Annotated in this window: 50 protein-coding genes and 1 riboswitch; of the genes, 28 read left to right on the top strand and 22 right to left on the bottom strand. The window is 65.8% G+C overall.

The features are described from left to right. Positions 1–101: 101 nt before the first annotated feature. From mtnA to DY467_RS19295, 8 genes are all read left to right on the top strand, one after another. Positions 102–1,226 carry an S-methyl-5-thioribose-1-phosphate isomerase gene (gene mtnA / locus DY467_RS19330; protein WP_164638327.1) on the top strand — a complete coding sequence of 375 codons (1,125 nt, stop codon included), beginning with the start codon at positions 102–104 and terminating at the stop codon, positions 1,224–1,226. Between the two features lie 182 nt (positions 1,227–1,408). Further along, positions 1,409–1,717: a hypothetical protein gene (locus DY467_RS19325; protein ID WP_011160351.1), complete on the top strand. Its 309-nt coding sequence runs from the start codon at positions 1,409–1,411 to the stop codon at positions 1,715–1,717. A gap of 82 nt (positions 1,718–1,799) precedes the next feature. Then, entirely contained in the window at positions 1,800–2,138 is a 339-nt protein-coding gene (locus DY467_RS19320) for a PepSY domain-containing protein (RefSeq protein ID WP_107346344.1), read from the top strand. Then, positions 2,138–2,803 carry a response regulator transcription factor gene (locus tag DY467_RS19315; protein ID WP_107346761.1) on the top strand — a complete coding sequence of 222 codons (666 nt, stop codon included), beginning with the start codon at positions 2,138–2,140 and terminating at the stop codon, positions 2,801–2,803. The genes DY467_RS19320 and DY467_RS19315 overlap by 1 nt, the downstream gene beginning before the upstream one ends. After that, positions 2,800–4,176: a sensor histidine kinase gene (locus DY467_RS19310; RefSeq protein ID WP_164638325.1), complete on the top strand. Its 1,377-nt coding sequence runs from the start codon at positions 2,800–2,802 to the stop codon at positions 4,174–4,176. The genes DY467_RS19315 and DY467_RS19310 overlap by 4 nt, the downstream gene beginning before the upstream one ends. 88 nt (positions 4,177–4,264) lie before the next feature. Beyond that, positions 4,265–6,145, top strand: a complete 1,881-nt coding sequence (htpG, locus tag DY467_RS19305; RefSeq protein WP_164638323.1) for a molecular chaperone HtpG — start codon at positions 4,265–4,267, stop codon at positions 6,143–6,145. Positions 6,146–6,232: 87 nt separating this feature from the next. Beyond that, positions 6,233–7,918 (top strand): outer membrane beta-barrel protein, encoded by a 1,686-nt coding sequence (locus DY467_RS19300; protein ID WP_164638321.1) that lies wholly within the window; start codon positions 6,233–6,235, stop codon positions 7,916–7,918. Positions 7,919–8,003: 85 nt separating this feature from the next. Then, a complete protein-coding gene (locus DY467_RS19295) occupies positions 8,004–9,197 on the top strand; it encodes an ABC transporter substrate-binding protein (RefSeq protein ID WP_164638319.1) in 1,194 nt (397 codons plus the stop codon). A 191-nt stretch (positions 9,198–9,388) separates the two neighbouring features. Here DY467_RS19295 and DY467_RS19290 read toward each other — a convergent pair whose 3' ends face one another. The 4 genes from DY467_RS19290 to DY467_RS19275 all read right to left on the bottom strand — a co-directional run bounded on the left by DY467_RS19290 (position 9,389) and on the right by DY467_RS19275 (position 14,042). Next, positions 9,389–9,781, bottom strand: a complete 393-nt coding sequence (locus tag DY467_RS19290; RefSeq protein ID WP_107346339.1) for an MAPEG family protein — start codon at positions 9,779–9,781, stop codon at positions 9,389–9,391. A 67-nt stretch (positions 9,782–9,848) separates the two neighbouring features. Continuing rightward, entirely contained in the window at positions 9,849–10,937 is a 1,089-nt protein-coding gene (locus tag DY467_RS19285; RefSeq protein WP_164638317.1) for a lipocalin-like domain-containing protein, read from the bottom strand. Then, positions 10,927–13,392, bottom strand: coding sequence for an FtsX-like permease family protein (locus tag DY467_RS19280; protein WP_164638315.1), 2,466 nt, complete (start codon positions 13,390–13,392; stop codon positions 10,927–10,929). The genes DY467_RS19285 and DY467_RS19280 overlap by 11 nt, the downstream gene beginning before the upstream one ends. Further along, complete coding sequence (locus DY467_RS19275; RefSeq protein WP_164638314.1) at positions 13,389–14,042, bottom strand: ABC transporter ATP-binding protein; 654 nt, start codon at positions 14,040–14,042, stop codon at positions 13,389–13,391. Before DY467_RS19275 ends, DY467_RS19280 begins: the two co-directional genes overlap by 4 nt. A gap of 272 nt (positions 14,043–14,314) precedes the next feature. On the opposite strand from DY467_RS19275, the gene DY467_RS19270 reads away from it, so the two are divergent. Further along, positions 14,315–15,601: an MFS transporter gene (locus tag DY467_RS19270; RefSeq protein ID WP_164638312.1), complete on the top strand. Its 1,287-nt coding sequence runs from the start codon at positions 14,315–14,317 to the stop codon at positions 15,599–15,601. Positions 15,602–15,716: 115 nt separating this feature from the next. Here the strand turns inward: DY467_RS19270 and DY467_RS19265 are convergent, their stop codons facing one another. Then, entirely contained in the window at positions 15,717–16,937 is a 1,221-nt protein-coding gene (locus tag DY467_RS19265) for an ABC transporter substrate-binding protein (protein WP_107346335.1), read from the bottom strand. A gap of 235 nt (positions 16,938–17,172) precedes the next feature. Between DY467_RS19265 and DY467_RS19260 the strand changes: the two genes are divergently transcribed. Further along, complete coding sequence (locus DY467_RS19260; protein WP_164638310.1) at positions 17,173–18,429, top strand: ATP-grasp domain-containing protein; 1,257 nt, start codon at positions 17,173–17,175, stop codon at positions 18,427–18,429. A gap of 28 nt (positions 18,430–18,457) precedes the next feature. Here DY467_RS19260 and DY467_RS19255 read toward each other — a convergent pair whose 3' ends face one another. From DY467_RS19255 to DY467_RS19245, 3 genes are all read right to left on the bottom strand, one after another. Then, positions 18,458–18,652 carry a hypothetical protein gene (locus tag DY467_RS19255; RefSeq protein ID WP_164638308.1) on the bottom strand — a complete coding sequence of 65 codons (195 nt, stop codon included), beginning with the start codon at positions 18,650–18,652 and terminating at the stop codon, positions 18,458–18,460. A gap of 172 nt (positions 18,653–18,824) precedes the next feature. Then, complete coding sequence (locus tag DY467_RS19250) at positions 18,825–19,112, bottom strand: hypothetical protein (protein ID WP_107346332.1); 288 nt, start codon at positions 19,110–19,112, stop codon at positions 18,825–18,827. 171 nt (positions 19,113–19,283) lie between these two features. Next, complete coding sequence (locus DY467_RS19245; RefSeq protein ID WP_349627663.1) at positions 19,284–21,233, bottom strand: TonB-dependent receptor plug domain-containing protein; 1,950 nt, start codon at positions 21,231–21,233, stop codon at positions 19,284–19,286. Positions 21,234–21,414: 181 nt separating this feature from the next. Then, positions 21,415–21,617, bottom strand: a riboswitch (cobalamin riboswitch). Positions 21,618–21,748: 131 nt separating this feature from the next. On the opposite strand from DY467_RS19245, the gene DY467_RS19240 reads away from it, so the two are divergent. The 3 genes from DY467_RS19240 (at position 21,749) to DY467_RS19230 (ending at position 25,092) form a co-directional block, all read left to right on the top strand. Continuing rightward, entirely contained in the window at positions 21,749–22,465 is a 717-nt protein-coding gene (locus tag DY467_RS19240; RefSeq protein ID WP_164638355.1) for a DUF938 domain-containing protein, read from the top strand. 75 nt (positions 22,466–22,540) lie between these two features. Continuing rightward, a complete protein-coding gene (locus DY467_RS19235; RefSeq protein ID WP_164638304.1) occupies positions 22,541–23,788 on the top strand; it encodes an MFS transporter in 1,248 nt (415 codons plus the stop codon). A gap of 86 nt (positions 23,789–23,874) precedes the next feature. Next, positions 23,875–25,092 carry an MFS transporter gene (locus DY467_RS19230; protein WP_164638302.1) on the top strand — a complete coding sequence of 406 codons (1,218 nt, stop codon included), beginning with the start codon at positions 23,875–23,877 and terminating at the stop codon, positions 25,090–25,092. A 54-nt stretch (positions 25,093–25,146) separates the two neighbouring features. Here DY467_RS19230 and DY467_RS19225 read toward each other — a convergent pair whose 3' ends face one another. Further along, positions 25,147–25,692, bottom strand: a complete 546-nt coding sequence (locus DY467_RS19225) for a carboxymuconolactone decarboxylase family protein (RefSeq protein ID WP_164638300.1) — start codon at positions 25,690–25,692, stop codon at positions 25,147–25,149. Positions 25,693–25,857: 165 nt separating this feature from the next. Here DY467_RS19225 and DY467_RS19220 point away from each other — a divergent pair, with 165 nt between their 5' ends. Further along, positions 25,858–27,042 (top strand): acyl-CoA dehydrogenase family protein, encoded by a 1,185-nt coding sequence (locus tag DY467_RS19220; RefSeq protein ID WP_164638298.1) that lies wholly within the window; start codon positions 25,858–25,860, stop codon positions 27,040–27,042. A gap of 155 nt (positions 27,043–27,197) precedes the next feature. After that, positions 27,198–28,337, top strand: a complete 1,140-nt coding sequence (locus DY467_RS19215) for an acyl-CoA dehydrogenase family protein (protein ID WP_164638296.1) — start codon at positions 27,198–27,200, stop codon at positions 28,335–28,337. 344 nt (positions 28,338–28,681) lie between these two features. Here the strand turns inward: DY467_RS19215 and DY467_RS19210 are convergent, their stop codons facing one another. The 9 genes from DY467_RS19210 to DY467_RS19170 form a co-directional block, all read right to left on the bottom strand. Further along, positions 28,682–29,716 (bottom strand): amino acid ABC transporter substrate-binding protein, encoded by a 1,035-nt coding sequence (locus tag DY467_RS19210; protein WP_164571057.1) that lies wholly within the window; start codon positions 29,714–29,716, stop codon positions 28,682–28,684. Between the two features lie 40 nt (positions 29,717–29,756). Continuing rightward, on the bottom strand, positions 29,757–30,350 hold the full coding sequence (locus tag DY467_RS19205) for a L,D-transpeptidase (protein WP_107346325.1): 594 nt from the start codon (positions 30,348–30,350) through the stop codon (positions 29,757–29,759). Between the two features lie 41 nt (positions 30,351–30,391). Next, the gene (locus tag DY467_RS19200) at positions 30,392–30,523 is read right to left on the bottom strand and encodes a DUF2474 domain-containing protein (RefSeq protein ID WP_107346324.1); all 132 of its coding nucleotides are present in this window, start codon (positions 30,521–30,523) and stop codon (positions 30,392–30,394) included. Then, positions 30,520–31,524, bottom strand: coding sequence for a cytochrome d ubiquinol oxidase subunit II (cydB, locus tag DY467_RS19195; RefSeq protein WP_107357305.1), 1,005 nt, complete (start codon positions 31,522–31,524; stop codon positions 30,520–30,522). The genes DY467_RS19200 and cydB overlap by 4 nt, the downstream gene beginning before the upstream one ends. A gap of 19 nt (positions 31,525–31,543) precedes the next feature. Further along, positions 31,544–32,950: a cytochrome ubiquinol oxidase subunit I gene (locus tag DY467_RS19190; protein WP_164571059.1), complete on the bottom strand. Its 1,407-nt coding sequence runs from the start codon at positions 32,948–32,950 to the stop codon at positions 31,544–31,546. Between the two features lie 508 nt (positions 32,951–33,458). Continuing rightward, positions 33,459–34,070: a sigma-70 family RNA polymerase sigma factor gene (locus tag DY467_RS19185; RefSeq protein WP_107357303.1), complete on the bottom strand. Its 612-nt coding sequence runs from the start codon at positions 34,068–34,070 to the stop codon at positions 33,459–33,461. Positions 34,071–34,273: 203 nt separating this feature from the next. Further along, complete coding sequence (locus DY467_RS19180; protein WP_107346320.1) at positions 34,274–35,014, bottom strand: response regulator; 741 nt, start codon at positions 35,012–35,014, stop codon at positions 34,274–34,276. Next, complete coding sequence (locus tag DY467_RS19175) at positions 35,011–36,750, bottom strand: ATP-binding response regulator (RefSeq protein ID WP_164638294.1); 1,740 nt, start codon at positions 36,748–36,750, stop codon at positions 35,011–35,013. Before DY467_RS19175 ends, DY467_RS19180 begins: the two co-directional genes overlap by 4 nt. Next, entirely contained in the window at positions 36,720–38,801 is a 2,082-nt protein-coding gene (locus DY467_RS19170; RefSeq protein ID WP_164638292.1) for a sensor histidine kinase, read from the bottom strand. Before DY467_RS19170 ends, DY467_RS19175 begins: the two co-directional genes overlap by 31 nt. Before the next feature lie 206 nt (positions 38,802–39,007). Here DY467_RS19170 and ugpB point away from each other — a divergent pair, with 206 nt between their 5' ends. Beyond that, positions 39,008–40,336, top strand: coding sequence for a sn-glycerol-3-phosphate ABC transporter substrate-binding protein UgpB (gene ugpB / locus DY467_RS19165; protein WP_164638290.1), 1,329 nt, complete (start codon positions 39,008–39,010; stop codon positions 40,334–40,336). 6 nt (positions 40,337–40,342) lie between these two features. Here the strand turns inward: ugpB and DY467_RS19160 are convergent, their stop codons facing one another. From DY467_RS19160 to DY467_RS19150, 3 genes are all read right to left on the bottom strand, one after another. After that, positions 40,343–41,314 (bottom strand): helix-turn-helix transcriptional regulator, encoded by a 972-nt coding sequence (locus tag DY467_RS19160; RefSeq protein ID WP_346297553.1) that lies wholly within the window; start codon positions 41,312–41,314, stop codon positions 40,343–40,345. Between the two features lie 162 nt (positions 41,315–41,476). Then, entirely contained in the window at positions 41,477–42,283 is an 807-nt protein-coding gene (locus DY467_RS19155) for an SDR family oxidoreductase (protein ID WP_011160318.1), read from the bottom strand. A 60-nt stretch (positions 42,284–42,343) separates the two neighbouring features. Continuing rightward, a complete protein-coding gene (locus DY467_RS19150) occupies positions 42,344–43,402 on the bottom strand; it encodes a polysaccharide deacetylase family protein (protein WP_164638353.1) in 1,059 nt (352 codons plus the stop codon). A 155-nt stretch (positions 43,403–43,557) separates the two neighbouring features. Here DY467_RS19150 and DY467_RS19145 point away from each other — a divergent pair, with 155 nt between their 5' ends. From DY467_RS19145 to phoB, 10 genes are all read left to right on the top strand, one after another. Then, a complete protein-coding gene (locus tag DY467_RS19145; protein ID WP_107346315.1) occupies positions 43,558–44,952 on the top strand; it encodes an OmpA family protein in 1,395 nt (464 codons plus the stop codon). A gap of 3 nt (positions 44,953–44,955) precedes the next feature. After that, positions 44,956–45,252 carry a hypothetical protein gene (locus tag DY467_RS19140; RefSeq protein WP_107346314.1) on the top strand — a complete coding sequence of 99 codons (297 nt, stop codon included), beginning with the start codon at positions 44,956–44,958 and terminating at the stop codon, positions 45,250–45,252. A 247-nt stretch (positions 45,253–45,499) separates the two neighbouring features. Next, positions 45,500–46,534: a putative bifunctional lysylphosphatidylglycerol flippase/synthetase gene (locus tag DY467_RS19135; protein WP_164638286.1), complete on the top strand. Its 1,035-nt coding sequence runs from the start codon at positions 45,500–45,502 to the stop codon at positions 46,532–46,534. Between the two features lie 3 nt (positions 46,535–46,537). Then, positions 46,538–47,887 (top strand): ATP-binding protein, encoded by a 1,350-nt coding sequence (locus DY467_RS19130; RefSeq protein WP_205502553.1) that lies wholly within the window; start codon positions 46,538–46,540, stop codon positions 47,885–47,887. A 148-nt stretch (positions 47,888–48,035) separates the two neighbouring features. Continuing rightward, the gene (gene pstS, locus DY467_RS19125) at positions 48,036–49,046 is read left to right on the top strand and encodes a phosphate ABC transporter substrate-binding protein PstS (protein WP_164638284.1); all 1,011 of its coding nucleotides are present in this window, start codon (positions 48,036–48,038) and stop codon (positions 49,044–49,046) included. Positions 49,047–49,255: 209 nt separating this feature from the next. Beyond that, the gene (gene pstC / locus DY467_RS19120) at positions 49,256–50,257 is read left to right on the top strand and encodes a phosphate ABC transporter permease subunit PstC (protein ID WP_107346311.1); all 1,002 of its coding nucleotides are present in this window, start codon (positions 49,256–49,258) and stop codon (positions 50,255–50,257) included. A gap of 1 nt (position 50,258) precedes the next feature. Further along, positions 50,259–51,122: a phosphate ABC transporter permease PstA gene (gene pstA / locus DY467_RS19115; RefSeq protein ID WP_107346310.1), complete on the top strand. Its 864-nt coding sequence runs from the start codon at positions 50,259–50,261 to the stop codon at positions 51,120–51,122. Next, positions 51,119–51,940, top strand: a complete 822-nt coding sequence (gene pstB, locus DY467_RS19110) for a phosphate ABC transporter ATP-binding protein PstB (protein WP_107346309.1) — start codon at positions 51,119–51,121, stop codon at positions 51,938–51,940. Before pstA ends, pstB begins: the two co-directional genes overlap by 4 nt. A gap of 23 nt (positions 51,941–51,963) precedes the next feature. Continuing rightward, the gene (phoU, locus tag DY467_RS19105) at positions 51,964–52,680 is read left to right on the top strand and encodes a phosphate signaling complex protein PhoU (protein ID WP_107346308.1); all 717 of its coding nucleotides are present in this window, start codon (positions 51,964–51,966) and stop codon (positions 52,678–52,680) included. Between the two features lie 74 nt (positions 52,681–52,754). Next, the gene (gene phoB, locus DY467_RS19100) at positions 52,755–53,468 is read left to right on the top strand and encodes a phosphate regulon transcriptional regulator PhoB (RefSeq protein WP_011160307.1); all 714 of its coding nucleotides are present in this window, start codon (positions 52,755–52,757) and stop codon (positions 53,466–53,468) included. A 348-nt stretch (positions 53,469–53,816) separates the two neighbouring features. On the opposite strand, the gene DY467_RS19095 is transcribed toward phoB, so the two are convergent. Continuing rightward, complete coding sequence (locus DY467_RS19095) at positions 53,817–54,326, bottom strand: GcrA family cell cycle regulator (RefSeq protein ID WP_012497883.1); 510 nt, start codon at positions 54,324–54,326, stop codon at positions 53,817–53,819. Between the two features lie 476 nt (positions 54,327–54,802). On the opposite strand from DY467_RS19095, the gene DY467_RS19090 reads away from it, so the two are divergent. Together DY467_RS19090 and argF are read left to right on the top strand one after the other, a co-directional pair. Continuing rightward, positions 54,803–56,014 carry an aspartate aminotransferase family protein gene (locus DY467_RS19090; protein ID WP_164638282.1) on the top strand — a complete coding sequence of 404 codons (1,212 nt, stop codon included), beginning with the start codon at positions 54,803–54,805 and terminating at the stop codon, positions 56,012–56,014. Then, positions 56,014–56,949, top strand: a complete 936-nt coding sequence (argF, locus tag DY467_RS19085) for an ornithine carbamoyltransferase (RefSeq protein ID WP_107357287.1) — start codon at positions 56,014–56,016, stop codon at positions 56,947–56,949. The genes DY467_RS19090 and argF overlap by 1 nt, the downstream gene beginning before the upstream one ends. Positions 56,950–57,039: the final 90 nt, after the last annotated feature.

Raw genomic sequence — 57,039 nt, 5'->3', positions numbered from 1 at the left:
TGCGAGGAGCGGAAGCGACGAAGCAATCCAGTGCTTGGCGTGTGAACTTCTGGATTGCTTCGCTTCGCTTGCAATGACCGATTCGATCTCAGCGAGGCACCATGAAAGTCGACGGCAAGCATACCCGCACGATCTGGCTCGAGGCTGACGGCTGGACCGTCGGCACTATCGATCAGCGCCGGCTGCCGCACGACTACGTGGTGGTGAAGCTGACCAGCTCCGATGAGGCGGCCGATGCGATCCGCACCATGCTGGTGCGCGGCGCGCCGCTGATCGGCGCGACCGCAGCCTACGGCATGGCGCTGGCGATGCGTGAGGATGCCTCCGACGCCGGGCTCGAGGCCGCCTACGCCAAGCTGGTCGCAACCCGGCCGACTGCTATCAATCTGAAGTGGGCGCTCGACGAGATGCGCCGTGCGCTCGCCCCAATTCAGCCGGCGGATCGCGTCGCGGCGGCGTATCGGCGCGCTGGTGAGATCGCCGACGAAGACGTCGCGATCAATCAGGCGATCGGCGCCAGCGGCCTGAAGCTGATCGAGGCGATCGCGGCGACCAAGAAGCCCGGCGAGCGCGTCAATGTGCTGACCCATTGCAACGCCGGCTGGCTCGCCACGGTTGATTGGGGCACGGCCACCGCGCCGATCTATCAGGCGTTCGATGCCGGCATTCCGATCCATGTGTATGCCGACGAGACCCGCCCGCGTAACCAGGGCGCGTCGCTCACCGCCTGGGAGCTCGGCCATCACGGCGTCGACCACACCGTGATTCCGGACAATACCGGGGGCCATCTGATGCAGCACGGGATGGTCGATATCGTCATCGTCGGCACCGACCGCGTCACCGCGGGTGGCGATGTCTGCAACAAGATCGGCACCTATCTGAAGGCGCTGGCGGCGGCCGACAACAAGGTGCCGTTCTATGTCGCGCTGCCGTCGCCGACGATCGACTTCACCATCCACGACGGTGTCCGCGAAATCCCGATCGAGCAGCGCGAGGCCGCGGAAGTGACCGATATGACCGGCCGTACCAGTGACGGGCGGATCGAGACGGTGCGGATCGTGCCGCAGGGCTCCAAGGTCGCCAATTACGGCTTCGACGTCACCCCGGCGCGGCTCGTCACCGGCCTGATCACCGAGCGCGGCGTGCTGAAAGCCGACCGTGCCGCGCTGGCGGCGGCCTTCCCGGAGCGGGTGGCCCAGGCCAAGGAACTCCTGCGGGCGTCCTGAGTTCGTTGGCTACGGCTTTTTGGCCCGGAGCGCACCACCTCACCGGTATTGCTGCCTCGAAACAGCGTGCCGCGCGGCCGATCGCCGCGTAACCCTGTGGAAACGCTCTCGCGCTCGCCACCTTTGTGGCTATGCTGGATTCGCGCCGGAGCCGACCCGCGCGCGCCCCAAGGACTCGTATCATGACCGATCAATCCAGGCCGCCGGAGCGGCCGCGCTATGAGCCGGAGATCATTCCGCCCGGACAGACCCATGATCCGATGGGGACGCGGATCTTCATCGACCAGAACACCACCGAGCACGTCTTCGTCGGCAAAGTCGGCCCGCTCGGCTTGTTTCTGATGGCGCTGGCGATTGGGGCGGTGATTGCGGTGGTGCTCGTGCTGCTGCTCGGGGCGTTCCTGTTGTGGATTCCGGTCGTCGGCCTGCTGATTGCCGCCGGGCTGGTGGCCGGGGTGCTGCGGCCGTTGTTCTCGCGGAATGGCGGCTGACGGCGGGTTTGATCATTGTCAGCGAGCGGTCAGCGGCCGGGCGCCAGACTGGCGGTTTCGAAAGGAGCCGGCCGAAGCACCGATGGGGCGCCCGTTCATTTTCATCTTCGCAGCCCTGATCGCCGCGGCGCCGCTGCCGTCGGCGCGCCTGCTCGCGCATGAGCACAATCACGGCGCCCACGACCACCGCCAGGATCATGACGAAGCCCGCCTCGCCGTCGAGCGCGGCGAAATCCGCCCCCTCGCCGAACTGCTCGGCCAGATTCGCGACAAGCTTCCCGGCGAGATCACCGGCGTCGAGATCGAACGCCACCACGATCAGTGGCTGTACGAATTCATCGTGGTCGACAAGGCCGGCCGGCTGTACGAAGTCTATGTCGATGGGCGCAGTGGCGAGATCCGGCGCACCAAGGAGAAGTGATGCGGGTGCTGGTGGTCGAGGACGACAGCCGGATCGCGTCGGAGCTGGCGCGCGGCCTCGGCGAAGCCGGTTACCTTACCGAGATCGTCGGTGACGGCGAAGAGGCGTGGTTTCGCGGTGATACCGAAGATTACGCCGCCATCATCCTCGACCTCGGTCTGCCCGGGCTCGACGGCCTCACCATCCTGAAGCGCTGGCGCGACAACGGCCGCCTCACACCGGTGCTGATCCTCACCGCTCGCGGAAGCTGGGCCGAACGGGTCGACGGTATCGATGCCGGCGCCGACGACTACCTGCCGAAGCCGTTCCAGATGGAGGAGCTGCTGGCGCGGCTGCGCTCGATCGTGCGGCGCTCGGCCGGCCATGCCTCGTCGGTGGTCACCATCGGCGAGGTCACGCTCGACGAGCGGCAGATGCAGGTCAGCGTCGGCGGCAAGCCGGTGTCGCTGTCGCCGCTGGAGTATCGCCTCGCGTCCTATCTGGTGCTGCATCGCGGCCGGGTGGTGTCGCAATACGAACTGGCAGAGAACATCTACGGCCAGGACGACGCCCATGATTCCAACGCCATCGAGGTGCTGGTCGGCCGGGTTCGCCGCAAGATCGGCACTGAGCTGATCGAGACCCGGCGCGGCTTCGGCTACATCGTGCCGGACGAGCGTCCATGAAGCACAGCTCGCTGCGGCTGCGGTTGATCGCCGGCGGTGCCGCGGCGATCCTGATCGCGCTCAGCATCGCCGGCTTCGCGCTCACCATCCTGTTCGAGCGCCACGTCACCCGCACCATCGCGGACGATCTCGAAGTGTCGCTGAAGCAGCTGCTCGCCGGTATCGAGGCCGGACCGGATGGCCGGCTTGCGGTGGTGCGTCCGCCGACCGATCCGCGGTTCTCCGAGCCGCTGTCCGGGCTGTATTGGCAGGTCGGCGACGACGGTGATCAGCTCGTCCGCTCGCGCTCGCTGTGGGACGACCGGCTGACGGTGCCGATCGATCAGCCCGGCCCCGGGGAGGTGCATCACCACGACATCGCCGGCCCGTTCGGCTCGCGTCTGTCGATCGTCGAGCGCCGCGTGCAGCTCACCATGGGCGGTAAGAGCGTCCCGATCCGGGCCGCGGTGGCGGTCGATCTGGCGCGGGTCGATGCGGCCGGCAAGGCGTTCGCGCGCGATCTCGTGGTCGCGCTCGGCCTGCTCGGCGTGGTGCTGGCGCTCGCCACTTCGGTGCAGGTGATGCTCGGCTTGCGGCCGCTCGCGGCGCTGCGCCGCGACGTCGCCGCGATCCGCTCCGGCCGCAGCAGCCGTCTGCCCGAGGCGGTGCCGGACGAAGTCCGCCCGCTGGTCGAGGAGGTCAACGCGCTATTGGAAGCCCAGGCGCGCGAGATCGAGCGCTCGCGCGACCGCGCCGCCGATCTCGCCCATGGCCTGAAGACGCCGCTCGCGGCGCTCGCCGGCGATGCGGCGCGGCTGCGCGAGCGCGGCGAGGACAAGCTCGCACGCGATATCGAAGCGGTGGGCGCGGCGATGAGCCGGCATGTCGACCGCGAACTGGCGCGGGCCCGGCTGCGCGGTGCGGCACGGCGCGGCGAGAGCGTCGCGGTCGAGCTGTTGCCGCTGGTGCGCTCCCTGGTGACGATCCAGTCGCGCACCCCGGCCGGTCGCGCGATCGACTACGCCATCGAGGTCGCCGACTATGTGGCGGTGCCGATCGAGCGCACCGATCTCGCCGAGGTGCTCGGCAATCTGCTCGACAACGCCACCCGCCACGCCAAGTCCAGGGTCCGAATCGGCACCGCTTGCGGCGCCGACGAATTTTGCATCGTGATCGAAGACGACGGCGAGGGCTTGGACGAAGCGGCGCGCACCGAGGTGCTGTCGCGCGGCATCCGGCTCGATCAGCGCGGCGAGGGCGCCGGGCTGGGTCTTGCCATTGTCCAGGACGTGCTCGACGCCTATGGCTGGGGCCTGCGGCTGTCGCGCTCCGAACTCGGCGGTCTCAAAGCCTGCTGCTGCTCCGCGGTGGCCTCGGCCGGTCCGGGCATCTAGGCCGGCGCGGCGATCTTGCCATCGCGCCCGACAGCGCTATATCCCGGTTTTCCCTCACATTCCTTCTCCAGGACCAGCGACATTCGCCATGACCATGACTGATACCGCCAGCGAGACGAAGCCGTTCCAGGCTGAAGTGGCCGAGCTTTTGAACCTGATGGTGCACTCGGTCTATTCCGAGACCGACATCTTCCTGCGCGAGCTGATTTCGAACGCGTCCGACGCGCTCGACAAGCTGCGCTACGAGTCGATCGCAAAGCCCGAGCTGATGGAAAAGGGCGGCGAGCCGAAGATCCGGATCATCCCGAAGAAGGCGCCCGACACCCTGACGATCGTCGACAACGGCATCGGCATGGACCGTCAGGAGTTGATCGACAATCTCGGCACCATCGCCAAGTCCGGCACCAAATCCTTCATCTCCAAGCTTACCGAGACCAAGGACAGCGCCGGCCTGATCGGCCAGTTCGGCGTCGGCTTCTACGCCGCCTTCATGGTGGCCGATAAGATCACCGTCACCAGCCGCCGCGCCGGCTCCAATGATGTGTGGACCTGGACGTCCGCCGGCGGCGCCGGCTTCGAGATCGCCCCTGCATCCGAAGAGGCGGCGGCGCGAGTCGAGCGCGGCACTGAGATCGTGCTGCACCTGAAGCCTGACGCGTCGAAATATCTCGAAGACTGGCAGATCGAGCGGATCGTCACCGAGTACTCGGACAACATCCAGTTCCCGATCGAGCTGGTGCCGGAAGAGGGCGAGCCGCGTCAGATCAATTCGGCCAGCGCGCTGTGGCAACGCTCGAAGTCGGAGCTGAGCGAGGACGACTACAAGCAGGCCTACAAGCAGATCGCGGGCGCCTTCGACGAGCCGGCGATGACGCTGCATTATCGCGCCGAGGGCCGGCAGTCCTATGCGGTGCTGCTGTTCGCGCCGTCGACCAAGCCGTTCGATCTGTTCGAGCCGGAGCGCAAGGGCAAGATCAAGCTCTATGTCCGCCGCGTCTTTATCACCTCGGAAGCCGAGCTGCTGCCGCCCTATCTGCGCTTCCTGCGCGGGGTGATCGACTCCGAGGATCTGCCGCTCAACCTGTCGCGCGAGATGCTGCAGAAGAATCCGCAACTCGCGCAGATCCGGACCGCGGTGACCGGCAAGGTGATCAGCGAGCTGGAAAACCTCGCCGAGAAGAAGCCGGAGGACTTCACCAAGATCTGGGATTCGTTCGGCCCGGTGCTGAAGGAAGGCCTCTACGAGGACTTCGAGCGCCGCGGGAAGCTGCTGTCGCTGGCCCGCTTCACCACCACGGTCGGCGAGAAGCGCTCGCTGAAGCAGTATGTCGAGGCGATGAAGGAGAACCAGACCGAGATCTACTATCTGGTCGGCGACTCGCTGGAACGGCTGAAGTCCAACCCGAAGCTGGAATCAGCCACCGCGCGCGGCATCGAAGTGCTGCTGCTGACCGATCCGGTCGATGCGTTCTGGACCTCCGCGCAGCTCGATTTCGGCGGCAAGCCGCTGAAGTCGCTGAGCCAGGGCGACGTCAATTTCGATCTGATCCCGAAGCTGGACCAGGACAAGGACACGAAGGACGAGGCCAAGGCCGACGAGGCGACCGTGATCGCGGTGATCAAGGACGCGCTCGGCGATCGCGTCTCCGACGTCAAGGCCTCGCAGCGGCTGACGTCGAGCGCATCGTGTCTGGTCGCGGGCGGCATGGGTCCGGATCGCGAGCTCGAGAAGCTGCTGGCGCGCGCCAACAAGGGCGCCGGCTCCAAGCCGATCCTCGAGATCAATCTGCAGCATCCGCTGGTTGCGACGCTCGGCGATACCAAGACCGACAAGGCGGAAGCCGCCGATCTTGCGTTCTTGCTGCTCGAACAGGCGCAGATTCTCGACGGCGAACTGCCCGAAGATCCCGCCGCCTTCGCCAGCCGGCTCAACCGGCTGGTGCTGCGTGGCGTGGTTGCGCATGGTTAGCAGCTAGCTAACAAACAGGGTTACCACTTTTTTAATCCCTAGCGCGCACTCTGCTCGGCATCGTTGTGCCGAGCAGAGTGTGTTGCCATGAGTCGAATCCTTGTTACCGCAGCCATGCTGGCGACGGTAATTGCGCCGGCCACAGCGGCCGACATGCCGCGCTTTCCTCCGCTCATGCCGGTGGCGCCGGTGTCGTGGAATTGGGCCGGCCTGTACTGGGGCGTGCATGTCGGCGGCAGCTTCGGTTCGTCGAGCTTCAGCGACCCTGCCGGCCCCGGTCTTTACGGCGGCAGCGTTCGCAGCCCGGCGGCACTTGCCGGCATCCAGGTCGGCTACAACTATCAACCGAACGCAAATTGGCTGATCGGCGTCGAGGCCGATCTCAGTTCGATGAACGCCAAGGGCACCAACACCTGCATGGCGTCGTCGGGGTTGTTCGTTTCGTCCAATTGCCGCGTCCGCCAGGATGCACTGGCGACGCTGACCGGCCGTGCGGGCTTCGTCACCGGGGCGGCCGGCCGCACGCTGCTCTACGCCAAAGGCGGCGCGGCTTTCCTGAGTGAACGGCTCGACATCGCCGTCGGCTATCCGCTCGGCAACTCGACCGACGTCAACGACGGTCGTTGGGGCTGGACCGTCGGCGCCGGCATCGAACGGGCGCTCGCGCCGGCCTGGTCGGTGAAGCTCGAATACAACTATGCCGATTTCGGCAGTCGTGACATGGCGACGCCGGGCAGCGAACGGATGGTACCGGGCGTCGGTCTTTTCGCCACGCCGCCCGGCACCAGTAAGGTCGAGCAGGACCTGCATGCGGTAAAGGTCGGCCTCAATCTGAAATTCGGCGGCGATGTCGACGCACGCTTCGACGACTATCATCTGCGCGGCTCCCAAGCCGGGATCGATGTCGTCGAACGCGGCGCGGTCGAGGTCGGCGGTCGCGTCTGGTACAGTTCGGGGCGCTTCCAGAAGGATCTCGGGGCGACCTTCGATCAGGGCACTCAGAATGTCCTGGTCTCGCGATTGACCTATCAAAGCACCGCCGCATCGGGCGAGGCTTTCGGTCGCGTCGATGGTCCCTACGATACCTTCCTCAAAGGCTTCGCCGGCGGCGGCACCCTGCTGAGTGGACATATGAACGACGAGGACTGGATCGCCACCGACGGCATCCCCTATTCGAATACGTTGTCCGATCCGGTCAAGGGCAGCATCGCCTATGCGACGCTCGATGTCGGTTACAATCTGCTACGCGGGTCCGACTACAAGTTCGGCGGGTTCGTGGGTTACAATTACTATCGCGAGAACAAATCAGCCTATGGCTGCATTCAGACCGCGGGCGCCACGTCGCTGGTCTGTGCTCGACCGATTTCGGCTGCCGTTCTCGCTATCACCCAGAATGACACCTGGCACTCGCTGCGGGTCGGCCTCAACGGTGAGATCGGGCTTGGCCGTGGGTTTAAGCTCTCGGCCGATGCGGCCTATCTGCCCTATGTGAAGACGTTCGGAACCGACACTCATTTGCTGCGCACGGATGTCACCGACAAGGTCTCGCCGTCGCAGGGCACCGGGCAGGGCGTTCAGCTCGAAGCCATCCTGTCGTATCAGTTGAACAGCGCTTTCAGCATTGGCGCCGGCGCGCGGTATTGGGCGATGTGGGCGACCACCAACGCCTACACCAACATCTTCGGCACGGAGTGTCCCTGTCAGACCCAGCCGGCACGCACCGAGCGCTATGGAACCTTCTTGCAAGCGGCTTACAAATTCGACGCCTTGTAACGATTGCCATTGCTGCACAATCCGCTGGGCAGCGGCAATTTTCCTAACTAAGCTGCGCGCCAACCAAAACACTGGGAGGCACGCCATGAAACTCAAACTTCTTTCGGCCGCGCTCGCGGCCACCGCCCTTGTCGCCGTCACGCCGGCCTCGGCGCAGGGCGTCAAGATCGGCATTCTCAACGATCAGTCCGGCGTCTATGCCGACTACGGCGGCAAGTGGTCGCTCGAAGCCGCCAAGATGGCGGTCGAGGATTTCGGCGGCGAAGTGCTCGGCCAGAAGATCGAGCTGATCTCCGCCGACCATCAGAACAAGCCCGACAACGCCGTGGCGATCGCGCGCAAATGGTACGACGTCGACGGCGTCGACATGATCACCGAACTCACCACCTCGTCGGTGGCGCTGGCGATCCAGGATCTGTCGAAGGAAAAGAAGAAGATCGACATCGTGGTCGGCGCCGCGACCTCGCGGATCACCGGCGATGCCTGCCAGCCTTACGGGTTCCATTGGGCGTTCGACACCCATGCGCTCGCGGTCGGAACCGGCGGTGCGCTGGTGAAGGCCGGCGGCGACACCTGGTTCTTCCTCACCGCCGACTACGCGTTCGGCTACGCGCTGGAGAAGGACACCAGCGAGATCGTGCTGGCGAGCGGCGGCAAGGTGCTCGGCTCGGTGCGGCATCCGCTGAATTCGTCGGACTTCTCCTCGTTCCTGCTGCAGGCGCAGGCTTCCAAGGCCAAGGTCGTCGGTCTCGCCAATGCCGGCCTCGACACCGCCAACTCGATCAAGCAGGCCTCCGAATTCGGCATCGTCGCCGGCGGCCAGAAACTGGCGGGGCTGTTGATGACGCTGGCCGAAGTGAACGGCCTCGGCCTCAAGGCGGCGCAGGGGCTGGTGCTGACCGAAGCCTATTATTGGGACCGCGACGACAAATCGCGCGAGTTCGCCGAACGCTTCTTCAAGCGCACCAACCGGATGCCGAGCATGATCCAGGCCGGCACCTATTCGGCGACGCTGTCCTATCTGAAGGCGGTGAAGGCCGCCGGCACCAAGGACACCGATGCGGTGGCCAAGAAGCTGAAGGAACTCCCGGTCGACGATGCGTTCGCGTCCGGCAAGGTGCTGGCCAACGGCCGCTTCGTCCACGACATGTATCTGTTCGAGGTGAAGAAGCCGGAAGAGTCGAAGAAGCCGTGGGATTACTACAAGCTGCTCGCCACCGTGCCGGGCGACAAGGCATTCCCCACAGCGGCCGAGAGCGGCTGCCCGCTGACCAAGTAAGCGCTCGATCGAGCCTTTGTAGTGAGAGCCGGCGCCGAGCGCTGCGCAACCTCTCCCGCTTGCGGGAGAGGTCGGATCGCGCAGCGATCCGGGTGAGGGCACTCCTCTCGGCGGATCGCTGAGTTACTGCCTGGGGCGCCCTCACCCCAACCCTCTCCCGCAAGCGGGAGAGGGAGCTCGCTATGCTCGGATCAAGCCCCCAACATCTGGTGCACGACGCCGTACACCGAACCGCCCCACAGGAAGGCGGTCGCCACCATCTGCACCGCAAAGCCGAGGCCGCGTTTCTCGGGCGCTTCGGCATAGCCCAGCATGTAGAGTATCCGCCCGATGATCCACACCGCGCCCGCCGCGGCCGCGAAGGCGTCGCTCAGATAGTACGCGAACAGCCACAGCGACGGCAGGAAGATCGGCATCCATTCCAGCGTATTGGCCTGCACGCGAAACACCCGCTCGAAATCCGGGTGGCCGGAGATCGCCGGCGCCTTGACGCCATACAGCATCCGCGCGCGCGCGACCTGCACCGAGGTGTAGAAATAGAACATCAACGCCAGAAGGGTGGCGATCGTGGTGTAATGAAACATCCAAGGGCTCCCAGACTAGGTTCGTTCTTGCCCGGCTTGATGGCCGCCGGTTGTGCGCAGCTTGAACTCAATATCCTGTCATCTCAAGATACCCGAAGCCGCTCCGGTTACCGTTGAACGCAATCGGCCCTTCCCAATACGGGAAGCTGGTCCCCATCCAGCTTTTCGGATTGAGCGGCGTGGTCTCGATCGCAAGGTCATGCCCGGCGACGGCCACGCGCCAGCGCGTCGGCAGCTGGCGCGTCCCAATCGTGGTGACGCCGAGCGGTTCGAGCCGGATCTGATCCGGTGACAGCGGCATGGAGCGGCCGTCGGTGCCGATCCAATTGCCGGCGAAGTAGTTGCTGCCGTCGCGCTGCCGCAGCCGAAACAGCATCACCTTCTCGCCGGAGGATAGATGCAGCGAGAACCAGTCCCAGCCGGTCTGGTCGGAAGCGAGCGGCTGGCTCGACCATTCGCGGTCCATCCAGGCCGATCCCTCGACCGCAATGGAGCGGCCGTCGAGCGTCAGCGTGCCGGACGCCGTGAAATACGGCTGGCTGTAGTAGTACGACGCCTGGCCGCGATCGGACTTGCGCGAGTAGCCGTTGTCGCCCTGCAGCACCAGCGGCCGATCGGCACTCAGCCGCAATGCGTAGCTGAAATCGGTGCCGCGCGCGGTCACCGTGACCGGCGACAGCGTCGCTGGGGCCAGCGATGGATCGCCCTGCATCCCCCAATCATCGATCACGGCCTTGAACGGCGAAGCCTCGACCCCTGCGACGCCGACCCCGCCGCGCGAAAACTTCTCGGCGAAACGATGGATGTCGGCGCTGGTGACGGCAGCATGTGCCATCCAGATCTGCTGGTTGGCCCAACCGCTGCGTTGCGGGCCCGGCGTCATGGCCTGGCGGAACAGGGTCCACTGTGCCCCATAGGCGTTGCCGGCGGCGTCCTTCAGATTGGCCGTGAGGTACCACCACTCGATCCGGAAATCCGGATGCGGACCATGATCGCCGGGAAACGCCAGCGTGCGGCCAGGCACTACGGGAGCAAATCCGCCGGCGTCGCTGCCGAGGCCGGCAAAGCTCTGCGCCCACGCCCGCGGTGAGGCGAGAGACGCAGCAACAAGGCCGCCGGTGAAGACACGGCGGCTGATCCGGCCTCTAGCGCTCATCGGCAAACACCTTCACCAGTCGCGCCGGCTGCATCCGCATCAGCTTCAGGATCGGCAGCGCCGCCGCCAACAGCGTCGCCAATAGAGCGACGCCGACCAGCTTGGCCAGTTCGAACGGAAACACCTCGAACGGCAGCCGCCAGCCGAATGCTTTGACGTTGACCACCGCGATCAGGCACCACGCCACCATCAGCCCGAGCGGCAGCGCCACCAGCGCGGTGATCGCCGCCATCGCCAGCGTCTTCGTCAGTTCGATCAGCGCCAGCCGGCGGCGGGTGATGCCGATCGCCCACAGCGGCGCGACCTGCGGCAGCCGCGAGGCGCCCAGCGTTAGCAGGCTGGTCAGCAGCGCCACGCCCGCAATGCCGAGCGTGAAAGCGTTGAGCGCGGTGGTGACTGCGAAAGTGCGGCTGAAGATCTGCTTGGAGATCGCCTTCAGGGTCGACTGATCCGCGAGGCTGCGCTCCCCGAGCGCGAAGCTGCTGCGCAGGTCGGCGATCAGCGCCGGCACCTGAGCAGGATCGACCCGCAGCCCGAACCTGGTCTTGGCCACGTCGGGGAAATGCGTCACCAGCGCGCCGAACGCCACGCCGAGCTGGCCGCGCGGATTGCCGTAGTCGGCATAGATCCCCACGACCTCCACAGGCCACAGGCCGCGGTCGCTCGGCACTACGATGTGGTCGCCGAGCTTGACGCCCAGCCGGCGCCACAGCTGTTCGCTGACCAGCGCCGCATCGCCGCGTGCGACGCGGTCCCAGACATCTGTGGTGTGCTCGAGCAGCGGCCAGTGATCACGATAGGTCGCATCGTCGGCGAAGCCGATCAGCTCCACTGGCTGGCCCTGCAGCTTCACCTCGGCACGCGCACCGGGCAGCAGAGACCTGACTTCGGGACGCCCCTTCAGCCAAGCCTTGATCTCGGTCGCCTGCTGATCGGTGGCCGCATTGAGATAGACCTCCGCGGCGAGCCGGCCGTCGAGCCAGCGCTGGAAGGTGCGGCTGAAGCTTTCCACCATGGTGCCGACGCCGACATTGACGCCGAGCGCCAGCAGCAGCGCCATCAGCGCCAGCGACAGGCCGGAGAGCTGCAGCCGGCTGTCGGCCCAGAACCACGTCGTCAGCGGCCCGCGCGCCAGCTTCTCGCCGAGCGCCAGCACCAGCCCGAGGATCGCCGGCAGGCCGAGCGCGGCGCCGAGCAGGATCGCGGCAAGCACCGCAAAGCCCGACAGCAGCGAGTCGCCGAACCACAGGAATCCGAAGCCGGCGGCGAACACCGCGAGCGCGGCTGCGCCCTGCACGATCAGCCAGCGATACTGCGCCTGCTGCCATGCGTAAGGCTGCGCAGCGGCGAGCACGGGCAGCCGCGCCGCCTTGACCAGCGCTGCGGAGGCAGCCGCGAGGGTGCCGAGAATGCTGATGGCGATGCCGGCGAGCCACCACTCTGGCCGCAGCGACAGCTCGCCGGGAATCTGCGCACCGTACAGGCCGCGCAAGGTGGCGGCGACGTCGGGCAGCAGCGTCGCGGCGATCAGATAGCCGCAGACCAGGCCGATCAGGCCGGCCAGCAGGGCAATGAGACACAGCTCGATCACCATCACGGCGTTGAGCTGCCGCGCCGAGGCACCGCAGGCCCGCAAGGTGCGCAGCATCGGGCGGCGCTGCTCGAACGCCAGCCCGATCGCCGAATTGACGATGAACAGCCCCACCAAGAATGAGAGCAGCCCGAAGGCGGTGAGGTTGAGGTGGAAGCTGTCAGTGAGGCGCTCGAGTTCGGTCGCCGCATCCGGCTGATCGAGCTGCAGTCTATCGCCGACGATGTCGCGCAGCGGCGGACGCGAACCGCTCGGCTTGCTGCCGAGCAGCAGCCGCGACAGCCGGTCCGGCATGTCGAGCAGCTTCTGCGCAAGGCCGATATCGACCACCAACACGCCGGGGGCGATTTCGGCCTGCGGCTTCAGCGGCGGCAGATGCTGGCCGTTCGGCAGCTCAGGCGTGGCGCCTTCGGCCAGGCCGAATTCGCGCAGCGTCTCCGGCGCGATCAGCGTCTGGCCGGGCGGCAGGATGAAGCCCTGCAGGTCGCCGGTGCCGAGCGCCGGGGCGGTGCGGGCTTCGACCGGCAGCGACAGCGGTTCGACGCCGAGCAGCCGCAGCGACCGGCCGCTGAGCCGGATGGCGCCTTCGACCGCCGGCGACACTTGCCAGCCAGCGCGGCGCAGATCGACATAGAGTTGCTGTGCGAAGCTGCCGCCGTCACGCGCCACCAGCGTCGCGGTGCGGTTGCCGCCGAGCGCCGCGGCAGCGCGGTCGTAGCTGAGGCGCGCCTGCGCGTTCAGCGCCTGCACGCCGCTCCACAAGGCAGTCGCTGAGATCAGCCCGATCGCCAGGGTCGCGAGCTGCATCGGATGCCGTCGCCAGTGGCTGAGCAGCACAGCGAGGATCCACAGCGCGCGCCTCAATGGATCAGCCCCGCATGCAGATGCACCCTGCGATCGAGCATGCCGGCGAGACGTTCGCTGTGCGTCACCATCAGGAAGCCACAGCCGGTGCGGCGGACCAGATCGGTGGCGAGCGCCAGCACATCGTCGGCGGTTGCTTCGTCGAGATTGCCGGTCGGCTCGTCGGCGAGCAGCAGCAGCGGCTTGATCGCCAGCGCGCGGCCGATCGCGACGCGCTGCTGCTGGCCGCCGGAGAGTTGCTCGGGGTAGCGCTTCAGCAAGGCGCCGAGCCCCAGCCGCTCGATCAGCTCGCTGCGCCACGCCTCATCATGGTGGCCGGCGAGGCGGGCCTGGAATACCAGATTGTCGGCGACCGTCAGGCTTGGGATCAGATTGAACTGCTGAAACACCAGGCCGAGCCGCTCGCGGCGGAAGGCGGCGCGCTCGGCGTCCGGCATCGTCGAGATCGTCGCTTCGCCGAAGGTGATGGCGCCGCTGTCGGGCTGATCGAGGCCGGCGATCAGATGCAGCAAGGTCGACTTGCCGCTGCCGGATTCGCCAGTCAGCGCCACGCTCTCACCCGGCTGCACAGCGAGGTCGACGCCGCGCAGCACCGCAACGCGGTCCTGGCCGGACACATAGGATTTGGTGAGACCGGAGACGATCAGCATGGGCGCAGTCCGCGCAGCGTGGCGATCACAGCGCGTCGCACGCGCCGGCGCGATCCGGTCATTCTTGCCTTCCAGTCTGTCGTCATTGGCCTGAAGGATATGGGGCGCGGCGCCGGTCACTCAAGACGACGCGCTGTTGCGCCGCAAACAAGGTTGCGATGCACGCAAGAGTGTCGGCGGCGAATCCCGGATTGCATTCGCGCGGGAACAGCGGCAGCATTGCAAGAGGTTCGCACTAAGCGCGCCATCAAACACGATCCAGGGAGCACGCCGTGACCGCGCAGCCGACGCCGCAGGGTGCCTGGAGGATCACCTTCCTGCTGTTTCTCTTCATGGTGGTGAACTTCGCCGACAAGATCGTCGTCGGCCTCGCCGGCGTGCCGATCATGCAGGAGCTGAAGCTATCGCCCGAACAATTCGGCCTGCTCGGCTCGTCGTTCTTCTTCCTGTTTTCGATCGCCGCAATCGTCGTCGGCTTCATCGTCAATCGCGTCGAGACCCGATGGGTGCTGCTGGCGCTGGCGCTGGTGTGGGCGGTGGCGCAGTTTCCGATGGTCGGCGAAGTCTCGTTCGCCACCTTCGTGATCTGCCGCATCATTCTCGGCGCCGGCGAAGGGCCGGCGTTCTCGGTCGCGGCGCATGCGATCTACAAATGGTTTCCCGACCATCAGCGTACGCTGCCGACCGCGATCCTGTCGCAGGGCTCGGCGTTCGGTGTGATCCTGGCGGTGCCGGCGCTCAACTGGATCATCGTCAATCACTCCTGGCACTACGCGTTCGCGGCGCTCGGCATCGTCGGGCTGATGTGGGCGGTGGCGTGGCTCGCGCTCGGCAAAGAGGGGCCGCTGGTGCCGAGCCCGGCGGTCGCGGCAGCCGAAGTGCGAATTCCCTACGCGCGGCTGCTGACCTCGCGCACCTTCATCGGCTGCGTGCTGGCGACCTTCGGCGCCTATTGGGCGCTGTCGCTTGGGCTGACCTGGTTCACCACCTTCATCATCCAGGGTCTGGGGTTCAGCCAGCATCAGGCCGGGCTGATCTCGATCACCCCGTGGGTGTTCGGTGCCTGCGTGGTGCTGTTCACCGGGTGGCTGTCGCAGCGGCTGATGCAGCGCGGCGTCTCCAGCCGGATGGCGCGCGGCGTGCTCGGTGCGGCGCCGCTCCTGGTCGGCGGCGCCATCATCCTGATGCTGCCCTATATCGACAGTCCCGTTGCGCAGATCGTCGCTCTGGTGGTCGGCTCTGGCCTGTGCGGTTCGATCTACGTGGTGTGTCCGCCGATGATCGCCGAGTTCGCCCCGGTGTCGCAGCGCGGCGCCGCGATCGCGATCTACGGCGCGCTGTACACGCTGGCGGGGATCATAGCGCCCTGGGTGATGGGCAGCGTGCTGCAGCACGCCAGTTCGCTGCTGCACGGCTATGTGGTCGGCTACGCCATCAACGGCGCGGTGCTGATCGCATCAGGTGTCGCCGGCCTGGTACTGCTGTGGCCGAACACCGAACGGGCAAGGCTGCTGCGCAGCGCCGAGCCGGTGTCTCTCGGACTGCGCAAGCCGGCCTGAGTTCGCTGGTGGCGTGTCGAGTTTCGGCGCCTTCGCCAACTTCAGACGATCCAAAAATGGAAATGGCCGGGACGAGCCCGGCCATGACGTCGTTCGATGTGTAGGGCTGCTGAGCCTACTGGCTCGCCGCATCTGTGTTGAACACTTCGCCTTCCGGCACCCAGCTCTTGCCGTCGAACCGCGCGATCTGCATCTGGGTGTAGGGCGCGTAGCGGTCCGGACGGGTCGAGATCTTGATGCCCGGCAGCAGCAACGGCGCCGCGGTCGGCTTGATGTTGGTGGCCTGCTTCAGCAGGTTGTCGCGGGTGAGGTTGTCGCCGCAGGCTTCCAGCGTCTTCACCGTCATGTAGGCCGAGATGTAGCCGATCACGACGCTGCTGTCGGCGATGTCGCCCTTCGGAAACGACTTGGCGAGGAATTCCTTGAATTCCTTGACGTCGGCGTCGTTCTCGAACCGCGGATCGGTCGGGGTCTTCATCGCGAGTGCGGTCAGCAGTCCGGTGGAAGCTTCGCTGCCGGCCGGCTCGAGCACACCCTTGATCGAGCTGGCGACGCTGACGACGAAGTTCAGCGGCTTCCAGTTCAGTTCATGCACCTTGCGGATCGCCTGCGCGCCGAACTTCGGCGTTGCCATCGTGAACAGCGTATCGGCGCCGGACGCCTTCAGCGCGACGATCTGCGAGTCGACGGTCGGGTCGGTGACCTCGTAGGTGACCTCCTTGACGATCATCGTCTTGGCCTTGTCGCCGAGCCCGTCCTTGAGGCCCTTGACGTAGTCCTTGCCGGCGTCGTCGTTCTGCGAGAACACGCCGAGCTTGGCGTCGGGTTTGTTCTTCAGCAGGTACTTGGCGAAGATCATGCCCTCCATCTGGTAGGGCGGGTAGAGCTGCGTGGTCCATGGGAAGTTCTTCGGATCGTCCCACTTCGCCGCGCCGGTCGAGATGAAGATCTGCGGCACCTTCTTGGCGTTGAGATATTTCTGAGTAGCCGAATTGGTCGGCGTGCCGACGGTGCCGACGATCGCCAGCACTTCTTCCTGCTCGACCAGCTTGCGGGTTTGCTCGACTGTCTTGGGCGGCGAATAGGCGTCGTCGAGGCTGATCAGGTTGATCTTGCGGCCGTTGACGCCGCCTTTGGCATTGATCATCGCGTAGTAGGCGCTCTGGACTTGTCCTTGCACGCCGTAGGCCGAGGCCGGGCCGCTATACGGCATGGTCTGGCCGATCTTGATCTCGGTGTCGGTGACGCCGGGGCCGTATTGCTTCTGGGCGAAAGCAGGCTGAGCTGCAGCGAGCGCGACGGCGCTGGCCAGGAGGAGCGAGGTGCGAATGGACAAATGTGTTTCCTCTCGTTGAAAGCCGCACTCTGCGGTGCGGGCTGAAGGTCGATCGTCCGAGCTTGTTGTTTGCGGTGCGATCTTGCTTACGGTCTCACGAGAACCGCCGCGGTTCAATTGAATTACGTGGTGACGTAGCGGCGCAGGCCGCTCGCATCTGCACAAATTTCGTGAAACGGACTAAGTGCTGCTAGACTGCCCGCCCGATGGGATAAGGGAGTATCAGTGCAACGCGATGATTACTCCCGCACATCGCCGGCTGCGTGTGCTGCTGTCCGAGGGCGGCAGCACCTCGGCGCGCCAGGCGATCACCGTGCTCGGCCTCGCTGGACATCACGTCGAAATCTGCGATCCATCGCCGCTATGCCTCGGCAGGTTCTCGCGCTTCGTGCGTGCGGTGCATCGTTGCCCGCCGCTGCGCCGCGATCCCGCCGGCTATCTCGATTTTGTAACGGAGCTGCTGGCGGCGCGCCGGTTCGATGTGCTGTTGCCGATTCACGAGCAGGGCTTAGTGTTCGCCCGCGCTCTCGATCGCATCGCAGCGCTGACCGGCGTGGCACTGCCGCCGTATGCCAGCTACCGCACCGCGGTGACCAAGGCCGGCTTCAGTCGGGTGTTGGAATCGCTCGGTCTGCCGCAGCCGCCGACCCGGATCGTGACCTCGGAGGCCGAACTGCGCGAGGCCGCTCGCCCTCCCTGCGTGATCAAGACCTCGGTCGGCACCGCCAGCCGCGGCGTCTGGCGGGTGATCGATCAAGCGACGCTCGATCCGGCGGTGCGTGAGCTGGTCGCATCCGATGGATTTGCCGGCGAGGTGTTGGTGCAAGACTTCGTTGCTGGCCGGATCGAGCACGCCCAGGCGGTGTTCGATCGCGGCGCACTGCTGGCGCTGCACGCCTATCGACAGGTCGCATCAGGGGCGGGCGGCGGCCCGGCGCGTAAGCTCAGCACGCGGAGCGATGAGATTCGTCAAGACGTCGCCACGATCGGCGCAACCTTCGGCTGGCACGGCGCGCTGTCGTTCGATCTGATCCGGCCGGTGGCCGATGCGCGGCCGCTCTATATCGACTGCAATCCGCGGTTGGTTGAGCCGATGAGCGCGCAGCTTGCGGGGCTCGACCTCGTCGATCTGTTGCTGCGCCTGTCGCTGGGCGAGCATCCGCCTGCGGCTGCGCCGCCGCGGGATGGTGTTCGCAGCCATCTCGGCATGCAGGTGCTGCTCGGCTGCGCGCTGGGTGGTGGCACCCGGCGTGACGTGATGCGGGAGTGCGCGCGACTGATGCTGCGGCAGCCGCCTTACGCGGGCAGTGCCGAGGAGCTGACACCCGTGCGGCAGGATTGGTTCAGTGCTGTGCCGCTGGCCGCAACGGCTCTGATCCTGCTCGCCCAGCCAAGTCGCGCCGCAGCGCTGGCGGCAAAAGGTTGGGGCGATCATCTGCTCGATGCGGCGGCGCTGGCGCGGATCGATCAAGGATTTGGGCAACAGGCTTGATGCGCCGACTCGTGCGCGGGCCTGCCTGTTACAGATCCTTGGTGTAATCGTCGCGATCGCGGGACGGCGCGCAGATGTCGCCGGTCTCATACAGATCGTCGTCGGGGGCAGGCGCGGGAGTCGGCGGCGTGGGCTTGGCTTCGCCTTTCCCCTCGCTATTGCCGGATTTCTTGTCGCGTTTGGGAGCAGCGGCCTTGGACCGCTTGCGTAGGAAGCCGATCATTGGCTCTCGGTTCCGTAATGGCCGGCGCGGGTGGTCCGAAGGCGCACACGCGGCCAGCGTTGTTGTCAGCTCAGTTCAACTGCGACGACGATCCAAGACTAGACTGGTTCGTCACAGCCCGCACGCGATTTTCGCATCGTGCGATGCCGCAGTGCGATGCTTTGCGTCGCGATCAGGTTCGCCGACCTGAGCTCTGCTGGTCGGCCAGCCATTCCGACAAGGGGCGCGGCTTGTCGTCTTCCACCTTCTTGGTGCCTCGCTTGGTGGGGGAGGCCGCCGTTCTGGTTCGCTTGGTCTTGCTCGATGTCGCCGATTGCGGCATCGCAGCTTCGCGGGCGAGCCGCAGGGCGCGCAGGCGCGCCATGTTGTCCAGGACCGCTTTCGCTGCGGCGTCGCGTTCGGTCTTGCCGCCGTCGCCTTCAGCGGCGCTGCCAGCGCGGTGATCGTCGTCGTTCGTCATTCTTCCAGTTCAATTGCATTCAATTCGGGAGGCGGCGTGATAGCACGAAAAAAGCCTCCGAACAGCCTTTCGGCATTCGGAGGCTCTTCGACATTGGTTTCGCGCATGAGCCCGTGTGCCGGGAACATGGCGTCCGCCGCCGACGTGTGCGGCGGCGGAACACGATGATCGCTAGTTGGTGACGCGGACGCCCGCGAAAGCGCCGAATCCGGGCTGCAGGAAGCCGACCGGCACCTCGTATTTCTTGTCGAACAGGTTGTCGATGCGGCCGAACACGGTGACGTGCGGATCGACCTCATAGCTCGCCGCCAGGTTCACGGTGGTGAACGACGGCGCGTCGAGCAGCGTGGTGCCGAACCGGTCGTAGTCGACCCACGAGCTGGTGTAGAGCACGGTCGCCGACACCGTGGCGCGCTCGACCGGATTCCAGATCGCCGCCATCGTCACCTTGTTGTCGGGACGCCGCCGCAGCTTCTGGTCGGTGGTCTGGTCGATGGCGTGCGTATAGGTGTGGTCGACCCGGAAGCGCAGCGTCTCGGTCGCCTGCCACGACACGAACGACTCGACGCCCGAGGTGCGCGCCATGCCGATGTTCTTGTAGCTGTAGCCGCCGATCGTCACGTCGTAGCCGGTCGAGTTGATCAGGTCGTTGATCTCGTTGTTGAAGTAGGTCGAACCGAAAACGACGCGGTTGGCGAACAGCGGCTGTTCGAAGCCGACGTCGTAGCCCTTGCTGGTCTCCGGCTTCAGCGCCGGGTTGCCGATCGTCGCGTAGGCCGGGTTGTTGACATAGAGCTGGGTCAGCGTCGGCGCCTTGAAGCCGGTGCCGTAGGTCGCCTTCAGCCGGGTCTCGAGGGTCGGCACGATGAACACCGGGGCGACCCGCCAAGTCGAATGTCCGCCGAAGCTGTCGTTGTCGTCGTAGCGCACGTTGGAGACCAGGAAGAAGTTCTTGGTGAACTCCGACTGCAGTTCGACGAAGCCCGCGGTGTTGCCGGTGCGGGCGCGCAGCGTCTTCTGCTGGTAGTTGCCGGCGAAATCATAGTCACCGACCGAATTGGTCCGGATCGTCTCGTCCTGGCGTTCGGTGCCGACCACCAGTTTCTGCCCGTAGCCGACGTCGAGCACGCCCTTCCAGTCGAACTTGGTGCGTTCACCGGTGTATGAACTTGGCGGCGAGATGCCGGTGGCGAAGGTGAAGATGTTGGTGGTGAAGTCCGGATTCGGATTGAACGTCCGATTCCATTCGTTGCTGTAGCTGACGCCGAACGTGCTGGTGAAATTGCCGAGCGGCGACCACACCGCTTCGCCGCGGGTCATGAAATCGCGGCTTGCGGTCGTGCTCTGCAGCGTCTCAGGGAACGAGTTCGGATAGCGCGAAAAGTCGTCGCCGGTGAAGCCCTTGTGGGCGTCCGTGTAGCGCGCGACGTAGTTGAAGGCGAGTTCGTCGCTGGCACGGACACCGAGCCGGGTCGAATAGGTCAGGTTGTCGTAGTTGTCGTTGTTGCGCTGCTGGCCCGGCGCCAGCAGATCGAGCGGCGTCACCGGCAGGCTGGTCGTGCGGTAATGCGCGACGTTGAAGGCGTAGTCGAAATTGTCCTGCGAGCCTGCGGCGCGCGCGGTCTGGTTGAAGGTGCCGAACGAGCCGCCTTCGATCGAGCCGGTCAGCTTGGCCGGGCCGCTTCCGCGCTTGGTGACGACGGAGATCACGCCGCCGATCGCGTCCGAGCCGTACAGGCCGCTCTGCGGGCCGCGCAGCACTTCGATCCGTTCGATGTCGGAGGTCAGCAGATTGGCGAAATCATAAGCGCCGTTCGGCTTGCTCGGATCGCCGGCATCGATGCCGTCGATCAGCACCTTGACGTGGTTGGAGTTGGTGCCGCGCATGAAGATCGAGGTCGAGCCTCCGGGGCCGCCGGTGCGCACCACATTGAGGCCGGGGACCATGCTGAGCGCGTCGGCGGCGGTGCGCTGCTGATAGCGGGCGAGATCGTCCGCGGTGATCACGGTCACCGAGCTCGCCACCTGCTCGCGCGGCGTTTCGGTGGCGGTGGCGCTGACCACGATCTCGGGCAGCACGTCCTGCGCGGCGGCAGGCGTGGTGAGCGAGAGCGCGGGCACCAGAATGGTGGAGGCAAGAAGCGCGCGTGAAAGTGCGGAGCAAGGCCGCGGCGCGGCGGGTCGGGATTGCATAAGGTTCAACCTCGGCTGACGTCTGTGGCACGTCACAGCGAACGAGGTCTCACCGAGCTTTGCGAAAGCGGTGAAGACAATGCCTGCAATTCCCGGCCGGCAACTTCGCGTGTGACCACGAATGACGGCAGGTCTCCTGGCTCGCAGTTGATCTTCCGTCGCCTTCCCAGGACCGAGGTTCCCAGTGGCATCCGACGAAAGACGATCCGCTTACAGTTGCGGGAACAGCTACGGCCTAGAACGCGAAAGTGTCTGCGTCCGCACCGTATTCCCTTTTCATCCCTCTCGGGAACCGTCAGCGCCATTAGAAGTCGCGGAATTGGCGAGTCAATTCGCCCATGGCGGCGAACAGGTGCAATCGTGGTCGGATTGTGACGAGCTGTGACTTGCGTGTAACAGCCGGGTCTGTACACCTCGCACGATAGTGGATGTGGCAGGTGGTGATGGCGGAGTTCGTGGTGGAGTTCGGCAAGGACGGGCGGCGGGTCGAACCCGACGGCCGGCTCGACGCCGCCGCGTTTCATCGCAACGATGCGCCGATCCGCGCCGTGCTGGCCCGGCTGCTCGCCGGGCGGCAGGGCGACGTGCTCGAAGCCGGCAGTGGCACCGGCCAGCACATCGCAGCGCTGGCGCGCGAGCATCTGGATATCGTGTGGTGGCCGAGCGACGTCAACGACCAGCACCTCAAGAGCATTGCCGCCTGGCGCGCCCACGCGGCGCTGCCCAATCTAAGGCCGCCGCAACGGATCGACCTGGCCGATCCCGCCTGGTCGGTGGCGCCGGCCGACGGGGCGGAGCCCGGGCCATTGCTGGCGATGTTCTGTGCCAACGTCGTCCACATCGCGCCGTGGCGCGTCGCCGAAGGGCTGCTGGCCGGCGCCGGACGTCTGCTACGCCAGGACGGCATGCTGGTGCTGTATGGACCGTTCAAGCAGGACGGCAAGCACACCGCGCTCAGCAATGCGGTGTTCGACACCAGCCTGCGCGACGCCAATCCGGAATGGGGTGTCCGCGATGTTGCGGATCTGGAAAAGCTCGCGGCCGGCGCCGGTCTGGCGCTGAGCGAGATCGTCGAGATGCCGGCCAACAACCTGATCCTGGTGTTTGTACGGGCAAAACCGGCGGAGGCCCATGCGGCCGCCGGTGGCCCGGCGGGTTGATCACGCCCGGCCCGGCCCTATGATGCGCGCGCAATCGCCGGCCGTCGTCGGCCGGTGCGAGGAGAATCCCTGCCGATGGTCGATGCGACGGCCAACGACATCGTCGAAGACGATGCCCGTGCCCGTTCCAACGTGGTGCGGCTGGTCGCGGCGCAGGCGCTGACCGGCGCCAACGCCGCGGTGATCTTCGCGACCGGCTCGATCATCGGCGCGCAGCTCGCGCCGGAGATGTCGCTCGCGACCGTTCCGCTGTCGATGTACGTGCTGGGCCTTGCCGCCGGCACGCTGCCGACCGGTTGGATCGCGCGGGTTTACGGTCGCCGCGTCTCGTTCATGATCGGCACCGGCTGCGGCGCACTCACCGGCGTGCTCGGCGCTGTCGCAATTCTCTACGGTTCATTCTTGCTGTTCTGCATCGCGACGTTCATCGGCGGGCTGTATGCCGCCGTGTCGCAGTCCTATCGGTTCGCCGCCGCTGACGGCGCCAGCGCGGCCTATCGCCCGAAGGCGGTGTCGTGGGTGATGGCCGGCGGCGTGTTCGCCGGCGTGCTCGGTCCGCAGCTCGTGCAGTGGACCATGGATGTCTGGCAGCCTTTTCTGTTCGCATTCTCCTATGTGGTTCAGGCGGCGATCGCGCTGATCGCGATGGCGGTGCTGTGGGGCGTCGATGCACCCAAGCCGAAGCCGGCCGAGCAGGCCGGTGGCCGGCCGCTGCTGGAGATCGTGCGGCAGCCGCGCTTCATCGCCGCGGCGCTGTGCGGCGCCATTGCCTATCCGATGATGAATCTGGTGATGACCTCGGCACCGCTGGCGATGCAGATGTGCGGCCTGAGTGTCGGCGATTCCAATTTCGGCCTGCAGTGGCACATCGTGGCGATGTACGCGCCGAGCTTCGTTACCGGCTCGCTGATCGCCAAATTCGGCGCGCCGCGCGTGGTCGCGGCGGGCCTGATCCTGGAAGCGCTCGGCGCGTCGATCGGCCTGCTCGGCGTCACTGCCCCGCATTTCTGGGCGACGCTGTTCGTGATCGGCGTCGGATGGAATCTGGCGTTCGTCGGCGCCTCGGCGCTGGTGCTCGAGACGCATCAGCCGAGCGAGAAGAACAAGGTCCAAGCATTCAACGACTTCATCATCTTCGGCCTGATGGCGCTGGGCTCGTTCTCGTCCGGCCAGCTGCTGGCGAACTACGGCTGGACCACCGTGAATCTCGCGGTGTTCCCGCCGGTGCTACTCGGCCTGATCGTGCTGGCGATCACCGGTTGGTCGAAAGTCCGGAAACGGGTGGCTGAGGCCGCCAGTGAACTATCCGATCGCGGCGTCTGAGCCGCGCAACAACACGTCCGGCCCTAAGCCGGGACAGGGAGTGAAGCAATGCCGTCGCGTGCGACCGGCCGCGCTCGCCGCCGCCAATGGTGACCGCTCCCGCTCCCGACGAGACCTCGTTCCGCTATCACGGTTGGCGGATCGTCGCGGTGTGCTTCATCGTCGCCACCTTCGGCTGGGGGCTCGGCTTCTACGGCCAGAGCGTGTACCTCGCCGAATTGTCCCGACTTCATGGCTGGCCATCGTCGCAGATCGCGACTGCCACCACGTTCTTCTATCTCGCCGGTGCGCTGCTGGTGGCGTTCGTCGGCGATGTGATCCGCGCCATCGGCGCGCGCGCCTGCCTGCTCGGCGGCATTGCGGCGATGGCACTCGGCACGGTGCTGCTCGGCCGCATCGACGCGCCGTGGCAGCTCTATGCGGTGGATGCGATCCTCGCGGTCGGGTGGGCCGGCACCAGTCTCGGCGCGATCACCAACACGCTCGGCCTGTGGTTCGACCAGCGCCGCGGCATGGCGATCAGCCTGGCGCTGAACGGCGCCAGCTTCGGCGGCATCGCCGGCGTGCCGCTGCTGGTAGCGCTGATCGGCGGGCTCGGGTTCACCGGGGCGACCACGGCGGCGGCGATCGCCGCGGTGGTGCTGCTGATGCCGCTGGTCGCGATCGTGGTCGCGCCGCCACCGCATCTCTCCAGTGCTGCGCCGGCGGCCACTGCACCGCGGGCGCTCTCGTCCGGCGCGATCCGCAGCGGCGCGCTACGCGACCTCGGTTTTCTGACCGCCACCATCGGATTCTCGCTGGTGCTGTTCGCGCAGGTCGGGTTCATCGTCCACCTGATCGCCTATCTCGATCCGCTGATCGGACGGGAGCGTGCCGCGGTGGCGATGTCGCTGCTGACCGCGATGGCGGTGGTTGGCCGGGTGTCGCTGTCGGTGGTGATCGACCGCCTCAATCAGCGTCTGGTCTCGGCGCTGTCGTTCGCCAGTCAGGCGGTGGCGCTGGGTGTGCTCATCTCGACTCGCGACGCGACGCTCTTGTTGGTCGCCTGCGCGCTGTTCGGCTTCTCGGTCGGCAATCTGATCACCTTGCCGGCGCTGATCATCCAGCGCGAATTTCCGGCGTCGTCGTTCGGCATCCTGGTGGCGCTCAACACCGCGATCAACCAGGTCACCTATGCGTTCGGCCCCGGTATCATCGGCCTGCTGCGCGACGCGTCGGGCAACTACACGCTGCCCTTCGCCGGCTGCATCGCGCTGCAGCTCGCCGCTGCAGCGCTGATCATGGTGCGACTGAGGCGAAGATAACCGTTTCTATGGTCATCCGGGGCGCGCGTCTTCGGCGTGTCCCAGAGGACTGCTTTACACCAGCTCCGGCGTCTCGCCGTCGGGAAGCGGGAACTGGTAGGCGTTGAGCGTCATCGACACCATGGTGTAGTAGCCGCACAGCCCGATCACTTCGACCAGGCCGCGCTCGCCGAGCAGCCGCGTCGCTTCATCATACAGCGGCTGCGGCAGCCCCTTCGCTTCGTGCAGCGAGCGGGCGACGTCGTAGATCACCTGCGCCTTCGGATCGTCGAAAGTGGGCGTGCGCCGGTCGCGGATCGCATCGATGATCTTGGGATCGAGGCCGCCATCGAGCGCCATCTTCTTGTGCGCGTACCATTCGAATTGCGCGGTCCAATGCCGCGCGGTGACCAGGATCGCCAGCTCCGACAGCGCCGGCGTCAGCGAGGTGTCGTAGCGGAGGAAGGCGCCGAGCCGGGTGGCATGCCGGGCCATCTCCGGGCTCGCCAGCCACGCCATCATCGGCGGCGGCGGGCTGCCGCGCTTGCTGGCGATCGACTCGTCATAGATCGCGCGTTGCTCGGCGCTCATTTCGCCAGGCGAAAGCAAATTCAGGCGCATCCTCGTTTGTCCTCTTTGGCTGTCGGGCGTTCGTTCCCTAGCACATCGCCGCAAGACCGCCGCGGGAGACGGATATTGAATTCCACCGCGCGACGCGCCAAGGTCGCCGCCAACAAATGCATCGCCGGCGTGCAACGCGCCGGCGCAAATGTGGATGGAAACCGCATGACCGATCTCGATACATTCCGCGCCGAGACCCGCGCCTGGCTGGAGGCCAATTGCCCCGCCGAGATGCGCACGCCGATGCAAGGCGATGAGGACAATTTCTGGGGCGGCCGCAACGCCAAATTCGCCTCCGAGGCGCAGAAGGTCTGGTTCGAGCGGATGCGCGACAAGGGCTGGACGGTGCCGGACTGGCCGACGCAATACGGCGGCGGCGGGCTCGATGGTGCGCGCCACAAGATCCTGCGCGAAGAGATGGCGGCGATCGGCGCGCGCTCGCCGCTGTCCTCGTTCGGCATCTGGATGCTCGGACCGGCGCTGTTGAAATATGGCAACGAGCAGCAGAAGGCCGAGCATCTGCCGAAGATCGCGCGCGGCGAAATCCGCTGGTGCCAGGGCTATTCCGAGCCGAACGCCGGCTCCGATCTTGCGTCGCTGCAGACCCGCGCGGAGAGCGATGGCGACGATTTCATCATCAACGGCTCGAAGATCTGGACCTCTTACGCCAACTACGCGGACTGGATCTTCTGTTTGGTGCGGACCGATCCGACCGCCAAGAAGCATGACGGCATCAGCTTCATCCTGTTTGACATGACCTCGAAGGGCGTGACGACCAAGCCGATCCTGCTGATCTCCGGCAAGTCGCCGTTCTGCGAGACCTTCTTCGACAACGTCCGGGTGCCGAAGTCGCACGTCGTCGGCACCATCAACCGCGGCTGGGATGTGGCGAAGTATCTGCTGCAACACGAGCGCGCGATGATTTCCGGGATGGGCGGCCGCGACGGCGGCCGGCCGCTCGGCCAGGTCGCGGCGGATTCGCTCGGTACCGACGATCAAGGTCGGCTCGACGATCCGATCCTGCGCGGCCAGATCGCGACGTTCGACGTCGACGAGGCGGCACTCGCCTGCGCGGCTGAGCGGGCGGTCGATCTCGCCAAGGCCGGGCAACTGCATCCGGCGTTTTCGTCGGCGATGAAGTACTACGGCACCGAGCTGAACAAGCGCCGCCACGAGATTCTGATGTCGGCCGGCGGCATCGATGCGCTGGAGTGGGAGAGCGAGCGCAGCCAGGAAGGCGCCCGCGCCCGCGCCTGGCTGCGCACCAAGGCCAACTCGATCGAAGGCGGCACCAGCGAAGTGATGCTCGGCATCGTCGCCAAGCGCATCCTGGATCTGCCGGGGGCGTAGTCGGTGTCCTCATCCTGAGGAGCGGCCGTCAGGCCGCGTCTCGAAGGATGAGGGGCCACGGCGCTCATGGTTCGAGACGGCGCGCTGCGCGCGCCTCCTGACCATGAGCTCCTCGTATCGTTGCAACATCATTGATCTGATCGGAAACCTCACCCATGGCTCTCGTCCTCACCGAAGAACAAACCATGCTGCGCGACTCGGCGCGCGGGCTGATCGGCGACAAGGCGCCGGTGGCGCATTTGCGCAAGCTGCGCGACGAGCGCGACGCCACCGGCTTCTCCCGCGACTTGTGGAAGAGCTTCGCCGAGATGGGCTTTGCCGGCCTGCTGGTGCCGGAGGAGTTCGGCGGCTCGGGGCTTGGCTGCGTCGAGGCCGGCGTGGTGATGGAGGAGATCGGCCGCAACCTGACGCCGTCGCCGCTATTGTCGACCGCGATCCTGGCGGCGTCCGCGCTGGCTCGCGGCGGCTCGGAGGTGCAGAAGAAGGCTTACTTGCCGAAGATCGCCGACGGCTCGCTGATCGCCGCGCTCGCGGTCGACGAAGGCGCCAAGCATCGGCCCGCGAAGATCGCGCTGGCGGCGACGCGCGCCGGCAATGGTTTCAGGCTGAAGGGCAACAAGGCGCTGGTGGTCGACGGCCACGTCGCCGACCTTCTGATCGTCGCGGCGCGCAGCGCGGGGCAACTTGGCGACGCGGATGGGCTGACGCTGTTCCTGGTCGATCCCAAAGCCAAGGGCGTCGCGATCGAGCGCACCGTGATGGTCGACGCACACAACGCGGCGCGGATCAGCTTCGACGACGTCGAGGTGAATGCCGATCAGGTGCTCGGCGAGGTCGATCGCGGCGGCGCGCTGCTCGAGGCGGTGCTGAACGTCGGCCGCGCGGCGGTCGCCGCCGAAATGCTCGGCGTTGCCGACGAGGCGTTCGGGCGGACGGTGAGCTATCTGAAAGAGCGCAAGCAGTTCGGCAAGCTGATCGCCGAATTCCAGGCGCTGCAGCACCGCGCCGCGCATCTCTACACCGAGATCGAGATCCTGCGCGCCGCGGTGCTCAAGGCGCTGCAGGCGGTCGATGCGGATGCCGCGCAGGCGCGCGTGGCAGTCGCGGTTGCCAAGGCCAAGGCCGGCACGGTGGCGACGCTCGCGGTGCAGGAAGGCGTGCAGATGCACGGCGGCATGGGCATGACCGACCAGTTCGACATCGGCCTGTTCATGAAACGCGCCCGCGTGCTGCAGGAACTGCTCGGCGACAGCGCCTACCACACCGAAGCGCTGGCGGAGTGGAAGAAGTACTGAGCTCCCTTCGTCAGGACGCTTCCGTGGTCATTCCGGGGCGCGAGCGCTAGCTCGCGAACCCGGAATCCCGAGATTGCTTTGAGATCTGGTCCTGAACCGCGAGATTCCGGGTTCGCGCTACGCGCGCCCCGGAATGACGGACGAGAGGGTGCTATCAGCGGTTGGCGTTCAACGCCAAAGACCTTCAACCCCGCCCACAGTCGTCATCCCCGCGTATGCGGGGATCCAGTATTCCAGAGACTTCGTTGCTGATCGCCGGCGCTCTGCAATACTGGGTCGCCCGCCTTCGCGGGCGATGACGGTCGAGGGTGTAGCAGCGCCGACGAGACGGACTGACGCCGTTCCTACCTGATCGGCGGCGCGTACTGAATGCCGCCGTTGCTCCAGAGCTGGTTCATGCCGCGCGGGATGCCAAGTTTGCCGACGTTGCGGTCGTAGACTTCGCCGTAATTGCCGACGTGGCGGATGACGCGGGCGGCCCAGTCCTTCGACAGGCCGAGATCCTCGCCGAACGCGCCTTCGGTGCCGACCAGGCGCATCACGTCCGGCTTTTTCGACTTCAGCGCTTCGCCGATGTTCTGCGAGGTGACGCCGAGCTCTTCGGCGTTGATCATGGCGTACAGCGTCCACTTCACGATCATCATCCAGTCGTCGTCGCGCTGGCGCACCACCGGTGCGAGCGGCTCCTTGGAGATGACGTCGGGCAGGATGACGTGGTCGCCGGACTTTTCGAAGGTCTTGCGCAGCGCGTAGAGCTGCGACACGTCGGCCGTGAAGGTGTCGCACTGGCCGTCCTTGTAGGCCTTCACGACGTCGTCGAACTTCTCGGACTTGACCTCCTGAAACTTCATGTTGTTGGCACGGAAGTAATCGGCGAGGTTGAGCTGGGTGGTGGTGCCGTTCTGGACGCAGACCTTGCTGCCGTCGAGTTCGACCGCGCTGTCGATCTTGCGCGAGGCCGGCACCATGAAGCCCTGGCCGTCGTAATAGGCGACCGCCGGGAAATACAGGTCGTAGTTGGTTTCGCGCGACATGCTCCAGGTCGAGTTGCGCGACAGGATGTCGACCTTGCGGCTCTGCAGTTCCTTGAAACGCTCGTTGGCGTCGAGCGCCACGAACTGGACCTTGTTCGGGTCGTCGAAGATCGCCGCCGCCACCGCGCGGCAGAAGTCGACGTCGAAGCCGGTCCAGTTGCCCTTGTCGTCCGGCGTCGAGAATCCGGGCAGGCCCTTGTTGACGCCGCACAGCACGGCGTCGCGGCGGATGGTGCGCTTCAGCGTCTTGGTGTCGTAGCGCTCATAGGTGATCGCTGCCGCCGCGATGCCCGCCGCGACCACGAGCCCGATCGCGAGCCCGGTCTGAAACGTCCGTTTGAACATGCTGAGTCTTTCGCAATGAGAAGGGAAGGCCGCCGCGCCGTTACAGCTCGGGCTTTTGCCGGACCACCACCTTGGTGCCGACCGGCACGCGGTCGTACAGGTCCATCACGTCGGCGTTGACCAGCCGGAAGCAGCCGGACGAAATCGCGGTGCCGATGGTGTCGGGGCGGTTGGTGCCGTGGATGCGATACACCGTCGAGCCGAGATACATCGCCCGCGCGCCGAGCGGATTGCCCGGGCCGCCGGCCATGAAGCGCGGCAGATAAGGCTGGCGCTGGATCATCTCCGGCGGCGGCACCCAGTCCGGCCATTCGGCCTTGCGCGAGATCTTCAACAGGCCCTGCCAAGTGAAGCCTTCGCGGCCGACGCCGATGCCGTAGCGCAGCGCGCGGTTGTTGCCCTGAACCAGATACAGATAGCGTTCGGAGGTCTGGACGATGATGGTGCCGGGCGCTTCGGTGGTGCGGAAATACACCATCTGCTTCTGCCACTCCGGCGGCAGCACGTAGCCGTCGTCGGCGATCAGACCGGGCTCGTCACCGGGATCCTGCTGCTGCGCGTAGCTCGGCATCGAAGCGAGCGTGACCAGGGCTGCCGCGGCCACCACCCGGCTCAACAAGCGCGGAAATCTCATGATACCCCCATCGCAAACCACTGGCGGGGCTATGTATCACGTCAGCCCTTACCGATCCACAACCGCAGCAGCAGCGAGACCAGCGTCACCGCGCCGACACCGGCGAGCCACAGCGCCACGAACCACAGCAGTCGTCGTGGCAGCGGCGTTTTCGGTTCAATCGGCGCGCTCAATGATAGCCGTTCTCCGGATCGACCTTGCCGCGAAACACCCAATAGGCCCACGCCGTGTAGGTCAAGATGATCGGCACCAGGATGGCGACGCCGACCAGCATGAACAGCTGGCTGTTCTCGGGAGCGGCGGCCTGCCAGATGGTGATGCTGCGGGGCACCACATAGGGCCACAGGCTGATGCCGAGGCCCGCATAGGACAGCGCGAACAGGCACAGCGTCAGCAGGAACGGCTGATAGTCGCGGCGCTGCGCCAGCGCGCGCAGCAGCAGCGCGGTGACGATGGCGACCGCGAGCGGCACCTGCGCGGTGGCCAGCACGTTCGGCCAGGCGAACCAGCGCTGCGAATAGTCGTAGCTGAGGAATGGCGTCGCGGCGCTGACGGCGACGATCGCGGCGAGCAGCGCGAACAGCAGCCAGCGGCTCAGGCGATACGCCTTCTCGCGCAGGTCGCCGGTGGTCTTCATCACCAGCCAGGTGGCGCCGAGCAGCGAATAGCCGATCACCAGCGCGACGCCGGTGAGCAGGCTGAACGGCGTCAGCCAGTCCCACCAGCCGCCCGCATAGCCGCGGCCTTCGACGTGAACGCCCTGCAGCAGCGCACCGAGCGCGATGCCTTGCGCCAGCGTCGCCACCAGCGAGCCGAGGAAGAATGCGATGTCCCAGCGGTTGCGCTCGCGCTGAGTGCGCCAGCGGAATTCGAATGCGACGCCGCGAAACGCCAGGCCGAGCAGCATCGCGATGATCGGCGTGTACAGCGCCGGCATCAGTACCGCGTAAGCCAGCGGAAATGCCGCAAACAGCCCGCCGCCGCCGAGCACCAGCCAGGTCTCGTTGCCGTCCCACACCGGCGCGACGCTGTTCATGATGACGTCGCGGTCGCGCTTGGTCCGAAACAGCGGAAACAGAATGCCGAGCCCGAGGTCGAAGCCGTCCATCACCACATAGACGAACACCGCAAAGGCGATGATGAAAGCCCAGATCGTCGCGACGTCGTAAGCCATGGTCACAGCCGAATCCTGCTCAACTGAATCTGCGGGTGGCGATCGCCGGCGCCGGCGTGATGCCGGCGGCACGTTCGGGCGTATCGCCGCGCGGGCCCTCTTCGCCGTGGTGCGGCGGATGCGCCATCAGTCGCAGGATGTAGACCACGCCTGCGATGAAGATGGCGAAATACACCACGATGAAGGCGATCAGCGACGTTGCCACCGCCGGGGCGGCCAGCGGCGATACTGAGTCGACGGTGCGCAGCAGGCCGAACACGGTGAACGGCTGCCGTCCGGTTTCGGTGGTCACCCAGCCGGCCAGCACGGCGATGAAGCCGGCCGGCCCCATCGCCAGCGCGAAGCGGTGCAGCGGACGCGATTCAAACAGCCGGCCGCGCCAGCGCAGCCACAGGCTGAACACGCCGAGGCCGAGCATCAGGAAGCCGAGCGCGACCATCACGCGGAACGACCAGAAGGTGATCGGCACCGGCGGCCAATTCTCACGCGGCACGGTGTCGAGGCCGGCGAGCGGCGCGTCGAGCGAATGCTTGAGGATCAACGACGACAGTTTAGGAATCTGCAGCGCGTAGCGCACCACCGCGGCGTCCTGGTCAGGCAGGCCGAACAGGATCAGCGGCGCACCGTCAGGATGGCTCTGGTAGTGGCCTTCCATCGCCATCACCTTGGCGGGTTGGTGCTCCAGCGTATTGAGGCCATGCGCGTCGCCGGCGAAGATCTGGATCGGCGCCACCACGGCGATCATCCACATCGCCATCGAAAACATCATCCGCGCGCCGGGCTGCCGGGTGTTGCTCAGCAGATGATAGGCGCCGACCGAGCCGACCACGAGCGCGGTGGTCAGGTAGGCGGCCAGCACCATGTGGGCGAGACGATACGGGAATGACGGATTGAAGATCAGCTTGAACCAGTCGACCGCCACGAACTGCCCGGCCTCATTGACGCCGTAGCCGGTCGGGGTCTGCATCCAGGAGTTGGCCGACAGAATCCAGAACGCGGAGGTCAGCGTACCGATCGCGACCATCAGCGTGGCGAGGAAGTGCAGCCGCGGCCCCACCAGCTTGAGGCCGAACAGCATCACGCCGAGGAATCCCGCCTCGAGGAAGAAGGCGGTAAGCACCTCATAGGCCATCAGCGGGCCGAGCACCGGGCCGGTCTTGTCCGAGAACACCGCCCAGTTGGTGCCGAACTGGTAGGACATCACGATGCCCGACACCACGCCCATGCCGAACGCGATGGCGAAGATCTTCATCCAGTAATTGAACAGGTTGATGAAGACTTCACGCTTGGTCCACAGCCACAGCGCTTCGAGCACCGCGAGATAGCTCGCAAGGCCGATCGAAAAGGCGGGGAAGATGATGTGAAACGACACCGTGAAGGCGAACTGGAGGCGCGCCAGCACCACCGGATCAAGACTTTCGAACATCCCACCGATCCGTAGACGTGAGCGTAAGATGATGCGCACATCATCGAGCGACTATGTATCGCCGCAGTGTATCGATGCCTAGACGGCAGCGGTTAACAATTCCGCGACGGCGCTGCACTCAATCGAAAATCGTCCGGTTTGTTCCTGATTTGCGTGGCATCGATCGTGCTGCGTCAACACAACGCATCGGCGTACCTTCAACAAGGCAAAACCCGGACGAGGGGGCATCTCGTCCGGGTCCCTTGGAGGCCTACGATGGGGTGTCGGAGGCTTTGAAAATTCGCTGTCGCGCGACCTGCGTTTGGTGGCCGCTGCGTCGATGAAGATTACCCTAGCAGGCTGATCTTTCCGTTCGATGTCGTCGATCGTTTCAATTGTTTCGTTCGACGATCCGGCATCGCTGTGTTGACTATAGTGACCAGCACATCGTGGCACGAGGGCGGCGAACCAGAACCTCTCCAAACTGCCGGCGTGCGACCAAGCGGCGCGGACAGCCTCGCGTGCGACGTCAGGCCGCGAGGCTTTCGACGCCGTGGCGCTTCAGCAATTCGGCAAGCTGCTTGCGGGCGTAAAACATCCGGGTCTTCACCGTGCTCTGCGGAATGCCGACGATGCGTCCGACTTCCTCGACCGACTTCTCATGGTAGTAGACGAGATTGATGATCTCGCGATGCGCCGGCGACAGTTTGGCGATGCAGGCGCGCAGGATGTCGCTGGTGCGGCTGCGGTCGAGCGCGGTCTCGGGCGAGTCCGAGCCGTCGGCGATCTCCAGCACGTCGTCCTGATCGATGTCTTCGTGCTGGCGCTGGCGCAGCGCGGTCAGCGACTTGAACCGGGCGATCGACAGCAGCCAGGTCGACACCTGAGCGCGGCCTTCGAACTGCCGGGCGGTCCGCCACACGTCGAGGAAGACTTGGCTGACCAGGTCTTCGGCGGTCGCGGCGTCGCGCACCATCCGCAGGATGAAGCGATACACCCGCACATTGTGCCGGGCGTACAGAGTATGCATCGCAGTCCGGTCACCGCCCGCAATGCTGGCGAGCAGCATTTCATCGCTCGTGGCTCTGGCGGCCAGGATGCCCAGGCGGCCGGCGTCGTTGAGCGCAATGACGTTCTGCATGACGAGCTCCCTTCGTGCCGCGCTCCCCCGCGGCGTGTTGGGAGAACTACTAGCCAGCTACCGTTTCAGGAGGTCTGCGCCGGAGGGGAAAATGGTTTCGTGGCGAAATGGAAGTGTTTCGTCGCCGGAGCCGCGACGAAACATTCGGCCGAAAAAGCGAGGGAAATCAGGCCCTGCAGCCAGCGATACCGGCGGCCAGCGGCTCAGGCGCGGTCGCTGGCGGGCGAGAACAAATAGCCGCCGCCGCGAATTGTCCTGATTACGGCCGGCTTCGTCGGGTCCGGCTCGATCTTGCGGCGGATCCGCATGATGCGGAGATCGACCGCGCGGTCGAAAGCTTCGGCGTCGCGCGCATTCGCCAGCTCCAGCAGCCGCTCGCGCGACAGCACCCGTTTCGGATTGGCGGCGAACACCTTCAGCAGGCCGAATTCCGACGCCGTCAGCGGATGCTCGTTGCCGTCGTCGTCGCGCAGTGCCTGGGCTTCGAGATCGAGCCATTTGGTGCCGAACCGCACCAGCTGGGCGCTGTCGGCCTTTGCGGCGCTCGCAGGCTCCGCGGCGGCGGGCTTCGGCGGCGCAGCGCGGCGCAGCACCGACCGAATGCGCGCCATCAATTCGCGCAGCTCGCAAGGCTTGGCGATGTAATCGTCGGCGCCGAGTTCGAGGCCGACCACCCGGTCGATCGGGCTTGCGGTCGCGGTCAGCATGATCACCGGAACGTTGGACTTGGCCTTGAGGTCGCGGATGATCGACAGCCCGTCCTCTTCCGGCATGTTGAGGTCCAGCACCACCAGGTCTGGCAGCTTGGTGGCGATCTCGGCACGCAGGCTCTTGCCGCCATCGCACAGCGTGACGGCGAAGCCGTGCATCTTGAGATAGTCGCCGACCATCTCGCGGGCCGGGGCTTCGTCGTCGACGACGATGATGTGCGGGTTCTGGCTCATGACACCGATGCTGCGGGCAGAATGATGGTGAAGGTCGCGCCCTGACCGGGGCCGGGGCTCTCGGCGATGATCTCGCCGCCATGCATGTCGACGATCTTCTTGACGATCGACAGCCCAAGGCCGGTGGAGCTTTCGCCCGCGGTCGGCTTGGCGGACAGCCGCTGGAAACGCCCGAACAGCCGGCTCAGATCTTCCGGCGATAATCCTGCGCCCTCGTCGGTGACGCGGATCATGGTGCTGTCGCCATCACCGTCGACCTGCAGGGCGATGTTGCCGCCGATCGGGCTGTATTTGATGGCGTTGCTGACCAGATTGTCGATCGCCTCGCGCATCCGGTCGGAATCGCACATCGTCCCGCAGGCCTCCGGCGTCGACACCGAAATCACCTGCTGCTTGTTCTGCGCCATCGGCCGGTTGGCTTCGGCGACCTCGCCGACCAATGCCGCGATGTCGACAGCCTCGCGCCGGATCGAGATGTCGAACGCATCCGCCATTGCGTCGGAGATCAAATGATCGACCATCAGCGTCAGTCGCCGGGTGGCGTCGCGGATATGATCGACCTGGGCGATAACGTGGTCCTTGGAGGATTCGGCGCCGATCAGCTCGGTCAGCATTTCGGTGCGGCCGAGGATGACGCCGAGCGGGTTCTTCAGGTCGTGCGCAACGGTGCCGAGGATCTCGTTCTTGAACGCATTGGCGCGCTGCAGCCGCAGCCATTGCGTCGACAGCCGGCGGTTGGCCTGGGTCAGCGCCCGGGTGCGCTGGGCCACCCGCTCTTCGAGCTGGGTGTTGGCCTCATGCAGCTGCCGATACAGGATGACGTTGTCGAACGCGATCGACAGCCGGCTGCCGAAGATCTCGACCAGCGAACGGTCGGTGTCCGACAGTTCGCGCTCGGCCTGCAGCAGCACCACCACTTCGCGGCCGCTGCCGGTGCGGATATAAAGCACGGTGCGATGGTCGGCGAATTCGTGCTTGCGGCGTCGGAACGCCTCTTCAACCATCTGGCGCAGATCGGGGTCGAGCGAATTGCTGTGGCCGGTGGGGCCGATGAAGCGGCTGTAGCAGCCCGAGCCTGCCAGCACCGCCAGTTCGTCGCCTGCGTCGCGCAGCACTAAGATACCGGCGCAATCGACATTGAGCAGCGAGGCGAGCTGGGTCAGCACGCCCTCGGCGAGCCGCTGCATCGACTTGAAGTCGTACAGCGTCGAGGCGGCGTCGATGATGATTTCCAGGCCGCGCCGGGTCTGCACCATCCGCTCGAGCTGCTGATAGCTGCGCAGCGCCGCGGTCAGCGAGGTGAACAGCTTGTCGGCGGTGAGCTCGGTCTTGGCCTTGTAGTCGTTGATGTCGTAGTCGACGATGACGCGGCGCTCCGGCGCCTGGCCGGGCTGACCGGTGCGCAGGATGATCCGGACGGTCTCGTTCTTGAGGTCGTTGCGGATGAACTCCACCAACTCGAGGCCGGCCGCGTCGGTCTCCATGATGACGTCGAGCAGCACCGCCGCGATGTCGGGGTTGGCGCGCATCAGTTCGCGGCCTTCGGCGCCTGAATAGGCCGACAGGATCTCCAGCCCCTGGTTGTTGAGGCTGTAGTCGCTCAGCGCAAAGCGGGTGCCGTCGTGAACCGCGGTGTCGTCGTCGATCACCGCGATCTTCCATTTCCGTGCGCCCGATACCTCCGGCGTCGAATCGGCGTCTTCGATCAGCTCGAGGATATCGTCCTGGTCGGCCATTGCAGGTTTCCGTCGATGGGCGGGGCAGCGGATGCCGCTCCGCCAGTGGCGGTTTTCGGCATGATAATGCGAAAAGTCGTGCCTTGTCCTAGTCTTGATTCCAGCATCATCCGGCCGCCGAGCTGCTGGGTCACCAGATTGTAAACGATGTGCAGGCCGAGCCCGGTGCCGCCCTCATTGCGGCGGGTGGTGAAGAACGGGTCGAAAGCCTGGCGCTGCACGTCCGGCGTCATGCCGGCGCCGTCGTCGGCGAAGATGATCTCGATGTCATCGTTGCCGCGCGGCCGCGCCGTGATGGTGATCGTGCCAGAGCGCCCGTCGGTGAAGGCGTGGTTGGCGGCGTTCAGAAACAGGTTGGTCAGGATCTGACCGTAGGCGCCCGGGTAGCCGTCGATCACCAGGCTTTCCGGCACGTCGATGTCGAGCCGGATCGGTGCCCGCTTGAGCACCGGCTTCAGACTGGCGACGATCTGATCGGTCGCCTCGTGCAGGTTGAATTGCCGGCGTTCGGCGTGGGACCGGTCGACCGCCACCTGCTTGAAGGACTGGATCAGTTCGGCGGCGCGCTGCAGATTGCCGACGAGCTGCTGGGCGGCGTCGCGCGTACTGCGGACGAATTCGTCGAGCTGCGAGCGCCGCAGCGGCGTATCGCCTTTTAGCTCGGCCTCGAAAGTGGTCGCCCGGCGCGTAAAGCTCGACGCCACCGTCAGGCTGATGCCGATCGGATTGTTGACCTCGTGGGCGACGCCGGCCACCAGGCTGCCGAGCGCCGCCAGTCGTTCGGCGTCGATCAAATTCTGCTGCGCGGTTTTCAGTTCGAGCAGCGCGCTCTCGGCTTTTTCTTTCGACTCGCGAAGATCGTCCTGCGCCTTGCGCTTGTCGATCGCGTTCTCGCGGAACACCTCGACCGCGCGCGCCATCGCGCCGATCTCGTCCTTGGCCTCGGTGCCGGCAACCCGGCGGTCGTAATTGCCCGAGGTGATGGCGTGCATCGCCGACAGGATCTGCTGCAGCGGCAGGCGGATGCTGAGCGCGATGATGATGCCGGCCGTCATGATGACGCCGAGGAAGATCAGCGCGATCGACAGAACTTTGCGCGAGATGCCGGTGAGGGTGCGGTCGAACGTCTCCTGCGCCTTCTGCTCGCGCTGGCGCATCTTCACCGACAGCGCGTCGATCGCCGCGATGGTGGCGGCCTGGCTGGCGTCGATCGAGTTGCGTAAGAGGTCGCTGCGCTTGGCGAGCTGGTCGGTCAGTTCCTGCAGGCCATCGCGCAGCGCCGCTGTGCGCAGCTTCAGCTTTTCCAGCGCCATCTTCTGCAGATCATTGTCGGCGAGATTGCTCATCACCGGAATCGTCCGCTCGATGGTCTCGGTGTTCTGCTGGGCCTCTTCGGCAGCCTGCTGTGACAGCGACAGATAGTAGGAGTTGGCCGCCACCAGCATCGCGGTGAAAGCCTCGCGGGCGCGGCCGAGCGGCGGCAGGATCAGCGCGTCGCGCTGGCCGGTGGCGCCGCCGATCACCGCAAACAGCGCCGCGATATCGCGGGCCGGCGCCTGCACCTGGTTCTCGTAGGTGGACTTGATGGTGGTTTGCAGCGCCCGCAGGTCGCCGAAGCCGCCGAGGAAGCGTTCGGTGGCGCGCTCCAGCTCCTCGACCGAGCCCGACAGCATCGGATCGGTGGAGGCGCGGTTGGTCAGCGTGCCCAGCACCGCTTCGCGCAGCAGCAGGATCTCGGCGAACAGGTCGGGGCTCGGCTGATTGATGTAGCGGTGGATCAGGTTCTGCAGCCGCCCGGTCTCGCTTTCCAAGAGCGCCAGGATCTTGTCGGACTCCCGCACCTGGCGGACATCGTCCCAGGCGGTGCGCAGCACCCGCGTGCCGCTCCAGATCAGGCTCACCAGCACCAGCACGACGAGCGAGTTCAGTGCCGCGATCGACAGGATGCGCCAGCGGATCGGCACCGCGCGCACCAGGCCGACGAGGCCGGTGCGGCCGCGCCGGTCCGGCCGTGGCTCATTATCAGCGGGCTGCGGGGCGACCGGATCCAACTCAGTCGACCTCACGCCGGACCATGCCGCGGCCAGTTGCGCGCGATGCAGCGGCGCGCACAGTGTTGCCGTCAGGGACCTCGGCTCGGCTGGACAGCGGCAAGTTCAATCCCATACAGTTGGTGCCGGTCGCAGGGACCGGAGAAGTCCCACCAAGCTAGCAGATCAGCCTGGGCGATGGCTATCGGGAGTGAGCGCATCAGGCGATGGCCGGAATTTTGGGACGACTCGCGCAAATCGCCGCCACATTGCTGGCTTGCGCCACCGCCGGTATCGCCCCCGCAGGCGCCGCTACCGAAATCGCCTGGTGGCATGCAATGTCCGGCGAGCTCGGCCGGCAGCTCGAGAAGCTGGCGGCGGATTTCAATGCGTCGCAATCCGATTACCGCGTGGTCCCGACCTACAAGGGCAACTACACCCAGACGGTGACTGCGGCGATCTTCGCGTTCCGCTCCTCCAGCCAGCCGACGATCGTGCAGGTCAACGAGATCGCCACCGCCACCATGATGGCGGCCAAGGGCGCGGTCTATCCGGTGTACGAGCTGATGCGCGACGAGAGCGAAGTGTTCTCGCCGGCCGATTATCTGCCGGCCGTGACCGGCTACTACACCGATCTCGACGGCAACATGTTGTCGTTCCCGTTCAACGCGTCGACGCCGATCCTGTACTACAACAAGACCCTGTTTCGGCGCGCCGGGCTCGACCCCGAGGCGCCGCCGGCCACCTGGCCGGACGTCGGGACGATGGCGAAGCGTCTGATCGACGCCGGCGCGACCTGTGGCTTCACCACCTCGTGGCCGTCCTGGGTGCACATCGAGAATTTCTCCGCCTATCACGACCTGCCGTTGGCGACGCGGTCGAACGGGCTGGGCGGGCTCGATGCCGAATTGGTGTTCAACAATCCGTCGGTGATTCGCCATATCGCGCAGCTTGCGGATTGGCAGAAGACCAAGATCTTCGATTATAGCGGCCGCGCCACCGCGGCCGAACCGCGCTTCCAGCAGGGCGACTGCGGCATCTTCATCGGCTCGTCGGCAACGCGGGCCGACATCCTGGCCAATGCCAAGTTCGACGTCGGCTACGGCCGGCTGCCGTATTGGCCGGACATCGCCGGAGCACCGCAGAACACCATCATCGGCGGCGCCACGCTATGGGTGCTGCGGGGCCGTACGGCGGGCGAATACAAGGGCGCCGCCAAGTTCTTTGCCTATCTGTCGAAGCCGGAAGTTCAGGCGGCCTGGCATCAGCACACCGGCTATCTGCCGATCACCAAGGCGGCCTACGACCTCACCCGTGCGCAGGGCTTCTACGACCGCAATCCCGGCACCGCGATCTCGATCGAGCAGATCACGCTGAAGCCGCCGACCGAGAATTCGCGCGGGTTGCGGCTCGGTTCGTTCGTGCTGGTGCGGGCCGCGATCGAAGACGAGATCGAGCACGCAGTGCGCGGCGAAAAATCTGCGAAGGACGCGATGGATGCGGCGGTCGATCGCGGCAACAAGCTGCTGCGGCAGTTCGAACGCACCAAGCCGTAGCGGCGCTTACGGCGTCGCTTGGCGCAGGCCGAACGCGCCGGCATCGCGGCTGAGCACCGGCGACACCATCGCGACCAGCTTCTGCGCGGCCGCTTCGACCGACAGCCCGGCGGTGTCGAGCACGCCAGCGGCGCGGGCGTACAGCGGCTCGCGGCTCTGCAGGATGGTGCGCAGCTCCTGCATCGCGGCGCGGTCATCGGCCATCGGCCGCAGGTCGCCCTGGCCGCGCACCCGCGCCATGTGCTCCTCCGGCTCGGCCTTCAGCCAGATCGTATAGAACGAGGTCAGGATCTGATCGAAGGTGATCGGCTCGGAAACGATGCCGCCGCCGGTCGCCAGCACGATCGGCTCCTGGCGGGCGAGCAGCCGCGACAGCGCGGTCTGCTCCATCCGGCGGAAGCCTTCCTGGCCGTACAGCGCGATGATCTCGGACACCGACAGCCCATTCTGGCGTTCGATCTCGCGGTTCAGTTCGACGAAGCTCCAGCCGATGCTGTCGGCCAGCATCTTGCCGAGGGTCGACTTGCCGGCGCCGCGCAGACCGATCAGTGCGATGCCGTGGAAGGTCGCCTCCCGCTCCAGTCCGCCGAACCGGCCGAGGCCGGACAGCACGTCCTTGGCATGGGCGATCTGCACCGGGGTGGCGCGCCGCACCAGATCGCGGATCACCGGCCAGTCGGCCGACGACTCGTTGGACGGCAGCAGGTCTTCGAGCGGCGTCGCCAGCGCTTCGGAAATCCGGCGCAGCAGCATGATCGACACGTTGCCTTTGCCGCTTTCGAGCTGGGCGATGTAGCGCTCCGAGATGCCGGAGACCTTGGCCAGCACTTTGCGCGACATGCCGCGTCGCCCGCGCATGGTGCGGACATGGCGGCCGAGGTCGAGCAGAAAGCTCGCGTCGGTATCGTCTGGCTCGGCCATCTCGGTCCGTTCACATCTGTTTGGAGAATGATAATGCCGGCCGAAAACGCCAGCAATCGAACGGATGCCGTTCGATGCATTATAATTCAAGGCAAATTTCGTCAGGTGGGACGCAAAACCGCAGTCCGCGCGCTTTCGAGCGCGGGCATTGCGGTGGGGGAATCTTGACCGGAGAGGTGTGCTCTGACGCTTCGAGCGGGAGACCGAAGCGCGGTGGCGTTACGCCCAGCCGTCGCCCTTGATGCCCGGGTTGGCGAAGGCGACGCCGCCGTCGACCGTCACGGTCGATCCGACCACGTAGTCGCCGGCGCGGGAGGCGAGGAACACGGCGGTGCCGGCCATGTCCTCATCGGTGCCGATCCGGCCCGCAGGGACGCGCTTGGCGACCGCGTCGGACTCATCGCGTGCCGCTTTGTTCATGTCCGAGGCGAACGGGCCCGGTGCGATCGCAGTGACGACGATGTGGTCCTTGATCAGCCGCACTGCCAGCCGGCGGGTGAGGTGGATCAGGCCGGCCTTCGACGCCGCGTAGGGATAGGTCTCGAGCGGATTGACGAAGATGCCGTCGATCGAGGCGATGTTGATCACCTTGCCGGGCTGTTCGGCGCTCGCGGCGGCGCGCAGCAGCGGCGCCAGCGCCTTGGTCAGGAAGAACGGCGTCTTCACGTTGAGGTCCATCACCTTGTCCCAGCCGCTCTCCGGGAATTCGTCGAAGTCGGCCGCCCAGGCGGCGCCGGCGTTGTTGACCAGGATGTCGAGCGAGCTCTCGCGGCGCTTGATCTCGGCGGCCAGCATGTCGATGCCCGCCATGGTCGAGATGTCGATCGGCAGCGCAACGCACTCGCCGGGATACATTTCGGTGAGTTCATCGGCTGTGGCCTGACACGCTGCGGCCTTGCGCGCGGTGATGTAAACGCGCGTCGCGCCATAGGCGAGAAAGCCGGCCGCGATCATTTTGCCGATGCCGCGCGAGCCGCCGGTCACCAGAGCGACGCGGCCTTGCAGCGAAAACAGATCCTTGAACATGACATCTCCCTCGGGGCTTTGGCCGCCTGTTTGAGGCGGCCAGGGAGGTGAGTCAAGAAATCACGCCGCAGCGACGCGGCGGAAGCCGTTCCACATCGCGGTCGCCGCCCCGGAAGTCAGCACCGGCAACAGTCGGTCGTCCTGGTAGTGGCCGTTGAGCGAGACCCGCGGCAGCGCGGTGAGATGATCGGCGCAATCAGCGAACATCATGCCGGGGCGTGTGGTCACCGCAGTTTTGTAGCCGACCGCCTGCGCGATCGCGAATTCGCGCGGGCCAGCCGAAGCCCTGTCGCCGTATGGATAGGCGAGGTGGTCGACCGCCTGTTGCAGCTCGTCCTGGATGCGGGCGCGGCTGCCGGTGAGTTCGTGCGCGGCGACCAGCTCGGTCTGCCGGCGCAGCATGCAATGGGTGATGCCGTGCGCGCCGATCGTCACCAGCGGGTGCGCGGCGAAGCTGCGCAGTTCGTTCCAAGGCAGGCACAGTTCGCGCGCCGCCGCGGTTTCATCGATCCCGTAACGCAGGCACAGCGCCGTCATCGCGGCATCGAGATCGCCGCCATTCGGCAGGCTGCGCAACAGATCATGCAGCCGGTCGAATGCCGCTTGCTTGGCCTCGGGCGTCGCCGTGTCGAGATGCAGCTCCTGGCCGTCGATCGACACATCGATCCGGCTCTGGGCGGCGATCAGCCGTTCCAGCGTCACCCACCACAGCCGGCCGGTGCCTTCGGCGAAGTCGGAGGTGACGAAAACAGTGAACGGCGCGCCGAACTCTTCGAACACCGGCAGGGCAAAATCGCGGTTGTCGCGATAGCCGTCATCCAGCGTGATGCAGGCGAAACGCCGGCTGAAGTCGCGCGCACGCAGCCGCCGGTGCAACTCGTCCATCGGCACCAGATCGATTCCGAGCTCGCGCAGATGGCGCAGCGTGGCGCGGAGGAAGTCCGGCGTGACCTCGAGGTGGCGATTGGGCTGAAACGAATCGGCGCGGGCCGGCCGCACGTTGTGCAGCATGAAAACCGTGCCGATTCCGGAAAAGATCGGGCGCAGCACCCGATGCGCGCCGGTGTAATAAAGGGCTTCGAGCCCGGCGCGGATAATATTGTGACGAAAGTGCTTCATCGAATAGCGGCCGCTCAATTTCTGCACGATGCTAGGCGCCGACGGTTGAAGAAACGGTTATGGGAAGCGCAACTTTGGTTGCTGTTTCCTTGAATTGCGTTTGACAGCCCTCCAACGGTTTGATTTCTCTCTGCTTCTGATCCACGGGAAGCGGAATGCGCGGACTCTACAGCTCCAGCGGTAAATGGTGGCCCGGCGCCATTCCGTTGGTTATCCTCTGGGCTATCGCCGCTTGGACGACGATGCCGGCCGTGGAAGCCGATCTTGGCGCTCGCGCCACGGCTGCGCTCAAGGACACCGTCCTCGACAAAACGAAGATCACCGCTGCGGGACGCGACATCACGCTGACCGCCGAGGCGTTCTCCGAAGAGGGGCGCCGCGCCGCGGTGTCCGCGGTCGAGGCAGTGCCAGGCCTCCGTTTGGTGAACGACCGGACCAAGCTGGTACCGGAAGCCTCTCCTTATGTCTGGTCAATTGAGCGCGATGTCGTTCGCGTGACCCTGACCGGCAGCGCGCCGCTGCCGGCGAGCCGCACCCGGCTGGCCGATGGCGCGCGGGCGGCGGTGAACGGCACCGAGGTGGTCGACCGGATGGCGCTGGCGCGCGGCGCCCCGCAACGGTTCGACGCCGCCGCGATGCTGCTGATCGACCAGATCGCCAAGTTGAAGCAGGGCAAGATCACCCTCACCGGCACCCAGGTTGCGCTGAAGGGCATGGCCAAGGATCTCGGCGGCCGTGAATCGATCGCCGCGGCGCTGCGCAGCCTTCCCGACGGCTACACCGTTGGCGAAAACGATATCGAGGCGCCGCCTTACGTGTTCCGGGCCTACAAGGATCCGGTCGCCGGGCAGGTTACGCTCGACGGCTATGTCCCGGACAATAATGTGCATGCGGCGCTGGCCGCGGCCACCGGCCGCAAATTCTTCAGCGAAAAGGTGGTCGACAACCTCAAGGCAAGCGTCGGCGCCCCGAAGGGCTTCCTCGAAGCCGCAACGCCTGCGCTCGGCGCGCTGTCTCGGCTGTCGACCGGCACTCTGGTACTGTCGGACCGTGAGGTTCATCTGTCCGGCGACGCCCTTTATGAGGTCGCCGCCAATCAGATCCGCGGCGGCCTGAACAAGGAGCTGCCGCAAGGCTGGACCGTGAAGGCCGATCTGTCGGTCAAGCCGGCCGCCGCGCCGGTCGATGCCTCGGTGTGCCAGCAATTGTTCAACGGGCTGCTGGCCAAGGCCACCATCCAGTTCGAATCCGCCAGCGCCAGCATCGACAAGGATTCCGCCGCGCTGCTCGACCGGCTGATCGAGACCGCGATGCGCTGCCCGAACGCCAAGATCGAAATCGCCGGCCACACCGACAGCGACGGCGATCCTGCGTTCAACCAGTCGTTGTCGGAAAAGCGCGCCCGCGAGGTGGTCGACTATATGGTGCGGGCCGGCCTGTCGCCGGAGCGTCTCCAGGCGTTCGGCTACGGCAGCAAGATCCCGGTCGCCGGCAACGACACCGATGCTGGCAAGGCGAAGAATCGCCGGATCGATTTCGTGGTCAGGTGACGCATGGTGGCTTTGGCGGATTTCTTCTGGGGCTGGCTGGTCGGTTCGCTGCTGCTCGGCTTCGCGGTGGGCTGGATCTCGGTGGTGCATCGCGGCCCGAGCTTCTCGCGCAATGCCGGGCTGGGTATCGCCGGCGTCGCAGCGGTGCTGGTCGGGCTGTCGCTCGCCCGTCTGGTTCCCGGCCGGGCCGGCTATTGGCTCGACCTTTTCCTCGCCATGCTGGCCGCCTATCTGATCGGGTGTGCCATCGGTTCATGGCTCCGCTACTGGGTGGTCGCGCGGCAATCGCAGCGGCCCTGACGACAGCTTTCGGCCGTGATCGACCGAGCGCTGCGACGATAGGTCCCGCGCTGCAACGAAGTCCCAAAAATGCGAAGCGCAGCCGGCCAGCTGAAGCGGAATTGAAGCGTCGCGCACCGTCCTGCGGCGTTGACCGAATTCCACTTGGCTGGAAAACACGCTACCAACGATGTGCGGCCGGCCGAAACACGGCGACAGGGCCGGGACACCAGGGGTAGAACGCGGGCGAAGGGGATTCGAGGTCTCGATGCGGATCGCAATACGCAGAACGATCGAAGTTCTGCGCGAGAAGCAAATCCTGCACAAACTCGGTGTTGCGGTCAGCATCGCGGTCATCGCGGCCGCTTGCTACGTTCTGTACCACATCCTGCGCGGCATCGACCATGACCGCGTGCTCGACGCGATGGGCCAGACCGAGCCGACCTCGATCGCGCTCGCTGCGTTGTTCGTCGCCGCCGGCTATTTCACCCTGACGTTCTACGATCTGTTCGCCGTTCACGCGATCGGCCGCGATGACGTGCCTTACCGGGTCAACGCGCTCGCCGCCTTCACCAGCTATTCGATCGGTCACAATGTCGGCGCCAGCGCGCTGACCGGCGGCGCGGTGCGCTACCGGATCTACTCGGCCTGGGGGCTCGACGCGATCGACGTCGCCAAGGTGTGTTTCCTTGCCGGCCTGACGTTCTGGCTCGGCAACGCCGCGGTGCTCGGCCTCGGCGTCGCCTATCATCCTGAAGCGGCGTCTGCGGTCGATCTGTTGCCGCCGGCGGTCAACCGCGTGCTGGCGCTGCTGATCCTTGCCGGCTTGATGGTCTATGTCGCGTGGGTGTCATTCAAGCCGCGCTGCGTTGGGCGCGGCAGTTGGACGGTGACTCTGCCGGGCGGCAAGCTGACGCTGCTGCAGATCGCGATCGGCATCGTCGATCTCGGCTTCTGCGCGCTCGCGATGTACGTGCTGACGCCTGACGAGCCCAATGTCGGCTTCGTCGTGGTCGCGGTGATCTTCGTATCGGCGACGCTGCTCGGTTTCGCCAGCCATTCGCCCGGCGGGCTCGGCGTGTTCGACGCCGCGATGCTGGTCGGGCTGTGGCAGATGGACAAGGAAGAGCTGCTCGCCGGCATGCTGCTGTTCCGCCTGCTGTACTACATCGTGCCGTTCGTGATATCGGTCGTCGTGCTTGCGGTCCGGGAGATCGTGCTCGGTGCGCGGCTGAAGCGGGTTCGTCCGCTGGCCGAAGCGCTGAAGCCGGAACCGGTGCGCGGAGATCCCTCACCAGGTTGAGCCATGACCACCGCACCCGCGCCCGACGAGCAAGCCCGCCCGGTCCGCGAACTCGTACTCGCTCCGCCAACACCGTCTTCCACATCGCTGCTGACGCATTGGTCCGATCGGCTTCGTCACGCCGCGATCATCCTGATCGCCGGCGCGCTCGCGCTCACCGCCTTGGTGCTGTTCGCCCAGCTCGCGATCGGCCCGGCGATCGCGGCGTTCGCCTGCTTGGTCGCCGCCGCGCTGGTGCCTTGGCGGTTGCATGACAGCTCCAGCGCGCTCGACGACACGCTTGGCGTCAGCCCGGTGGAAATGCCGGTGGTGCGTGCCATCGTCGCCGGCATGCCCGATCCGGCAGTGCTGCTCGATCGTGCCGGCCGGGTCATCCACCTCAACGCCGCTGCGGCGCAGCTCGCGCCGGCCCTGCGGGTGCGAGAGCTGGCGCAGTTCGCGCTGCGCAGTCCCGAGATCGTCACCGCGCTGCGCGAGGCGATTGCGACCTCGGAGCCGCGCCGCGCCACCTATCTCGATCACGGCTCGATCGAACGCTGGCTCGAACTGATCATCGCGCCGGTGCAGGTGCCGACCGCGTTCGGCGGCACCGATCAGTGCATGCTGATGACGTTCCACGATCTGACGCCGCTGCGCCGGGTCGAAGAGATGCGTGCTGACTTCGTCGCCAATGCCAGCCACGAGCTGCGCACGCCGCTGGCCGCTCTGTCGGGCTTCATCGACACGCTGCAGGGGCAGGCCCGCGACGATCCGAAGGCGCGCGAGCGTTTCCTCGGCATCATGCACGCTCAGGCGACCCGGATGGCGCGGCTGATCGACGACCTGCTGTCGCTGTCGCGGGTCGAGCTCAGCGCGCATGTTCGCCCCGATGCGATGATCGACCTGAAGCCGCTGATCAAGCAGGTCACCGACGGCCTCGAGCCGCTGGCCAAAGAACGCCAGGTGGTGATCGAGCTGGAGCTGCCGGAGGACGCCGCGACCATCGCCGGCGATCGCGAAGAGCTGCTGCGGCTGTTCGAAAACCTGATCGAGAACGCGCTGAAGTATGGCGCTTCGGGCGGCCGGGTGGTGGTCTCGGTGGTGGCTGCCGTGTCGGGCGACGGCGTGTCGGAGTATCGCGCGTTGGTGCGCGATTTCGGCCCTGGTATCGCGCCCGAACATCTGCCGCGACTGACCGAAAGGTTCTACCGCGTGGACGTCGGCGACAGCCGTTCTCAGGGTGGTACGGGGTTAGGATTATCGCTGGTGAAACATATTGTTAACCGTCACCGCGGCCGCCTGCTGATCGAAAGCGTGCTGAAAAAGGGTGCGACTTTCACCGTCTGTTTCCCTCAGGGAAAGCCCCAGGTCTGAGTCGAATAATCATTCGATTTCAGGCGCTTAGTGCAGTCACATGACTGTCATCAAACCCTCATAAAAGGTCAACCGACCGCTCGTAGACGGGCGGGGTAAGCGCAGTCGGGCGCGCTGAGCGCTTCGCTTACAGATGGAGACCTTCCCCATGAATTTCATCAAGGCAATCGTCGCGGCCGGTCTGGTTGCGGCGTCGACCTCGGCCTTCGCCGCCGACATCACCGGCGCTGGCGCCACCTTCCCGTACCCCGTCTACTCGAAGTGGGCCGATGCCTATAAGAAGGACACCGGCAACGGTCTGAACTATCAGTCGATCGGTTCGGGCGCCGGCATCAAGCAGATCATTGCCAAGACCGTGACCTTCGGCGCCACAGACGCGCCGCTGAAGCCGGAACAGCTCGATAAGGAAGGCCTGGTGCAGTGGCCGATGGTGATGGGCGCCATCGTGCCGGTCGTGAACCTCGAAGGCGTGAAGCCGGGTGAGATGGTGCTCGACGGCGAGACCCTGGCCAACATCTACATCGGCAAGATCACCAAGTGGGACGACCCGGCGATCAAGAAGCTGAACCCGAAGGTCAGCCTGCCGAGCGATGCGATCACCGTGGTTCGCCGCTCCGACGGTTCGGGCACCACCTTCAACTTCACCGACTACCTGTCCAAGGTCAGCGCTGACTGGAAGACCAAGGTTGGTTCGGGCACCGCGGTCGAGTGGCCGGTCGGCGTCGGCGCCAAGGGCAACGAAGGCGTTGCCGGCAACGTCGGTCAGACCAAGAATTCGATCGGTTACGTCGAATACGCCTACGCCAAGCAGAACAAGCTGACCTACACCGGTCTGGTGAACAGCGCCGGCAAGACCGTGCAGCCGACCATCGCGGCCTTCCAGGCTGCGGCCTCGAACGCCGACTGGGCCAAGGCTCCGGGCTACTACCTGATCCTGACCAACCAGCCGGGCGAAGCCTCGTGGCCGATCACCGCCGCGACCTTCATCCTGATGCACAAGGAGCCGGTCGATAAGGCGGCGTCCGCCGAAGCCGTCAAGTTCTTCAAGTGGGCGTTCGAGAAGGGCGCCAAGGCTGCCGAAGAGCTCGACTACATCCCGATGCCGGAACCGGTCGTCAAGCTGATCGAGAAGACCTGGGCCTCGGACATCAAGAGCTGATAGTCTGAAGTTTGGCTGCGATCCGGATCCGTCCGGGTCGCAGTCCGACGTTCACGCGAACGGCGGACTCCGAGGCTCATACGCTCGGGCTCCGGCTTTGCACCGCAGTCGGTGCTGGCGCGACCTTCGATCGCGCATCCGGTTTTCAATTCAGATCTCCAGCCGCGAGGCGCGGTTTCGGCCCTGCAGTAGGCATGAGGAGAGTTAGCGTGGCGGACATGGCGGTTGAGACGACCGGGTTGCAGACGGCTGCCGGACCTTACGATCGGGCCAAGGCCCTGAGTGCCTTCAAGCTCGGCGACAAGACTTTCTATTGGACGACGCGCGCCTGCGCGATTTCGGTGCTGCTGATCCTCGGCGGCATCATCATCTCGCTAATCGTCGGTGCCTTACCGGCGATCCGCGAATTCGGCTTCTCGTTCCTCACCACTTCGCGCTGGGCGCCGGCCAATGACCCGCCCGTCCTCGGCGCGCTCGGCCCGATCTACGGCACGCTGGTGACGTCGCTGATCGCGATGATGATCGCGATCCCGGTCGGTCTCGGCATCGCGATCTTCCTTACCGAGCTGTGCCCGATGTGGCTGCGCCGCCCGATCGGCCTCGCCATCGAGCTGCTCGCCGGAATCCCGTCGATCATCTACGGCATGTGGGGCTTCTTCGTGCTCGGCCCGTTCCTGGCCTATCACTTCCAGCCGGCGATGATCGCGCTGTTCGAGGGCGTGCCGGTGCTCGGCGATATCTTCGCCGGTCCGCCGTCCTATCTCAGCCTGTTCAACGCCTCGCTGATCCTCGCCATCATGGTGCTGCCGTTCATCACCGCGATCTCGGTCGACGTCTTCAAGACCGTGCCGCCGGTGCTGAAGGAAGCCGCCTACGGCGTCGGCTGCACCACCTGGGAAGTCGTCCGCAGCGTCGTGATCCCCTACACCCGGGTCGGTGTGATCGGCGGCGTGATGCTGGCGCTCGGACGCGCGCTCGGCGAGACCATGGCGGTCACCTTCATCATCGGCAACTCGTTCCGGATCACCGGCTCGATCTTCTCGCCCGGCACCACGATCTCGGCGGCGATCGCCTCCGAATTCGCCGAGAGCGATGGCCTGCATCAGTCCGGCCTGATCCTGCTCGGCCTCCTGCTGTTCATTCTGACCTTCCTGGTGCTGGCGGCCGCCCGGCTGCTGCTGCTGCGGCTCGAACTGAAGGCGGGCAAGTAAGATGTCGCCGATCCATCTCGACAACCCGATCTACAAGCGGCGTCACCGCAACGACCTGGTGATCAAGGTGCTGTGCTCGGCGGCGGCGCTGTTCGGCGTCACCTGGCTGGCGCTGATCCTGTTCACGCTGTTCTGGAACGGCCTCGCCGGTCTCAACTTCGAAATATTCACCCAGAATACCCCGCCGCCGGGCTCGAATGAGGGCGGCCTGCTCAACGCCATCGTCGGCTCGATCATCATGACGATCCTCGGCGTCGGCATCGGCGCGCCGCTCGGACTATTCGCCGGCACGTACCTCGCCGAGTACGGCAAATACGACAAGCTCACCTCGGTGATCCGCTTCATCAACGACATCCTGCTCAGCGCGCCGTCGATCATCATCGGCCTGTTCATCTATGGCGCGGTGGTGGTGACGATGGGCCGGTTCTCGGCGCTCGCCGGCGCGCTGGCGCTGGCGGTGATCGTGATCCCGGTGGTGGTGCGCACCACCGAAGACATGCTGCTGCTGGTGCCGAGCTCGCTGCGCGAAGCCGCCTCGGCGCTCGGCCTGCCGCGCTCGCTGGTGATCCGCCGGATCGCCTATCGCGCCGCCCGTGCCGGTCTGATCACCGGCATCCTGCTGGCGACCGCCCGTGTCGCCGGTGAGACCGCGCCGCTGCTGTTCACCGCGCTCAGCAACCAGTTCTTCAGCCTGGATCTGACCAAGACGATGGCCAACCTGCCGGTGACCATCAACAACTTCGTCCAGAGCCCCTACGCTTACTGGAAGCAGCTCGCTTGGACCGGCGCGCTGCTGATCACCCTGACCGTGCTTGCCCTGAACATTGGCGCGCGCATCATCGGCGCCGAGAGGACCACGAAATGACCGAGATCTCGATCGCCACCAGCGTTCCGTCCGCGATGCCGCCGATCGGCGCCCAGCCGGACGGCCCGGCCAAGGTGACCGTGCGCGACCTCAATTTCTACTACGGTCAGAACCATGCGCTGAAGCACATCAACCTGGCGCTCGCCACCAACCGCGTCACCGCGTTCATCGGTCCGTCGGGCTGCGGCAAGTCAACCCTGCTGCGCATCTTCAACCGGATGTACGATCTGTATCCGGGCCAGCGCGCCGAGGGGCAGGTGCTGCTCGACAACACCAACATTCTCGACCCCAAGCTCGACCTCAACCTGCTGCGCGCGCGGGTCGGCATGGTGTTCCAGAAGCCGACGCCGTTCCCGATGACGATCTATGAGAACATCGCGTTCGGCGTCCGCCTGTACGAGAAGATCTCGAAGTCGGAGATGGACGGCCGGGTCGAGAAGGCGCTGCGCGGCGCCGCACTGTGGAACGAAGTGAAGGACAAGCTCGGCGCTTCCGGTCTCAGCCTGTCGGGCGGTCAGCAGCAGCGTCTGTGCATCGCCCGCACCATCGCGGTGCGGCCGGAAGTGATCCTGTTCGACGAGCCGTGCTCGGCGCTCGATCCGATCTCCACCGCCAAGATCGAAGAGCTGATCGACGAGCTGAAGGAACAATACACCATCGCGATCGTGACCCATAACATGCAGCAGGCGGCGCGCGTGTCAGAGTCGACCGCCTTCATGTATCTCGGCGAGCTGATCGAATTCGGCCCGACCAACAAGATCTTCACCTCGCCGAGCGATCGGCGCACCCAGGATTACATCACCGGCCGGTTCGGCTGACGCGGCGGGCGAGGAGCACGGATATGGGATTCGAACACACCACCAAGGCGTTCGACGGCGACCTGCAGGAGCTGACCCGGCTGGTCGCGGAGATGGGCGGTTTGGCCGAGCGCCAGATCGTCGACTCGGTCGATGCGCTGATCCGGCGCGACGTCGCGCTGGCCTCGCGCGTGGTCGCGGCCGATGCCGAGATCGACCAGATGCAGCGGAATATCGAAGAGCGCGCGGTGTTGACCATCGCGCGGCGCCAGCCGATGGCGATCGATCTGCGCGAAATCGTCGGCGCGATGCGCGTCGCGACCGACCTCGAGCGGATCGGCGATCTGTCGAAGAACATCGCCAAGCGCGTCAACGCGATCGACAGCGACTTCCATCCGCTGAAGCTGATCCGCGGCCTCGAGCACATGACCGACCTCGTGCAGTCGCAGGTCAAGGCGGTGCTCGATGCCTATACGGCGCACGATCTGCCGGCCGCGATGGTGGTGTGGAACGGCGACGAGGAAGTCGACGCGATCTGCACCTCGCTGTTCCGCGAGCTGCTTACCTACATGATGGAAGATCCGCGCAACATCTCGTTCTGCATTCACCTGATGTTCTGCGCCAAGAACATCGAGCGGATCGGCGATCACGCGACCAACATCGCCGAGACGGTGTTCTACATGATCGAAGGTCAGCAGATCATGGACAAGCGTCCGAAGGGCGACATGACCACCTTCGCCAACGCGACGCCCGGTAACTGACGCTGCTCTGGCCGCCGGCCCGCCGGGCCGGCAGTCATGGGACGGATCGAGACGACACTGAGACGAGGACGACAATGGCTGCGCGCATTCTGGTAGTTGAAGACGAGGAAGCGCTGACGACGCTGCTGCGATACAATCTGGAATCCGAAGGTTACGAGGTCGAGACGGTGGCGCGCGGCGATGACGCCGACACCCGGATGAAGGAGCGGATTCCCGACCTGGTCGTTCTGGACTGGATGCTGCCGGGCCTGTCCGGCATCGAGCTGTGCCGCCGGCTGCGGGCGCGTCCGGAAACCAAGCAACTGCCGATCATCATGCTGACGGCGCGTGGCGAAGAAAGCGAGCGGGTCCGTGGGCTCGCGACCGGCGCCGACGATTACATCGTCAAGCCGTTCTCGGTGCCGGAGCTGCTGGCCCGGGTGAAGGGCCTGCTGCGCCGCGCGGCGCCGGAGCGTCTCGCCACCGTGCTGGCGTACGGTGATCTCGAACTCGACCGCGACAAGCGCCGGGTGGCGCGCTCCGGCCGGCCGATCGATCTCGGTCCAACCGAGTATCGCCTGCTCGAATTCTTCCTTGAGCACCCGGGCCGGGTGTTCAGCCGCGAGCAGCTGCTCGACGGCGTTTGGGGCCGCGACATCTACATCGATGAGCGTACCGTCGACGTGCACATCGGCCGCCTGCGCAAGCTGCTCAATATCGGTCGCGAGCAGGACCCGATCCGCACTGTTCGCGGTGCCGGCTACGCCCTCGACGATCGCTTCGCCAAGGTCGAAGGCAGCCCGTCGTAGTTGTTAGCAGGTTTGCGACGTCGGTGAGCAAAGCGAGCGTGCCCACCAAGACACTCGTTCAAACCACGATGACCGCGAGCGTGATTTAGCGACACGTGGCAACGACGCGATGGCGGCGTTTGTCGACTCTATCGCTTTTGCAATCGTTCAGCCGCGGCCTCAGCCCAACATAGCAGCGTCATCCTCCGCGAAGGCGGAGGATCCCGTATTGCAGTGAGTGGGTGGGAAGTAACGGACGCTCTGGGATACTGGGTCGCCCGCTTTCGCGGGCGATGACAGTTTGGCGGGATGGCCAACCCTGCGCTGCGCGAGCGCGGATTGCCGCGGCCTTGGGCTGGCGGCGTCAGTCTAGCGGGTGGTCTTGGGAGCTGCGCGTCGGCGATCGCCGACCGGCTGATAGGCGATGCGCGAGTGATGCGCGCAGTAGGGCAGGCCCGGCAGCGACTTGCCGCCGCAGAAGAAGAATTCCGGGCTCGACGGATCGCCGACCGGCCAGTGGCAGGTGGCTTCGTTGAGTTCCAGCAGCGACAGCCGCTGGTTCATCGGAACCACGTTGTCGAAGGCGATCGGATCTGGCTCGGCTTCCACTTCGAAAGCGTGCGCCAGTGCGGTGTTGCCGCGCGCCACCGGCCGGGTCACCCTCATCATCTGCTGCACCGGGCGCGCCTTGCGCGGCCGCGGCGCTGCCGACGTGGGGCTCTTGGCCCGGCCCGACAGGCCGAGGCGGTGGACCTTGCCGATCACGGCATTGCGGGTGACGTTGCCAAGCTCGGCGGCAATTTGACTCGCCGACAGCCCGCCCTCCCACAATTTCTTCAACTGCTCGACGCGCTCGTCGGTCCAGGTCAATGCCGTCATAGTTCTATCCCTTCCTGCCGCGGGCGCCGAAGGGCGGCGCGGAACCGCGGCTGTGAGGTCGTCAAAATCTCAGCTGTCAGAATCCCTTAGCGCTCGCCGGACGACCCTTGCCGCCCCGGCGTTACGCCTCATCCGAGAACTCGAAATGGATTACAAACCGCGCACGAGATGTCGTACCCGACAGTCAAAAGGCTACAATATGCCGTGACTCACGCGCAAGAGTCCGACCCGGTGCGTCCACACCTTCTCCTGTGAGTGAGTCCGCGAAGCCACAACAAACAGCGCGAGTGCTGCTTTCTGGCAGCACTTCGTCGAAGCTCCGTGTTGACAGTGAGTTCGACGCTTCTAGAATAATCCCACGTGCCGCCTGGAAAGGCGGCACGTTTCGTTTCCGGGGTACGTTGTCCCAGACTGCGTTCGTGTCATGCGCGTGACGCGGCCGGCCGGCGGCCCGCTATTTTCCGATCGGATCGGCCATGTCTCAGAGCGCTTCAACGTCCCATCTCCTCCCGGTTTTCGCCAGAGCGGATGTCGCGTTCGAGCGCGGCGAAGGTGTCTGGCTGCACGGAACTGATGGCGAGCGCTACCTCGACTTCACCAGCGGCGTCGCCGTCAACGCGCTCGGCCATTGCCATCCGCATCTGGTCGAAGCCTTGCAGGAGCAGGCGACCAAACTGTGGCATATGTCCAACCTGTTCAAGAGCCCGGACGGCGAGAAGCTGGCGGCGCGGCTGTGCGAACAGAGCTTTGCCGACAAGGTGTTCTTCTGCAATTCGGGTGCTGAAGCGGTCGAGTGCGCGCTGAAGATGGCGCGGCACTATCACTTCTCCAAGGGCGAGCCCGAGCGCACCCGGGTGATTACTTTCGAAGGCGCGTTTCACGGCCGCACGCTCGGCACGCTCGCCGCCACCGGCTCGGCAAAGTACCTGGAAGGCTACGGCAAGCCGCTCGACGGTTTCGATCAGTTGCCGCTCGGTGACCTCGATGCGGTCAAGGCCGCGATCGGTCCGAATACCGCCGCGATCCTGATCGAGCCGCTGCAGGGCGAGGGCGGCGTGCGCTCGCCGGAGCTGGCGTTCTTCCGCGGCCTGCGCGAGCTGTGCGACGCGCACGGCCTGCTGCTGATCTTCGACGAAGTCCAGACCGGCATGGGCCGCACCGGCGAACTGTTCGCCTATAAGCGGGTCGGCGTCGCGCCGGATTTGATGTCGCTGGCCAAAGCACTCGGCGGCGGCTTCCCGATCGGCGCCTGCCTGTCGACCGCCGAGGCGGCGAAGGGCATGGCGCCGGGCGCGCACGGCTCGACCTTCGGCGGCAATCCGCTGGCCGTCGCGGCCGCCAACGCGGTGCTCGATATCATGCTGCAGCCGGGCTTCTTCGACCACGTCAAGAAGATGTCGCTGCTGTTGAAACAGAAGCTCGCCGGTGTCGTCGATCGGCATCCGCGCGTCGTCAGCGAAATCCGCGGCGAAGGCTTGCTGCTCGGCCTCAAGGCGGTGGTGCCGTCGCCCGAGCTGATCGCGGCGCTGCGGGCCGAGAAGCTGCTCACCGTCGGCGCCGGCGATAACGTCGTGCGCCTGCTGCCGCCGCTGATCGTCAGCGAGGCCGAACTCGACGAAGCGATCGGGCGACTGGAGCGCGCCTGCGTCACGCTTGCCGGGCAGGCGGCGCAGAAGGAGGCGGTGTGATGAGCAGCTCCAGCAACACGCCGCGGCACTTCCTCGATCTGACCGAACTGCCGACCTCCGAGCTCCGCAACATGCTGGCCGCTGCGGTCGCCATGAAGGCGAAGCGCAAGGCGAACGCCGATGCCGACAAGCCGCTCGCCGGCAAGACGCTGGCGATGATCTTCGACAAGCCGTCGACCCGGACGCGGGTGTCGTTCGACGTCGGCATGCGCCAGCTCGGCGGCGAGTCGATCATGCTGACCGGTGCCGAGATGCAGCTCGGCCGCGGCGAGACCATCGCCGACACCGCGCGGGTGCTGTCGCGCTTCGTCGACATCATCATGATCCGCATCCTCAATCACGAGGCGCTGCTGGAGCTTGCTGCCAACGCCACCGTGCCGGTGATCAATGGCCTGACCCGCAAGTCGCATCCGTGCCAGGTGATGGCCGACGTGATGACGTTCGAGGAGCATCGCGGCCCGATCAAGGGACGCACCATCGCCTGGACCGGCGACGACAACAACGTGCTGGCGTCGTTCGCCCACGCCGCGCAGCGCTTCGACTTCAAGCTCAACATCGCCACCCCGCCGCAGCTGTCGCCCAGCAAGGCGCTGCGCGACTGGATCAAGCAGAGCGGCGCGGCGATCACCATCGGCACCGATCCGGAGGAAGCCGTGCGCGGCGCCGACTGCGTCGTCACCGACACCTGGGTGTCGATGGGCGACAAGGACGGCGAGCACCGCCACAATTTGCTCAAGCCGTATCAGGTCAACGCCAAGCTGATGTCGCTCGCCCACAAGGACGCGATCTTCATGCACTGCCTGCCGGCGCATCGCGGCGAAGAGGTCACCGACGAGGTGATCGACGGCCCGCAGTCGGTGGTGTTCGACGAAGCCGAAAACCGCCTGCACGCCCAAAAGGGCATTCTGGCCTGGTGCCTCGGCGCGGTCGCGTAGTTACTTCTTCCCATGTGAGCGAAGCGGCCGCCGTGCCCCTCCCCCTTGCGGGGAGGGTCGGCCGAGCGAAGCGGAGGCCGGGGTGGGGGT

The sequence above is a fragment of the Rhodopseudomonas sp. BR0G17 genome, assembly GCF_010907025.1.
Taxonomy (GTDB): Bacteria; Pseudomonadota; Alphaproteobacteria; order Rhizobiales; family Xanthobacteraceae; genus Rhodopseudomonas; species Rhodopseudomonas palustris_H.
The sequence above is the reverse complement of the archived record's forward strand: the minus strand, read 5'-3'. Positions and strand labels throughout refer to the sequence as shown.

Coding starts and splice junctions, on each gene's coding strand:
- phoU (WP_107346308.1), top strand. CDS start 51,964: ATGGGATTCGAACACACCACCAAGGCGTTCGACGGCGACCTGCAGGAG.
- pstB (WP_107346309.1), top strand. CDS start 51,119: ATGACCGAGATCTCGATCGCCACCAGCGTTCCGTCCGCGATGCCGCCG.
- pstA (WP_107346310.1), top strand. CDS start 50,259: ATGTCGCCGATCCATCTCGACAACCCGATCTACAAGCGGCGTCACCGC.
- DY467_RS19210 (WP_164571057.1), bottom strand. CDS start 29,716: ATGTTCAAACGGACGTTTCAGACCGGGCTCGCGATCGGGCTCGTGGTC.
- DY467_RS19285 (WP_164638317.1), bottom strand. CDS start 10,937: ATGAGCGCTAGAGGCCGGATCAGCCGCCGTGTCTTCACCGGCGGCCTT.
- DY467_RS19275 (WP_164638314.1), bottom strand. CDS start 14,042: ATGCTGATCGTCTCCGGTCTCACCAAATCCTATGTGTCCGGCCAGGAC.
- DY467_RS19140 (WP_107346314.1), top strand. CDS start 44,956: ATGGTGGCTTTGGCGGATTTCTTCTGGGGCTGGCTGGTCGGTTCGCTG.
- DY467_RS19185 (WP_107357303.1), bottom strand. CDS start 34,070: ATGCAGAACGTCATTGCGCTCAACGACGCCGGCCGCCTGGGCATCCTG.
- DY467_RS19315 (WP_107346761.1), top strand. CDS start 2,138: ATGCGGGTGCTGGTGGTCGAGGACGACAGCCGGATCGCGTCGGAGCTG.
- cydB (WP_107357305.1), bottom strand. CDS start 31,524: ATGGCTTACGACGTCGCGACGATCTGGGCTTTCATCATCGCCTTTGCG.
- DY467_RS19300 (WP_164638321.1), top strand. CDS start 6,233: ATGAGTCGAATCCTTGTTACCGCAGCCATGCTGGCGACGGTAATTGCG.
- DY467_RS19230 (WP_164638302.1), top strand. CDS start 23,875: ATGGTGACCGCTCCCGCTCCCGACGAGACCTCGTTCCGCTATCACGGT.
- DY467_RS19205 (WP_107346325.1), bottom strand. CDS start 30,350: ATGAGATTTCCGCGCTTGTTGAGCCGGGTGGTGGCCGCGGCAGCCCTG.
- DY467_RS19150 (WP_164638353.1), bottom strand. CDS start 43,402: ATGAAGCACTTTCGTCACAATATTATCCGCGCCGGGCTCGAAGCCCTT.
- mtnA (WP_164638327.1), top strand. CDS start 102: ATGAAAGTCGACGGCAAGCATACCCGCACGATCTGGCTCGAGGCTGAC.
- DY467_RS19250 (WP_107346332.1), bottom strand. CDS start 19,112: ATGACGAACGACGACGATCACCGCGCTGGCAGCGCCGCTGAAGGCGAC.
- argF (WP_107357287.1), top strand. CDS start 56,014: ATGAGCAGCTCCAGCAACACGCCGCGGCACTTCCTCGATCTGACCGAA.
- DY467_RS19175 (WP_164638294.1), bottom strand. CDS start 36,750: ATGGCCGACCAGGACGATATCCTCGAGCTGATCGAAGACGCCGATTCG.
- DY467_RS19235 (WP_164638304.1), top strand. CDS start 22,541: ATGGTCGATGCGACGGCCAACGACATCGTCGAAGACGATGCCCGTGCC.
- pstS (WP_164638284.1), top strand. CDS start 48,036: ATGAATTTCATCAAGGCAATCGTCGCGGCCGGTCTGGTTGCGGCGTCG.
- htpG (WP_164638323.1), top strand. CDS start 4,265: ATGACCATGACTGATACCGCCAGCGAGACGAAGCCGTTCCAGGCTGAA.
- DY467_RS19090 (WP_164638282.1), top strand. CDS start 54,803: ATGTCTCAGAGCGCTTCAACGTCCCATCTCCTCCCGGTTTTCGCCAGA.
- DY467_RS19320 (WP_107346344.1), top strand. CDS start 1,800: ATGGGGCGCCCGTTCATTTTCATCTTCGCAGCCCTGATCGCCGCGGCG.
- DY467_RS19255 (WP_164638308.1), bottom strand. CDS start 18,652: ATGATCGGCTTCCTACGCAAGCGGTCCAAGGCCGCTGCTCCCAAACGC.
- DY467_RS19290 (WP_107346339.1), bottom strand. CDS start 9,781: ATGTTTCATTACACCACGATCGCCACCCTTCTGGCGTTGATGTTCTAT.
- DY467_RS19180 (WP_107346320.1), bottom strand. CDS start 35,014: ATGAGCCAGAACCCGCACATCATCGTCGTCGACGACGAAGCCCCGGCC.
- DY467_RS19325 (WP_011160351.1), top strand. CDS start 1,409: ATGACCGATCAATCCAGGCCGCCGGAGCGGCCGCGCTATGAGCCGGAG.
- DY467_RS19095 (WP_012497883.1), bottom strand. CDS start 54,326: ATGACGGCATTGACCTGGACCGACGAGCGCGTCGAGCAGTTGAAGAAA.
- DY467_RS19155 (WP_011160318.1), bottom strand. CDS start 42,283: ATGTTCAAGGATCTGTTTTCGCTGCAAGGCCGCGTCGCTCTGGTGACC.
- DY467_RS19130 (WP_205502553.1), top strand. CDS start 46,538: ATGACCACCGCACCCGCGCCCGACGAGCAAGCCCGCCCGGTCCGCGAA.
- DY467_RS19295 (WP_164638319.1), top strand. CDS start 8,004: ATGAAACTCAAACTTCTTTCGGCCGCGCTCGCGGCCACCGCCCTTGTC.
- DY467_RS19240 (WP_164638355.1), top strand. CDS start 21,749: ATGGCGGAGTTCGTGGTGGAGTTCGGCAAGGACGGGCGGCGGGTCGAA.
- DY467_RS19310 (WP_164638325.1), top strand. CDS start 2,800: ATGAAGCACAGCTCGCTGCGGCTGCGGTTGATCGCCGGCGGTGCCGCG.
- DY467_RS19190 (WP_164571059.1), bottom strand. CDS start 32,950: ATGTTCGAAAGTCTTGATCCGGTGGTGCTGGCGCGCCTCCAGTTCGCC.
- DY467_RS19225 (WP_164638300.1), bottom strand. CDS start 25,692: ATGCGCCTGAATTTGCTTTCGCCTGGCGAAATGAGCGCCGAGCAACGC.
- DY467_RS19220 (WP_164638298.1), top strand. CDS start 25,858: ATGACCGATCTCGATACATTCCGCGCCGAGACCCGCGCCTGGCTGGAG.
- DY467_RS19135 (WP_164638286.1), top strand. CDS start 45,500: ATGCGGATCGCAATACGCAGAACGATCGAAGTTCTGCGCGAGAAGCAA.
- phoB (WP_011160307.1), top strand. CDS start 52,755: ATGGCTGCGCGCATTCTGGTAGTTGAAGACGAGGAAGCGCTGACGACG.
- DY467_RS19145 (WP_107346315.1), top strand. CDS start 43,558: ATGCGCGGACTCTACAGCTCCAGCGGTAAATGGTGGCCCGGCGCCATT.
- DY467_RS19260 (WP_164638310.1), top strand. CDS start 17,173: ATGATTACTCCCGCACATCGCCGGCTGCGTGTGCTGCTGTCCGAGGGC.
- ugpB (WP_164638290.1), top strand. CDS start 39,008: ATGGCCGGAATTTTGGGACGACTCGCGCAAATCGCCGCCACATTGCTG.
- DY467_RS19215 (WP_164638296.1), top strand. CDS start 27,198: ATGGCTCTCGTCCTCACCGAAGAACAAACCATGCTGCGCGACTCGGCG.